Source organism: Mycobacterium sp. NGS22 (assembly GCF_059813095.1).
Genome location: NZ_JCALDY010000030.1, coordinates 1 through 49,642, shown reverse-complemented (window position 1 = coordinate 49,642; position 49,642 = coordinate 1). Strand labels below are relative to the sequence as shown.

The window sequence follows — 49,642 nt, the reverse complement described above, 5'->3', positions numbered from 1 at the left end:
ACCCGGCTTGCCTGGCGACGCCTCGACCAGAGCGCAGCCAGGAATAAACGGACCCGAGTCCGGTTGTACTGGGTATCACCGACTCAGGAGGTACCTATGCCCGCGATCACCGCAGACACGTTGACGTTGCCGAGGGTGGCACCGGCCGGACCCGCCGACGCCGAGCGTCCGGTCCGATCCGTCACCACCGGGCCTCGGGGGTATGAGGGCCTGGGATTCCCGGTGGTCCGGGCTTTCGCCGGAGTCAGCCCCGCCGCGCTGGACCCGTTCGTGCACATGGACCAGCTGGGCGAGGTGGACTATCAGCCGGGCGAGCCGCGCGGCACCGACTGGCACCCGCACCGCGGCTTCGAAACCGTGACATACCTGATCGACGGCAAATTCGCCCACCAGGATTCGCACGGTGGCGGCGGATTGATCGGCGACGGCGCCACCCAGTGGATGACGGCCGGGTCGGGAATCCTGCACATCGAGACCCCACCCGCCGAGATGGTGGACAGCGGCGGGGTCTTCCACGGCATCCAGCTGTGGGTGAATCTGCCCAAGCGGGACAAGTTCGCTCCGCCGCGTTACCAGGCCATCGAGGGCGGCGACGTCAAGCTGCTGGCATCCGAGGACGGCGGCTCGCTGCTGCGCATCATCGCCGGCGACGTGTCGGGCCACCACGGTCCCGGAGTCACCCACACACCGATCACCTTGGCGCACGCGACCATCGAAAGCGGTGCGCGACTGAACATCCCGTGGCGCCCCGACTTCAACGCGCTGGTCTACGTGCTGTCCGGGGAGGGGACGGTCGGTGCGGCGGGCCGCCCGATCAGGCAGGGTCAGCTGGCGGTCCTCGGTCCGGGTGATCGCATCACCGTGGCCGCCCGGCTGGGCCGGAACCCCATGGACGTGTTGCTGCTGGGCGGGCAACCGCTTCGGGAGCCGGTATTCCACTACGGCCCGTTCGTGATGAACTCCAAGGCCGAGGTGATCGAGGCCCTGGAGGACTACCAATCGGGCAAGTTCGGAAGTATCCCGGCGAACGCGCTAACGCCGCGGCGAGGCGGTGGCACACTCTAGTAATGCCGCATGTGGCAAGTCGCGGGCCCGGGCGCCCCCCCGCTGCAAAAGCCGACGAGACGCGTAAACGCATCGTGCGGGCGGCCCGTCAAGTGTTCAGCGAACGTGGCTACGACGGCGCGACGTTCCAGGCCATCGCGATCCGCGCCGACCTGACCCGTCCCGCGATCAACCATTACTTCGCCAGCAAGCGGGTGCTGTACACCGAAGTCTCCGATCGGACTACCGACCTGGTGGTCAACGCCGGCATCGAACGGGCGCGGGGCGAGCAGACGCTGTTGGGCCGGGTGGGAGCCTTCGTCACCACAGCGATCGAGGCTGACACCGAAAACCCTTGTACCGCAGCATTTTTAGCTACTGCCGTGCTGGAGTCGCAGCGGCATCCGGAGCTGCGACGGACCGAGAACGACACGGTGCGGATCACCCGAGAATTCCTGATCTGGGCCGTCGACGAGGCCCGCGAGGGCGGGGAACTCGCCCCCGGCATCGACGGCGACCGACTGGCGGAGGCTTTGCTGCTGATGCTGTGCGGGGTGGGTTTCTACGCGGGCTTCGTCGGCAGCTTCCAGGAGGTGGAGAACATCCTCGGGACGCTGGGCCAGCTGATCGGGGGGAATTTGTGGAGCCCCGCCGCCAGCCGGCAGTGACCTGACCCACGAAGCGTATAGTTTACCTAAGTTATTAGGTAGCATGGATGGTCATGACGGATCTCCACACGCCCTCGTTGCGTACCGCCGGCGACAGCTGGCTCATCACCGAAAGCGTCGGCGCCACCGCGTTGGCAGTAGCCGCATCGCGCGCGGTGGAGACGGCCGGGCCGGACCCGCTGATCCGCGACGAGTTCGCACAGGTGCTGGTCGCCACGGCCGGACCGGCGTGGGCCAGGCTCGCCGACCCGAGCATCGCCTGGCTCGACGGCGACGAACACGGCAGACGCCTGCACCGGGTGGGTTGCGACTACCAGGCGGTGCGCACCCGCTACTTCGACGAGTACTTCGGCAGCGCCGTGCGGGACGGTATCGGGCAGGTGGTGATCCTGGCCGCCGGCCTGGACTCGCGGGCATACCGGTTGCAGTGGCCGACCGGGACCCAGCTATACGAGATCGACCAGCCCAAGGTGCTGGAGTACAAATCCGAGGTGCTCGGTTCCCACGGTGCGGTCCCGTCGGCAACCCGGCATGCCGTCGCGGTGGACCTGCGTGAGGACTGGCCGGCGGCGCTGATCGAGGCCGGGTTCGACCCGTCGCGCCCCACCGCCTGGCTGGCCGAGGGGTTGCTGGCGTATCTGCCCAGCGACGCCCAGGACCGGCTGTTCCAGCTGTGCACCGCACTGAGCGCGCCGGGCAGTCGTCTCGCCGTCGAGGCATTCACCATGGTCGTCGACGGCAACCGGCAGCGCTGGGACCGGATGCGGGACCGGCTCGGTCTGGACGTCAACATCGGCGCGCTCACCTACCACGAGCCGGAGCGTTCGGATCCAGCACAATGGCTCACCGACCACGGCTGGCAGGTCCACAGCGTGGACAATCACCAGGAAATGGCCCGGCTGGGCCGTCCGGTACCCGAAGATCTGGTCGACGAGGCCATCACCGCCACGCTGATGTGGGGCCACCTGGCAGGAGTGCAGAAATGAGCGGATTACGCAGCCACGACGACACCTGGGACATCAGGACCAGCGTCGGCACCACGGCCGTGATGGTCGCCGCGGCGCGGGCGGTGGAAACCGAACAACCCGACGCCCTGATCCGGGACCCCTACGCAAAACTCCTGGTGACCAACGCCAACGCCGGAGTGCTGTGGGAGGCCATGCTCGACCCCGCCGTCGCGGCCAAGGTGGAAGCGATGGACGCCGAAGCCGCGGCCATGGTCCGGCACATGCGCGGTTACCAGGCGGTGCGGACCCACTTCTTCGACACCTTCTTCCGCGACGCCGTCGCCACCGGGATCCGGCAGGTCGTCATCCTGGCGTCGGGCCTGGATTCACGGGCGTATCGACTGGACTGGCCGGCCGGGACCACCGTCTTCGAGATCGACCAGCCGCAGGTCCTGGAGTACAAGTCGACGACCCTGTCCGAGAACGAGGTGACGCCGTCGGCCGACCGCCGGGCGGTGGCGATCGACCTGCGCCAGGACTGGCCGGGCGCGCTGCGCGACGCCGGCTTCGACCCCACCGCACCGACGGCGTGGCTGGCCGAAGGGCTGCTGATGTACCTGCCCGCCGAGGCGCAGGACAAGCTGTTCACCCAGGTCAGCGAGTTGAGCGCGCCAGGCAGCCGCATCGCTGCCGAAACCGCACCCGCGCACGCCGACGACCGCCGCCAGCAGATGCGCGAACGGTTCAAGAAGGTCGCCGAGGAGATCGGGCTGGAAGAGACCATCGACGTCGGCGAGCTGATGTATCGCGACGAGCACCGGGCACCGGTCGACGAGTGGTTGAACAGTCACGGCTGGCGGGCTGTCGCCGTGAGCTCCCCCGACGAGATGCAGCGACTGGACCGCTGGGTGGTCGACGTGCCCATGGCCGACGACAAGGACGCGTTCTCCGACTTCGTGATGGGCGAGCGGCTGTAGCGGCGCCTTCTGTCCATTCCTTCCGGGTGACTAGGATCGGGAGTTATCACCCACGAGCGACCGCTGGCCGACGGCTGCGGGCACCTCGGGAAGGAAGGACAACGATGACCACCGAATCCCCGCCCGCCCCCCCGCAGTCGCAAGCTGCCGAAGACGTCGACATCGCCGGAACCGTCGACCGCCTGCGCCGGACGTTCGCTTCCGGACGCACCCGCAGTTACGAGTGGCGCAAGCACCAGTTGCTGCAGCTGGCCAAGCTGGTCGAGGACAACGAACCGGCCATCGCCGCCGCGCTGGCCGAGGACCTGGACCGCAATCAGGTCGAAGCGTTCATCGCCGACATCGCCACCACCGCCGGTGAAGCCAAGTACGCGGCCAAGAAGCTGAAGAGATGGATGCGCCGCAAGTACCTGCTGCTGGAGGCGCCGCAGCTGCCCGGCCGCGGTTGGGTGGAGTACGAGCCGTACGGCACCGTGCTGATCATCGGCGCGTGGAACTACCCGTTCTATTTGACCCTCGGTCCCGCGGTCGGCGCGCTGGCCGCCGGCAACGCCGTCATCCTCAAACCCTCCGAGATCGCCCCGGCGTCGTCGCGCCTGATGGCCGAGCTGGTGCCCAAGTACCTGGACACCGACGCGGTCGCGGTGATCGAGGGTGACGGGTCCGTCACGCAGGAGCTGATCGGGCAGGGCCTGGACCGCGTGCTGTTCACCGGCGGCACCGAGATCGGCCGCAAGGTCTACGAGGGCGCCGCCAAGCACCTGACCCCGGTCACCCTCGAACTGGGCGGCAAGAGCCCGGTGATCGTGGCCGCGGACGCCGACGTGGACGTCGCGGCCAAGCGGATCGCCTGGATCAAGATCATGAACTCCGGGCAGACCTGCGTCGCGCCCGACTACGTGCTGGCCGACGCCACGATCCGCGACGAGCTCGTCGACAAGATCGGTTCCGCGCTGACCAAGTTCCGGGCCAACGACAACCAGGCCGGTATGCGCATCGTCAACGAGCGCCAGTTCGACCGGTTGACCGGGTACATCGACGCGGCTGAAGCGGACGGCAAGGGGAAGGTCGCGGTCGGCGGCAAGTCCGACGCGTCCAGCCTGCGCATCCAGCCGACCGTCGTCGTGGACCCGGATGTGGACGGACCGTTGATGCAGAACGAGATCTTCGGCCCGATCCTGCCGGTCATCACGGTCACGTCGCTGGACGAGGCGATCAATTTCGTCAATGCCCGGCCCAAGCCGCTGTCGGCCTACCTGTTCACCAAGACGAAGGGAACCCGCGAGCGGGTGATCAAGGAGGTGACGGCCGGCGGCATGCTGATCAACCACCTCGCCTTCCAGGTGTCGACGGCCAAGCTGCCGTTCGGTGGCGTCGGCTCCTCCGGCATGGGCGCCTACCACGGGAAGTGGGGTTTCGACGAGTTCAGCCACCGCAAGTCGGTGCTGACGAAGCCGACCCGCCCCGACTTCTCCAAGATGATCTACCCGCCGTACACCGATCGGGCTTTCAAGCTGGCCCGCAGGCTGTTCTAGCCTGAGCCGTCCACTTATTGCGTTGCAGAGAGGAAACTGATGCCCGGAGTGCAGGATCGTGTCGTCGTAGTAACCGGCGCCGGCGGGGGATTGGGTCGTGAATACGCCCTGAACCTCGCCCGGGAGGGCGCCAGCGTCGTGGTCAACGACCTCGGTGGTGCCCGCGACGGCACCGGTGGCGGGTCGGCGATGGCCGATCAGGTCGTCACCGAGATTCGGGACGCCGGGGGCCGCGCGGTCGCCAACTACGACAGCGTCGCCGAAGCCGACGGTGCGGCCAACATCATCAAGACCGCGCTCGACGAGTTCGGCGCCGTGCATGGTGTGGTGAGCAACGCCGGGATCCTGCGCGACGGCACCTTCCACAAGATGACGTCGGAGAACTGGGACGCCGTGCTCAAGGTGCACCTGTACGGCGGCTACAACGTGATCCGCGCGGCCTGGCCGCACTTCCGCGAGCAGAGCTACGGACGCGTCGTGGTGGCCACCTCGACCAGCGGGTTGTTCGGCAACTTCGGCCAGACCAATTACGGCGCAGCGAAATTGGGCCTGGTGGGTCTGATCAACACGCTGGCACTCGAGGGCGCCAAGTACAACATCCACGCCAACGCGGTCGCCCCGATCGCGGCCACCCGGATGACCGAGGACATCATGCCCAAGGAGGTGCTGGAGAAGCTGACCCCGGAGTTCGTCGCGCCGGTGGTGGCCTACCTGTGCACCGAGGAGAACCCGGACAACGGCTCGGTGTTCGTCGTCGGGGGCGGCAAGGTGCAGCGGGTTGCGCTGTTCCAGAACGACGGGGTGAACTTCGACAAGCCGCCGACGGTGCAGGATGTGGCGGACGAGTGGGGCCAGATCACCGATCTGTCGGCCGCGCAAAAAGCTGGATTCAAGCTCTGACCGATCCGGCGAAAGCACCTCGCGCTTCATGAAAGCTTCGGTAGTACAAGAGCTTTCCGGTCCGTCCGGCCTTGTCTACACCGATGTCGAGGACGTATCCGATGGCGGTGGCAACATCGTCATCGAGGTACGCGCCGCCGGGGTGTGCTTCCCCGACCTGCTGCTGACCAAGGGCAAGTACCAGCTGAAGTTGCCGCCCCCGTTCGTGCCCGGGATGGAGACGGCCGGTGTGGTGCGGTCGGCGCCGGTGGACTCGGGTTTCCGTGTGGGCGAACGGGTTTCGGCATTCGGTGTGCTCGGCTGTTATGCCGAGCAGGTGGCCGTCCCGGTGTCGCACGTGATTCGCAGCCCGGCCGAACTCGACGACGCCGAATCGGTGTCGTTGTTGGTCAACTACAACACCATGTATTTCGCGCTGTCCCGGCGCGCGGTGATGCGGCCCGGTCAGACGGTGCTGGTGCTGGGCGCGGCCGGCGGGGTGGGCACCGCCGCCGTCCAGATCGCCAAGGCGATGGGCGCCAGCCAGGTGATCGGCGTGGTGCACCGCGAAGCGGCCATGGCCTACGTCAAGGCCCTGGGTGCCGACCAGGTGCTGCACCTGAGCGAAGGCTGGGTCGAGCGGGTGCTCGCGCACACCAACGGCCAGGGGGTGGACATCGTCGTCGACCCGATCGGTGGCAAGACTTTCGACGACGCGATCCGCGCGCTGGCGATCGACGGCAAACTGCTGGTGATCGGGTTCGCCGCGGGCAGCATCCCCACCCTGACGGTCAACCGGTTGTTGCTGCGCAACGTCGGCGTGCTGGGCGTGGCCTGGGGCGAATACCTCAACAAGGTTCCGGGCTCGGCGGTGCTGTTCTCGTCGGGGCTCAACCAACTGGTTTCGTTGGGCCTGAAACCGCCTCCACCACAACGCTATCCGCTGTCCGAAGCGCGAGCCGCGCTGCAGAGCCTGGACGACGGCGGCGTGCTCGGCAAGGTCGTGCTGGAGCCTTAGGCGAACAGGCTGTTGATCTCGGCGACGATGTCACTGGCCGCGTGCTGGAAGACCCGCACTTCGAACCCGGCCATCAGGACTCCCAACCCCACGGTCGCGGCGGCCGGCTTGCCGAACGCGTTGATCAGTCCGTTGACCGGATCTCCGTTGAGCGCCTGCAGTATTCCGTCGCCGAACAGGCTGATGTTGTAGGCCGGGAGGGCGGTCACGGCGGCATTGAGGATGTCGGTGGTGGGCAGCACAGTCGAGTAAGCCGACGCGGCAACGGCCGATGCGGTGTAACCGATCTTGAGGTTCGCGTTCAGTGCCGACTGGACGAAGTTCTGCGGCGACGACAGTGAGTACTGCGCGCCGGCCAGGATCTTGTTGCTGAGTCCCGCCGTGTCGACCGTCGGGATCAGCTCGACGAAGTCCGACGGGCCGATCAGCGAGACTTCGTGGCCGAAGTCGGCGATCCCCTGCTGGACTCCGGCGGCCAGCGCGGAGATGATCTCGCCGGGCGGCACCGGTGGGATCACGCCGAACCCGGTGGCGACGTTCGGCGGATCCGGTGACCAGCCGTTGGTGGTGCTGCCATACCCCAGGTTCACGATGACTTCGGTGCAGGGCTCGACGAGCGCGGCGAGCGGGTGACCGATGATCGGGATGGCCCGCAGCGGGGACAGGATCGGCAGGTTCTCGGTGGGAACCATGAAGTACTCGGTCAGGGTTGGGTGGGTGGTGTTCGTCAGCTGGATCGCGTTGGCCAGCGTTATGTCCGACAGGAACGGATAGCGGCCGTGTAGCTCGATGATGCCCAGGAATGCGTTGATGTCGGACACCACGTTGAGCGGGTATTGCGGGAAGCCGCCGAATCCGTCGTACTCGATGGTGTAGATGCGCGACGGGAACGAGTTGTCCGGGGTCGCCACGCCGAACACGTCCAGACCCAGGCTCGGTAATGCGAGCCCCGGAAAGCGCGCCAGCAGACCGCCGTTCGGATTGCTCGGATTGCCGACCAACGTGAAGTTCAGATGCTCGAACGGGCCGCCCGCCGGCACCGGCGTGTTGGTGGGGTTGAGCGCGATCATCTCCATCGAGGCGATGACCGCGCTCTGGGAGTAGCCGAACACGTTGACCTGAGTAGCGGTGAGTTTGCCGAAGGCGTCCCGAATCGCGTTGTCCAAGATGGTCAAGCCGCGCGCCGCCGACACGTCGAACGTCAGGTCCTTGATGCCGGTAAGGGGATACAAACCCTCGGGGGTGTTGATGCCGAGGTTGATTCCGCCGCCCCAGATCGGGTCGATATAGGCAAGGGGAATGCCCTGGATGTAGTCCTCGATCGGGATCGGATATCCGCTGGCGCCCATCACCAGCGTGAAGACACCGGCGGCAGGGGCTGCGGCGACATTACCGAGCAGCGACCGGATCGGCGACAGAACCGGATTGAGTGCGTTGCCGACGGCGTTGGCCAATTCGGTTTGTACGTAAGCCAATCCGCCGCCGGTCAGGATGCGGGCGAACTGCTCCTGGAACGCGGTCGCCTGCCGCGCGGCACCCTGGTACTCCGCGGCGAAGTCGTTCATCAGTTGCGCGAACGCGACCGAAACCTCGTCGGCGGCCGCGGCCAACACACCCGTCGCCGGGGTCGCTGCGCCGATCGCGGTGCGAAGTTGTTCCAGATCGGCTGCGGCAGTTGCGATCAAGTCCGGCTGAACGGCCAGGTACGACATGAGCCCATCCTTCGAATGACGAGGCCCCCCTGCCAGAGATCAGCTTAGGCCGACTGACGGTGCCGCATACGACTTTCTGAGAAAGCCTCCGCTACGAGATCACGTCGGTCGGAATCAGTGCACCGGTGAGGTTGTCGATGATCGAGGTGACCGTGTCGATCGTCACGATCAGCTGGAACCCTCCCGACAGGGTGAACAACGCGACGTCCGCGGCGATCGGGTTGCCGAACGCGTTCACCAGCCCCATCGGGTCGCCGTTGAGGGCCTGCTGGATGCCGTCCAGGAACAGGTTGAGGTTGTAGGACGGCAGGGTGGTGAGCAGGCTGTTCGCGATGTCGGCGGTCGGTAGCAGCGCCGCGTAGCCGTCGGCGGCGGACGCGGTGATGGCGGTGGTGATGTTTGTGTTCGCCGCCTTGAGCGCGTCGAAGACGCCGTTGACGGAGAAGCCGGTCAGCGACGGCACCTCGAACGGCAACCCGCCGCCTCCGCCGCCGCCCCCGCCGGTCGGCACCAGGTCGGTCAGCGACGGCAGCGTCGTCGGGACCATGCCCTGGATGTCGCCCACGAAGGCATTCCAGCCCTGGTTGGCCAGGACGATCTGGTCGCCGATGAAGTTCGCCGGGATTGGCGGGATCAGGCCAAACGGGGTGTGCACGTCGGCATAGCCGGTCGAGTAGCCGTAGTGCGGGTCGCCGTAGCCCCAGTTGACCAGGTAGGTCAGGTTCGGTTCGATCAGGTCCGCGATTGCATTGCCGAACACCGGGATCGAGCGGAACGGCTGGACGAGTGGCAGGCCGTCGTAGGTGATCACGTAGTAGTGGTCGGTGAGATTGCCCGGGGACACCGGCAATTCGACCATGCTGTAGCCGGGGGCCAGTGCGCCGTTCGCTCCGATGATGCTCGGATAATCGCCGTGCACGGTCTGGATACCGAGGAATGCGTTGAGGTCGGCCAGGAAGTTGATCGGATACCTCGGGAACTGCGTGTACCCGTCGTACTGCAACGAGAACATGTTGAGCGGATAGCCCGTGTTCGACGGCGTCGGGCCGAAGAAGTCCAGACCCAGCGCCGGCAGGGACAGGCCGGGGAATCGCGACAGCAGACCGCCGTTGGGCGCCATCGGGTTGCCCAGCAGCGTGAAGGTCAGTGGATTCAGCGGGTCGTAGGTTATTCCCGAGGCGACCAGATTGCGCAACTCGATCGAGGAGAGGACCGCACTCTGCGAGTAGCCCAGTACCGAAACGCTCTGTGGGTTCGGTCCTGCCATCAATCCGGTCGGCGAGAAGAGCGCATTGTGCAACATTTCGACGCCCCGCTGGACCGAGACGTTGAGCGTCAGATCCTTGATGGCGGTGAGCGGATACAGCCCTTCGGGAGTGTTCAGCGGGATCGACAGCGGATCGGTCACATGGAACTGGATCCACGGCCGCACCGCAGCCATGTAGGCCAGCGACGGTATCGGCGTGCCGCTGCCGGTCATGATCAATGCCACGTCGGTGGTCGGCAAGATCGTCGGAAGCGGCGTATTGACCGGTGTGCCGCCGGATATGGCGGGCGGCGCGAACAACGCCTGGATCGGTGCCAGCAGCGGCTGCAGCGGCGCCAGTAGCGCGTCGAGTGGCGATGCCGCGGCCAGCGCTGCCGCCCCGGCGATTTCGGCTTCGGCGTAGGCGAGGCTGGCCGTCGTCAATGCCCGGGTGAATTCCGCGTGAAACGCCGCCGTTTGACCGACGACCTGCTGGTACTCCAGGCCGAACACACCGAACAGGCGGGCCGCGGCTTCGGACACCTCGTCGGCGGCAGCGGCCGCCAAACCTGTGGTGGGGCCGGCCACCGCTGAGTTGATCTCGGCCAGGGCCGTCTGGAGGCCGGCCAGATTCTCGGCGGCGGCGGCCATCAGCTGCGGTTGCGTCGCTAGATATGACATCGGCGAATTCCCTTCACGGCCAAGGTATTTCGATACTCGACGGAGCTCGCTGACCCGGCGCTGAGGGTCATCATCGAGCCCGGCACCTGTCAGACTAGAACGGCCGCGTCGACCGCATAGTGCTTTTGCCGACTAAATATCTACGGGATCAGCGACTGGATGTCTTTGATGGTTGCGGCGAGGGCCTCGGTGATCACGAGGAATTCGACCCCGCCGGCCACCGACGCCAACCCGATGTCGGCGGCGATCGGGTAGCCGATCGCGTTGATCAGGTTGCCTTGCGCGAGCTGTTCGGTGAACAGCTGCACGTTGTAGGCGGGTAGCGACGTGAAGATCGACAGGCCGATGTCCGCGGTGGGAAGTAGCACGGCGTAGTTGGTCGAGATGATCGAGGCGACCGTGTTGACGATCTTGGTCGGGGACGGGAAGGCGGCCGCCTTCAGGGCGATATCGGACGGCGACGGCAGCGTCAGCGTCGGGGCGGTGACCGGTTGCGCGGCGATCGCCTGCAGGTCGGTGGCGAAGTTCTGGACACCCTGCTGGGTGCCGGTCGCGAGTGCGTTGAACACGTTGACCGGGGAAGCCGCACCCGTCAGGTCGGGGAACAGTCCGAACGGCGTCGGGATATCCGGGGGACTGGTGGAGTAGCCGTAGGCCGGGTCACCGTAGCCGAGGTTGACGAGCACCCTCGTGCTCGGCTCGAGCAGGTTGGCCAGCGGATTGCCGATGACCGGTATCGCCCGCAGCGGCTGCAGCAGCGGCAGGTGCTCGGTCGGGATGATGTAGTACTCGGTGTTGCCGGTGTAGCCCGGCGACGGTGTCAGCGGGATGGCGTTGTCGATCTGCGCTGGGGTCAGCGACAGGTATGTCGGATGAACGTAGATGATGCCCGCGATCGCGTTCAGGTCGGAGATGATGTTGAGCGGATACTTCGGGAAGTCGGCGAAGCCGTCGTATTCCAGCGTGTAGATCTTCGTCGGGTAGATGATGTCCGACGGTGTGGAGCCGTAGAAGTCCAGCCCCAGCGACGGCATCGACAGACCCGGAAACCGCGACAGCAGACCGCCGTTGGGGTTCATCTCGTTGCCGGTCAACACGAAGCTGAGTTGGTTGGCGAGCGGTGGGGCCGCACCGAAACTCGACAGACCGGCCGCGAGGTTGCGCATGTACAGCGAGGAGATGACCGCGCTCTGCGAAATCCCGAACACCGTCACGGTTTCGCCGAGGTTGTTGATCTGGTTGTAGACGGCGGTGTCGAGGATACTCAGCCCGACGCCGACCGATCTGTTGAAATACATGCTGCGCACGCCGGTGAGCGGGTAGAGCTCCTCGGGGGTGTTCAGGCCGATCTTGGCCAGGCCCGTACGGACGTACAGGTCGTTGGCCTTCTCGATGAACGTGGGCGTGACGATGGGCACTCCGGTGCCGCTCAAGAACAGCGATACCGAAGCCGCGCTGGCGGCCTGAGTCGGCGCCAGCAGCCCGCCCAGCGCGGCGGCGGCGGCCGATTCGGCGTTGGCGTAGGCGTTCGCCGCCGCGGCCAGCGACTGCTGGAACTGCCCCTGGAAGCCCGCCACCCGACCAAGCACATCCTGGTACTCCAGGCCCAACGCGCCGAAGAAATTCGCGACCGCTGCCGACACCTCGTCGCCGGCCGCCGCCAGCACAGACGAGGTGGGTGCGGCCGCCGCCGCGCTGGCCGCTCTGATCGCCGCCCCGATCCCTTCGAGATCCACCGCCGCCGCCGTCAGTGTGTGCGGCTCAGTCAACAAGAACGACATTCCCGATGTCCCTTCCCCGCGGCCCGGCGCGGCGTTGACGCAAGCGTAAGGGGACCGGGCGGGGCTGTCTGGCGTTTAGCGACAAGCGTTTTCGCTACCGAAACAGGAGCCGTCGCTCCGATCAGAAGGAAAGGCTCTGCAAGTCCTGAGCTATTTCCGCGGCTGCTTCCACGACCGCGATGAATTCGATCATGCCGCCCAGCGCTGCCAAACCGGCGGTGGCGGCGAGGGGGAGTTCGATCGCCCCCCTGATGTCGCCCTGAGCAAGCTGGCTCAAGAACAAGGTCGTGTTGTAGGCGGGCAGCGTGGTGGCGAAAGCCGTCGCCAGGTCGGCCGTCGGCAGTAGCACCGAATAGCCGGTGGACACGACCGACGCCAACGTGTTGGCGATGTTGACCGGGGTCGCCGGCACCGGGGGCGGCGACGCAGGCAGATATGCCTGGATCAGCGGCGGGAACGCGGGCGTGGGAATCACCGGCGGGGTCGTCAGCGCGCTCGGCGCCACCGCCAGGAAATCGTTGATGCCCTGATTGGTTCCGGCGATCAGGGCGTTGACGACGACGTCGGGCGGAATCTCCGGGAACAGCCCGAACGGGGTGGGCACGTTGGCCGGGCCGGTGGAGTAGCCGAAGTTGGGGTCGCCGTAGCCGAGGTTGACGAGCACCTTCAGATTCGGTTGCACCAGCGCCGCGATGGGTTCGCCGATGACCGGTATGGCCCGCACCGGATCCAGCAGCGGTAGGTCCGGGTGCGGGATGAGGTAGTACTTGTTGCTGGTGGTGCCGTCCGTCGGCAACTCGATGGCCGACGCGATCTGCGCGGGAGTCAGGTCGGCGTAGGTGGTGTGCACCGTGATGATGCCGAAAACCGCGTTGAGGTCGGACAGGATGTTGAGCGGATAGCGCGGGAAGTCGGCGAACCCGTCGTATTCGAGCGTGTAAGTGGTGGTCGGGTACGGCCCGTCCGGGGTGGCCCCGTAGAACGGCAGACCCAGCGTGGAGATGTTCAGTCCGGGGATGCGCGCCAGGATGCCGCCGTTGGGGTTCATCTCGTTGCCGGTCAAGATGAAGCTGAGCTGCGACGGGTCCGGAGCCAGCGGGCCCAGCGAGATGTAGTGCTGCATCAACAGCGAGGAAATGATGGCGCTCTGCGAGTAGCCGAAAACGGTGACGTTGTTACCGCCGTTGATTTGCTCCCACACCGCGGTGTTGAGGATTTGCAGTCCCTGCTGCACCGAGGTGGCCAACGGCAGGGATCGCACCCCGGTGATCGGATACAGCTGCTCGGGGGTGTTCAGCGCCGACACGATCGCGCCCGGCGCAAGTGGTTGGACGAACAGGGTGTTGATGGCGTTGAGGTACGCCGCGCCCGGTATGGGTGTTCCGGTGCCGCCCATGATGATTGCCACGCCAGTGGGACTGAACGGCGCCGCCGATGTCGGTATGGTGAGCCCGGCCGTCGCGGCCTGGATCAATTGAGCGGTGTTGATCGCTTCGGCGTTGGCGTAGTACTCCACGGTGGCGGTCAGCCGCTGCACCAACCCGTCGTAGAGCAACCCGAGATTGCTACTGACAGCTTGGAATTCGGAGCCGAAGCCGCCGAAGAAGTTCGCGATCGCAACCGACACCTCGTCCGCGGCGGCCATCGCGATACCGGTCGTCGGCACGGCCGCGGCGGTGGCCGCCGCACCGATGACCGAACCGATACCCGCCAACTCGGTTGCCGCCGCTGCCAATACGGGCGGCTGCGCGAAAACATACGACAAGCTCTATCCCTCCTGCGTCGAGGGTAGAGCGATCACACCGGGCTGTCTGGCCTTTGGCCGAGCTCATAGTGAGACTCAGTCGAGCAGTGCCCTGCGCAGCCGCGTCACGTGGTCGTCGGAGATGCCCGCGTCGCGCAGGTAGCCCTGCAGCGATCCGTGCGTCTCGTCGATCGATTGCCAGGCGGCGGTCAGATATTCGGCGCGCACACCCAGCACCCCGTCGGACAGCCGCGCTTTGGTGAACGTCTCGACCTCGGGAGTCAGTTCGACGTCGGCGCGCTGCTGGATCATCTCGGTGATGCGGTCGCGCAGTTGGGCTACCGCGTGGTTGCTGCGCAGGTAGTCGGTGACGATGAGGTCGCGGTCCAGCCCGACGGCCTCGAGCACCGTGGCGACCACGAAACCGGTGCGATCCTTGCCGGCGAAGCAGTGCGTCAGCACGGGTCGTCCGTCGGCCAACAGGGTGAACACCCGGTGCACCGCCCGTTGCGCCCCGTTACGCGTTGGGAATTGGCGGTATTCGTCGGTCATGTACTTGACCGCTTTGGCCTCGATGGCTTCGTCTGTTTCGTCCGCTTCGCCGTTGGCACCTTCGATCATCAGGCGCTTGAACGCGGACTCGTGCGGCGCCTCGTCGTCGGTGCCGCCGTCGGACTTGTCGTCGTCGGCGAGATCCGGGAACGGCAGCAGGTGGACGTCGATCCCGTCGGGAACGCGCCCCGGACCGCGGCGGGCCACCTCACGGGCCGCGCGCAGGTCGGCGACATCGGTGATGCGCAACTGCCGCAGCACCGCGCGGCCGTCGTCGTCCAGGCTGCTCAGCTCACTGGACCGGAACAGCCGGCCCGGACGCAGACCCGGCACGATGTCCGCGACATCACGAAAGTTCCACGCGCCCGGCAGATTTCGCAGACCGTCAGGCATGGCCGGTGACCGCCGCGGCGAGCGCGGACTGCTCCCCGCCGAGCTCTTTGCGCGCGATGGTGCGCATGTGGACCTCGTCGGGGCCGTCGAAGATCCGCATCGCCCGGTGCCACCCGTACAGCCGGGCCAGCGGGGTGTCGTCGCAGATGCCGGCGGCGCCGTGCACCTGGATCGCGCGGTCGATGACGTCGCAGGCGACCTGCGGGGCCACCGCCTTGATCTGGGACACCAACAGGTGCGCCGCTTTGTTGCCGTGCTGGTCGATGGTCCATGCCGCCTTCTCGCACAACAGCCGGGCCTGGTCGATCTCGTTGCGCGACTTGGCAATTGCGTGCTGCACCAGCCCCTGGTCGGCCAGCGGCTTGCCGAAGGCGATGCGGCTGTTGGCCCGGTGCACCATGAGCGCCAACGCCCGTTCGGCACCGCCGAGCGCACGCATGCAGTGATGGATGCGGCCCGGTCCCAGCCGCGCCTGGGCGATCGCGAACCCGGAGCCCTCCTCGCCCAGCAGATTGCTGGCCGGGACCCGCACGTTGTCGTAGACGACCTCGCAGTGCCCGTGCTGGTCCTGCCAGCCGAACACACCGGTCGAGCGGACCACGGTCACACCGGGGGTGTCGATCGGGACCAGCACCATGGACTGCTGCTGGTGGCTGGCCGCCTCGGGGTTGGTGCGGCCCATCACGATCAGGATCTTGCAGCGCGGGTCCGCCGCGCCCGAGGTCCACCACTTGCGGCCGTTGATCACGTAGTCGGCGCCGTCGCGCACGATCGAGGTCTCGATGTTGCGGGCGTCGCTGCTGGCGACCGCCGGTTCGGTCATGGAGAAGGCACTGCGGATCTCGCCGTTGAGCAGCGGCTCCAGCCAGTCCTTGCGCTGCTGCTCGGTGGCGAACAGGTGCAGCGTCTCCATGTTGCCGGTGTCGGGTGCCGCGCAGTTGAGCGCTTCGGGGGCTATCTCCAAACTCCAGCCGGACAGCTCGGCCAGCGGCGCGTAGTCCAGGTTGGTCAGTCCCGACTCGGCCGGCAGGAACAGGTTCCACAGACCGCGCTCCCGGGCCTTGATCTTGAGGTCCTCGACGATCGGCGGCACGGTGTGGTCGTCGGGCCCGGCCTCGTGCCGGTACTTCTCGTATTCGGCTTCGGCTGGGAAAACGAACTCCGTCATGAAGTCGGTCAATTTCTTGTGGTAGTCGCTGGCTTTGGCCGACATCGCGAAGTCCATGACCGCCACGATATAGCCGGGCGCGAGCAGACACAGAATCGCATCCGGGAGGCCGAATTAGTGCGATTCTGTGTCTTCTCGCGGGAGGTGCCCGCAGCGCGAGGTGACCCAGCTCGCGGGTAGAAATGGAGCCCATGCGCCCGTTCACTCTCGAGACCGCGCTGCAGAAGGTGCAAGCCGCCGAGGACGCCTGGAACACCTGCGACCCGGAACGGGTCAGCCTGGCCTACACCGTCGACTCGGTCTGGCGGAACCGCGACGAGCACCTGACCGGCCGCGCGCAGATCGTCGAATTCCTGACCCGGAAATGGCGGCGCGAACTCGACTATGCGCTACGCAAGAGCCTCTGGAGCTTCCATGACAACCGCATCGCGGTGCGATTCCAGTACGAATGCCGCGACCGCACCGGCCAGTGGTTCCGCAGTTACGGCAACGAGCTCTGGGAGTTCGACGACGAGGGTCTGATGGCCCGGCGCGAAGCCAGCATCAACGACGTCCCGATCGCCGAATCGCAGCGGCGAATCTTCGGCCCGCGGCCACAAAACGAGCGCAGCCAGGAAATACCGCTCTGGTAGTCGCGTTATTTGAGCAGGCCGATAGTCCCGTAGGGTGTCTGAGCAATCAGATCGGGGCCGGGTCCACAGACCGCTCCCAAAGCCAGTGAGACAGTGAGAAAGTTGATGCACGCGCCATGACAGAAGCGCAGACAGGGCTCGTAAAGGTCGGGGTTGTCGCCGAATCCGGAGCCGACGAGCGGCGCGTCGCGCTGGTACCCAAGGCGGTCGCGGGGCTGGTGAACAGTGGCGTGGCCGTGGTGGTCGAGTCCGGCGCGGGCGAGCGGGCGCTGCTGCCCGACGACCTCTACACCCAGGCCGGGGCCACCATCGGCGACGCCTGGGGAGCCGACATCGTGGTCAAGGTGGCTCCCCCGACCGCCGACGAGGTAGGCAAGCTGCGCAGCGGCCAGACGCTCATCGGATTCCTGGCTCCCCGCAACGCCGACAACTCGATCGGCGCACTCAAGCAGGCCGGCGTGCAAGCGTTCGCGCTCGAAGCCATTCCGCGTATTTCGCGGGCACAGGTGATGGACGCCCTGTCGTCGCAGGCCAACGTCGCCGGGTACAAGGCCGTGCTACTGGCCGCGTCCGAGTCGACCCGGTTCTTCCCGATGCTCACCACCGCGGCGGGCACCGTGAAGCCGGCCACCGTGCTGGTGCTCGGTGTCGGCGTGGCCGGCCTGCAGGCTTTGGCCACGGCCAAGCGCCTGGGTGCCCGGACGACGGGGTACGACGTGCGCCCCGAGGTCGCCGACCAGGTGCGTTCGGTGGGCGCGCAATGGCTCGACATCGGTATCGACGCGGCCGGTGAGGGCGGGTACGCCCGAGAGCTGACCGACGAGGAACGCGCCCAGCAGCAGAAGGCCCTGGAAAAGGCGATCAGCGGCTTCGACGTCGTGATCACGACCGCGCTGGTGCCGGGCCGTCCGGCGCCGCGCCTGGTCACCGCCGCCGCGGTGGAGGCGATGAAGCCGGGCAGCGTGGTGGTGGACCTGGCCGGGGAGACCGGCGGCAACTGCGAGCTCACCGAGCCCGGCCAGGTCGTCGTCAAGCACGACGTGACCATCGCGTCGCCGCTCAACCTGCCCGCCACCATGCCCGAGCACGCCAGCGAGCTGTACAGCAAGAACATCACCGCGCTGCTGGACCTGTTGATCAAGGACGGCCAACTCGCGCCGGACTTCGACGACGAGGTCATCGCGGACTCGTGTGTGACCCGCGAACGACAGAAGGACTCCTAGATGTACGACGAACTATTGGCCAACCTGGCGATCCTGGTGCTGTCCGGGTTCGTCGGGTTCGCGGTGATCTCCAAGGTGCCCAACACCCTGCACACCCCGCTGATGTCGGGCACCAACGCCATCCACGGCATCGTCGTGCTCGGCGCGCTGGTGGTGTTCGGCAGGGTGGAGAACCCGTCGATCGCGGTGCAGATCATCCTGTTCGTGGCGGTGGTGTTCGGCACGCTCAACGTGATCGGCGGCTTCATCGTCACCGACCGGATGCTGGGCATGTTCAAGGGCAAGAAGAAGGCGCTTCCCGCTGCCAAGTCGGAGGAGGCCGCCAAATGAACTACCTCGTGATCGTCCTCTACATCATCTCGTTCTCGCTGTTCATCTACGGCTTGATGGGCCTGACCGGCCCTAAGACCGCGGTGCGCGGCAACCTGATCGCCGCTGTCGGCATGACGCTGGCGGTGGCGGCGACATTGGTGATGATCCGGCACACCAGCCAGTGGCCGCTGATCATCGCCGGGCTGGTCGTGGGCGTGGTGCTCGGCGTGCCGCCGGCACGGTTGACCAAGATGACCGCGATGCCGCAGCTGGTGGCGTTCTTCAACGGCGTGGGCGGCGGCACTGTCGCTCTCATCGCGCTCTCGGAGTTCATTCAGACGTCCGGTTTCTCCGACTTCAAGCACGGTGAGTCGCCGACCGTCCACATCGTGGTGGCTTCGCTGTTCGCCGCGATCATCGGCTCGATCTCGTTCTGGGGCTCGATCATCGCGTTCGGCAAGCTGCAGGAGATCATTTCGGGCGCACCGATCGGCTTCGGCAGAGCGCAGCAACCGATCAACCTGTTGCTGCTGCTCGGGGCCGTCGGCGCCGCGGTGGTCATCGGTCTGAACGCGCATCCCGACCTCCCCGGAGCGTCGTTGTGGTGGATGATCGGCCTGCTGGCCGCGGCCGGTGTGCTGGGTCTGATGGTGGTGCTGCCGATCGGCGGCGCCGACATGCCGGTGGTGATCTCCCTGCTCAACGCCATGACCGGGCTGTCGGCCGCGGCGGCGGGACTGGCGCTGAACAACACCGCGATGATCGTCGCCGGCATGATCGTCGGCGCGTCCGGATCCATCCTGACCAACCTGATGGCCAAGGCGATGAACCGGTCGATCCCGGCCATCGTCGCGGGTGGCTTCGGCGGCGGCGGTATCGCGCCCAGCGGTGGTGACGGCGGCGAGAAGACCGTCAAGGCCACCTCGGCCGCGGATGCTGCCATCCAGATGGCCTACGCCAACCAGGTGATCGTGGTGCCGGGCTATGGGCTGGCCGTGGCGCAGGCACAGCACGCCGTCAAGGACATGGCGGCGCTGCTGGAGGGCAAGGGCGTCGAGGTCAAGTACGCGATCCACCCGGTCGCCGGCCGGATGCCGGGGCACATGAACGTGTTGCTTGCCGAGGCCGAAGTCGACTACGACGCGATGAAGGACATGGACGACATCAACGACGAATTCGGCCGTACCGACGTCGCGATCGTCATCGGCGCCAACGACGTCACCAATCCGGCGGCGCGCAACGACTCGTCCAGCCCGATCTTCGGCATGCCGATCCTCAACGTCGACAAGGCCAAGTCGGTGATCGTGCTGAAGCGGTCGATGAATTCGGGATTCGCCGGTATCGACAACCCGCTGTTCTACGGCGAGGGCACCAGCATGCTGTTCGGGGACGCCAAGAAGTCGGTGACCGCGGTCGCCGAGGAGTTAAAGGCTCTCTAAACCGGTGGGTAGGCCGGCGGCGGATAGCCGTTGCCGGACTCCACACCGCGCAGACCCCAGGTGAGATAGCTGAAGAAGAACTCGATCTCGTCGCTTCCGTCGTAGTCAGGACTCGGGTCCATTACTCCGCCTTTCTGATCGCGACTGAGGTTCTCCGGCGAGTCTAGTCCCATCCACGTCGCGGCAACAGGTGGCACCGGTCGTAAACTGTCCAACCAGTTGATTGGTAAATGCCGCGTCCGGAGCCGTCGGCCCAGCTCGGCAGCGACGAAGAGTGAGTATCGATGCCGTCCGAAAATGGACTTTCGCGCCGCGAGGAATTGCTTGCCGTCGCGACCAAGTTGTTCGCGGCCCGCGGCTATCACGGCACCCGGATGGACGACGTCGCCGACGTGATCGGGCTGAACAAGGCGACGGTCTACCACTACTACGCCAGTAAGTCGCTGATCCTGTTCGACATCTATCGCCAGGCCGCCGAGGGCACGCTGGCCGCGGTGCACGATGACCCGGACTGGACCGCCCGCGAAGCCCTGTACCAGTACACCGTTCGGTTGCTGACCGGGATCGCCGCCAACCCGGAACGGGCCGCGGTGTACTTCCAGGAGCAGCCCTACATCACCGAATGGTTCACCAGTGAACAGGTGGCCGAGGTTCGCGCCAAGGAAGTGCAGGTCTACGAGCACGTGCACGGCCTGATCGACCGGGGCATCGCCAGCGGCGAGTTCTACCCGTGCGACTCGCACGTGCTGGCGCTCGGCTACATCGGGATGACGCTGGGCGCCTACCGGTGGTTGCGGCCCAGCGGACGACGCACGGCCAAGGAGATCGCGGCCGAGTTCAGCACGGCGCTGCTGCGCGGGTTGATCCGGGACGAGGCGATCCGTACCCAGACACCGCTGGGTGCTGGATCAGTTGAAAATCGGCGGAATGACGTGCAGCACGTCCCCGAGAGCGCCGCTCAGCAGTGATATCGCCGTCACCGGAGGCTGGCTGAGCGTCGGGCCCAGGTAGAGGTTCAGCCCCGGATTGGTCGACGGGACCCACGGGTAGGCGTCCGGGAAGTGCTCGGGTCCCCATAGGCCCGCCTGCACGCCGATCTCCACCGCCGCGCCATACGGTCCCTGCCACAGGCTCTGGCCCAGGTAGTAGGCGACGTTGATCGGGTTGGGGATGTTGATCAGGCCGGCCGGGGTGGGCAGGTCTGCGTACCCGTAATCCGAGTAGCCCAGGTCGACCATCACGCGCAGGGCCGGTTGGAAGATGTCGGCGATGACCGGTCCGGCGTAGGGGATGTCGCGGATCGGCTGCAGCAGCGGCAGATCCTGCGTCAAGAACATGTAGTACTCAGTGGCGCCGTTGTAGCCGGGCGACGTCGGCAGTGGGATGGCATCCAGCGCTGACAACGTCGGGTAGTTACCGTGCACGTAGAAGTAGCCCATGAGCGCGTTGACGTCCGCCAGGATGTTCAGCGGGTACTGCGGAGCGTGGGCCACGCCGTCGTACTGGGCGGTGAAGATCTGCGTCGGGTACGGGTTGCTGGCCGGGGTGGCACCGTTGAACGGCACGTCCAGGATCGGAATGTAGAGACCCGGGAAGCGTGACAACAAGCCGCCGTTGGGGTTGTTGCCGGCGGCAGCCATGATGAAGGACAGGTCGCCGCCTTGGTAGGGCGATCCGGCCGCCATCAGAGCCACGATCTCGTTGTGGATGATCGAGGCGCTCTGCGAATAACCGAAGGCGACCACCTTGTTGCCAGCGGCGATCTGGTTGTGAATTGCGCTGTTCAGCGCTGCCACGCCCTTGGTGACGGACTGGTTGTAGGTCATGTCGCCGAGGTCGGGAGTGATCGGCCAGAACTGTTCGGGTGTGGTCAGACCCGTGGGGATATAGCCGGGGAAGAGCTTCTGGATCCAGTTCGTGTTGATGTCCGCGATGTACTTGGCGAAGGGCAGCGGGTTGCCGGTGCCGCCCATGATCAGCGCGATGTTGGCGGCCGCCGGTGCCGCCGGGCCGGGTGCGAGCAGGGATGTCAGCGTCGCAGCGGCCGCGGATTCGGCCTGGGTGTAGGCCGCGGCCGCGTTGGAAAGCGTTTGGGTGAACTGGGATTGGAACGCCGCCGCCTGCCGCACCACCGCCTGGTATTCCTGACCGTAGGCGTTGAACAGTGCGGTGATGGCCTCCGACACCTCGTCACCGGCCGCCGCCAGCACACTCGACGTCGGGACGACCGCAGCGGCGTTGGCCGCTCGGACGGCCGCGGCAATGCCGTCGACGTCGACAGCCGCCGCCACGAGCGTCTCTGGAACCGTTATTACGTGCGACATCTCCCCGTCCTTCCCCGCCAATTCGTAACCGCGGGTATGAGGTAATGAACAGAGGGTAGAGCGGCGTCGCCCCGAATTCCGGCGTTTCGCGCGCGAAAAATTATGGACTACTGTCTAGAAAAGTTCGGATCTTGCTCAGTTCCACGGAAGGACGCTCATGGCGATTCGTGTCGCCCACGTCGGCACCGGAAATGTCGGCGGGCTGGCGCTGGCCGAACTCATCACCGATCCGCGCTTCGAACTCACCGGGGTATGTGTGTCCACGCCGGAGAAGGTGGGCAGGGATGCCGGCGAACTGTGTGGTCTCGGTCTGGACGCCCCGACGCAGACCGGCATCCGAGCCGTGAACGACCTCGACGCGTTGTTGGCCACCGGTCCCGACTGCGTCGTCTACTGCGCCATGGGTGACACCCGGCTGCCCGACGCGATGGGCGACGTGATGCGCATACTCGTCGCCGGCATCGACGTCGTCGGATCGTCGCCCGGGCTGTTGCAGTACCCGTGGGGTGTCATGCCCGACAAGTACATCGATCGGGTGGAAGCCGCTGCGCAGCAAGGGAAGTCGAGCATCTTCATCACCGGAGTCGACCCCGGCTTCGCCAATGACCTGATTCCGTTCGCGCTGGCCGGAACCTGCCAGCGCATCGAACAGGTGCGGTGCATGGAGATCCACGACTACGCCAGCTACGACGGCGCCGAGGTGATGCACTACATGGGGTTCGCCCAGCCCATGGACCACATTCCGATGCTGCTGCAGCCGGGTGTGCTGAGCATCGCCTGGGGTACCGCGATCAGGCAGCTGGCGGCCGGCCTGGGCATCGAGGTCGACGAGATCACCGAGTCCTACCAACGTGAGCCGGCGCCCGAAGACTTCGACATCGCCGTCGGACACGTGGCCAAGGGCACGGTGGCGGTGCTGCAGTTCGAAATTCGGGGCATGGTCAACGGTCACCCCGCCATCGTCATCGAACACATCACCCGGTTGCGTCCCGACCTGCGGCCCGATCTGCGTCAGCCCGCCGCCGGCACCGGCTCCTACCGCGTCGAGATCACCGGCGAGCCTTCCTACGCCGTAGACATCGTGCCGACCAGCCGCAAGGGCGACCACAACCACGCGGCGATCGCCGGTGCCGCGGGCCGCATCGTCAACGCCATCCCGGACGTGATCGCGGCCCCGCCCGGCATCCGGAGCACGCTGGACCTGCCGCTGGTCACCGGCAAAGGACTCTTCGCACCGAACGATCTGATCCCTAGAACCGAAAGGAGTTCCCGCTGATGGGACGAGAAGGACGGGTAGCGGGCAAGGTCGCCCTGATCAGCGGCGGTGCCCGCGGGATGGGCGCCGAAGACGCGCGGCTACTGGTCGAGGAGGGCGCCAAAGTGGTGATCGGCGACGTCCGCGACGACGAGGGCAAAGCGCTGGCCGCCGAGATCGGCGACTCGGCGCGCTACGTCCACCTCGACGTCACCCAGCAGGACCAGTGGGAAGCCGCGGTGCAGACGGCAATCGGGGAATTCGGCAAGCTGAACGTGCTGGTGAACAACGCCGGCATCGTCGCGGCCGGTCCGCTGCGGGAATTCCGGATGGACAAGTGGCAGCAGGTGATCGACGTCAACCTGACCGGCACCTTCCTGGGCATGCGGTCGGTGGTGGATCCGATGACCGAGGCCGGTGGCGGCTCCATCATCAACGTGTCCTCGATCGAGGGGATCCGCGGGGCGCCGTTCGTGCATCCGTATGTCGCGTCCAAGTGGGCGGTGCGCGGGGTCACCAAATCGGCGGCACTGGAACTGGCGCCGCTGAACATCCGGGTGAACTCACTGCACCCCGGGTTCATCCGGACCCCGATGACCGCGCACCTGCCCGAGGACATGGTCACCATCCCGCTCGGCCGTCCCGCCGAATCACGCGAAGTCGCAACGTTTGTCGTGTTCCTGGCCAGCGACGAAGCCTCTTATGCCACCGGCAGTGAGTTCATCATGGACGGCGGGCTGGTCACCGATGTGAACCACAAAGATTTCAGCGCTGGATGATGCTCGCGGGCCTGGCCGCCTCCCTGGGTGGGGTCGTCGGCTCGAATCACGTCGTCACCGACCCCGACGTCCTGGCCGGTCGCAGCGTCGACCACACCGGGCGGTACCGCGGGCAGGCCAGTGTGCTGGTACGCCCGGGCTGCGGGGACGAGGTAGCCGAGGTGCTGCGGATCTGCCGCGACGCCGGCGCCTTCGTGACCGTGCAGGGCGGCCGCACCTCGTTGGTGGCCGGCACCGTTCCCGAGCACGACGATGTGCTGCTGTCCACCGAAAGACTTTCGGCGATAAGCGATGTCGACACGTTGGAGCGCCGCGTGGTGGCCGGGGCCGGCGCGACCCTGGCGGCCGTGCAACGGGCCGCCTCCGCGGCCGGCCTGGTGTTCGGGGTGGACCTGGCGGCGCGTGACACCGCGACCGTCGGCGGCATGGCTTCGACCAATGCCGGCGGCCTGCGCACCGTCCGCTATGGCAACATGGGCGAGCAGGTGATCGGCCTGGACGTAGCGCTGCCCGACGGTTCGGTGCTGCACCGGCACAGCCGGGTGCGACGCGACAACACCGGCTACGACCTGCCGTCGCTGTTCGTCGGCGCCGAAGGCACCCTCGGCGTGATCACCGCGCTGGACCTGCGCCTGCACCTCACCCCGTCACACCGCGTGACCGCGGTGTGCGGGTTCGACGACCTCGAGGAATTGGTCGCGGCGGGTCGGATCTTCGCCGAGGTGGACGGGATCGCCGCGCTGGAATTGGTCGACGGGCGCGGAGCCGCGTTGATCGAGGCCGAGCTGGGTTTCCGCCCGCCGGTGGACGGTGACTGGTTGCTGCTGGTGGAGCTGGCCGCCGACCACGACCAGACCGAGCGGCTGGCCGAGCTGCTCGACGGTGTCGGGGCGGAGCCGGCGGTCGGCGTGGATGTGGTTGCGCAGCAACGGTTGTGGCGTGTTCGGGAGGCGCTGGCCGAGGTGTTGGGTGTGTACGGGGCGCCGTTGAAGTTCGACGTGTCGCTGCCCCTGCCGGCGATCCCCTTGTTCGCCCGCGACGCGGTGGATTTGGTGCACCGGCACGTCGATGATGCGCTGCCGGTGCTGTTCGGGCACATCGGCGAGGGCAACCTGCATCTGAACGTGCTGCGCTTCCCGGTCGAACGCGAGCCGGCGTTGTACGCGGAGATGATGGACCTGATCGCCGGTAGCGGCGGCAACGTCAGCTCTGAGCACGGCGTCGGCAGTCGCAAGCGGCCCTACCTTGGCATGTCCCGCGAGGCGGCCGACATCGCGACGATGCGGGCGCTCAAGACGGCGTTGGACCCCACGGGCTACCTGAATGCCGCGGTGCTGTTCTCGCGCGAGCAGACGTAAAAGCCCCCAAAAGGCGTCCTTTTGGGGGGCTTTTGCGTCTGCTCGCGGCGGTTAGTCGCTGTTTTTGATGCCGACCGCGTGCCGTAGCTGCGCGAGGAACTCGTCGGCGTCGTCACTGCGAACCACGTAGTGCGAGATCGCAATTCGGATCACCGTCGCCGCCTTCACCGCGGCGTTGGGTCCCGGCAGCAAGCGTTGCAAACCGGCGCGCATCTCCGGGATCACCCCCGACATCTGCGCGATGACATGCTCGGGCTCGATGTCGACCATGCGCACCCCCGAGTAGGAATACTGATAGTCGACGATGAATCTCAGTGCGGCATCGAGCCTTTCGGCGCCCTTCAACCCGGCGGTGGCCTTGGCCAGGCCGATTTCGAAGACTTCGCGTTCGTATCGCGAGAACGCCGACATCAGTTCCTCTTTGGAGGCGAACCACCGATAAAGGGTAGGCCGCGACACCCCGGCCTGGGTGGCGACCTCGGAAAGGCTGAGCTTGGTCTTGCCGCTGCGTGCCAAGACCTCCGCGGTGGCGGCCAGGATGCGTTGGCGGGTGGAGCTGTCGGATTCGAAAGTGTCTACCGCAGCTTCACTCATGACTTCACCTTCGGTGGTCGGGGCCGCACCAAGACCGATTGCTGGATGGCGCCGACGGCGCCGTGTTCGTCGAACAGCGTCCCGATCGTCGTGCCGATACCGTCGGGCCCGTAACTGGTTTCGGCGCGTATGCCGATCCAATCCCCGTCGGGCACCCGGAAGACGTGCACCGCCAGGTCGGTGTTGAGGAAAGTCCACTTGCTGATGTCCAGCGTGCTGCCGATGCCGTTGGCGCAGTCGGCCACCGCGAACAACCGCTCCAGCGGTGTCATCGTTTCGCCCGCGACCAGATCGGTGATTGGTTTGATCCAGGATTCGCCGCCACCGGGGGACAGCGGTTCGGTCAACCACAGCCACTCCAAGCTGTGCACGTAGTTGCGGTCCCAGCCCAGGGCCTTCATGTTGCGTTCGCGCGCTTCGGAGCGCGGGCGGGGCAGCGGCGTCGACGCGTGCGCGACGGCTTGCGTGTCGAGTTGTTGCAGCCGCCAGCCGCTGGCACGGGCGACCGGCCGGGGCTGCCCGTCGGGACCCGGCGCAAGCATTTCGGCGGTCACCAGCTCGATCTGCTTGCCGCCGCGTTCGATTCGCGACCGCATCCACAAATCGCCATCAGCGGGCACCGGGCCGAGCAGGTCGATGACGACCCGGCTCAGGCGGGTGTCGTCGCGCACCTCGCAGCGCTCCAGCCCGCGCACCAGCAGCCCCGACACCGGACCACCGTGCTGGATGGCGGCCGACCACGTGCCTCGGGCCAGGTCGGTGGCCCGGAACTTCTCGCCGGGCCCGTCGGCCGGGTCGATCAGCTCGTAGTACGAGTCGGACATGCATCCACCTTTTCGTGTCAGGGCAGACCTTACGTTCAGGGCAGGCCGGGGACCTCGACCCGCACGGCGTCCAGCCGCGACAGCCGGGTGCCCACCAGACGCTTGGGATAAGCATCGGTGCTCGACAGCAGAAACAGCGTGCGCCGCTCCGGGCCGCCCAGCGCGCAGGCGATTGCCACCCGGTCGCCCATGTCGATGCGGTCGGTCACCTCCCCGCCGTCGGTGATCCGCTCGAACTGGTGCGCCAGCGTCATGGCCGCCCACACCCCGCCTTGGGCGTCGAGCGCGATGCCGTCCGGCGGCCCGTCCAGATTGTCGGCGAAGATCCGCCGGTCGTGCAGCGCGCCGTCGTCGTCGATGCTGAACGCGGTCAGTCGCCGGCCGACGGACTCGGCGACGATCATCGTCCTCCCGTCTGCGGTGATGACCATGCCGTTGGGGAAGTCGAGATCCTCGGCGACGACGGCGGCGCGGCCATCGGGGTCGAGGCGGATGATGTTTCCGCCTTCGAATGCCTGTGATCCGATGTAAGCGCGGCCGGCCCGGTCGACGACCATGTCGCCGAGGCTGGCCGTGGCGAGCTCGGACAGGTCGGCGATCGGGTCGGTGGTTTCCCCGTCATAGCCCAGCACGAGTCGAGCCTCGGTCGACACGATCAACAGGGTGCCGTCGGGCCGGAACCCCAGGCCGGCAGGGGAGTGCCCCGGCAACGGCAGCGTGGTCAGGGAGCCGCGGAGGTCCGAGGTGTGGACGGCTTCGCCGAGCATGTCGGAGAACCACAGCAGTCCCTCGAACCAGCGCGGGCCCTCGCCAAAGCAAAAGCCGTGGGCCAGCGGGGTCGGCACCATCGAGCCTTTACAAATCACTGCAGAAGTGTCATGCACCGCGGGTATCGCTGTCAACGCATCGCATCGGCGGTGCCGATTGCCTAGCTTTACAAACAATACGCAAAGTGTCACGCTGAGCCGTGAGCTGCCGGAGCAAGGAGTGAGCGCGTGACGACAGAATCTGAACAGGTCCAGTGGTCGGTGGAGAGCCTGCTGGAACTCTTCGAAGTGCAAGCCGCCGACGCACCCGACCGGTACACCGCCGAGACCGGCTTACCTGGACAGGACGGCCGGCAGGTGGTGGAAGGCACCCAGGTGGTGGCCCAGGCCATCGTGGCCGTGGCCCAGCGATTTGCGGGCAAGTCGGTGCGGTCGGTACACGCGGTGTTCGCGCGTGCGATCGCGGTAGGTCCCCCGATCGAACTCGCCCTCGACGTATTGAACGAGGGCAGGTCCACGGCGACCGCCGTCGTTTCCGTGGTGCAGAACGGCAAACGCTGCGTGACCCTGACGGTGTTGACCGACGTCCCGACCGAGGACGTCATCCGCCACCACCTGCCGCGACCCGAGGTGGCCGCGCCCGCGGACGCCAACGTCTCGGAAATGCCGATGACCGGACGGGAGTTGCGGCTCGTCGACGTGGTCGACGTCAACAGTCCCGACGAGGTGGGCCCGCCGGAGTTGTATGCCTGGCTGCACTACGACCCCATCCCTTCCCGGGACGACCTGGCCAAGGCGCTGCTCGCGTATTTCACCGGCCACCTTGGCATTTCGACGACCATGCGCGCCCACGAAGGCATCGGCACCGCCCAAGCGCACCTGACGGTGTCCACCGCGCCGATGTCGATCTTCGTCTCGTTCCACGAGCCGGTGCGCTGGGACGGCTGGCTGCTCTACACCCACGAGAGCACCCAAGTCGGCGCCGGAATGTCCTACGTGCGTGGCACCGTGCACACCGAAGCCGGTGAGCTGCTGTGTTCGTTCGCCCAGGAGGCGCTGATCCGGCCGCTGCGCACCAGCGACACCTCGATCGACGCCCGGGCGCGGTTCTGAATCCCATGCGTTTCACCGTCACCCACCCGATGCACAGCCATCCCTACAACCCTGAGCTGATCTCGGGGGCAGGTATCGCCACGGTGGCGGCGGCGGTCGAACAGGCGGGCCTGCACGGGTTCGGCTTCACCGACCACCCGGCCCCGTCGCAGCGATGGCTGGAAGCGGGCGGTCATGACGCGCTGGATCCCTTTGTGGCGCTGGGGTATGCGGCGGCACGGACCACGACACTGCGGCTGATTCCCAACATCGTGGTGCTGCCCTACCGGAATCCGTTCGTGGTGGCCAAGTCCGGGGCCACGTTGGACGTGCTGTCCGAAGGTCGCTTCACGCTGGCCGTGGGTGTGGGCTACCTGCGCAAGGAGTTCGCCGCGGTGGGGGTGGACTACGACGAGCGCACCGAGTTGTTCGAGGAGGCGCTGGAAGTCATCCGGTTGATCTGGACCTCCGACGACATCGCCTATGAGGGTAAGCATTTCACCGCCCGCGGCATCACCGCGCATCCGCGTCCGGTAAGCCCGCCGCCGATCTGGGTAGGCGGCAACACGACTACGGCCCGGCAACGGGTGGCGCAGTACGGCGACGGGTGGTGCCCGTTCCCCGCGCCGGCAGGCTTGGCGCGCACCGCAGGAACCGCGTCCATCGACTCGCTGGACAAACTCGCGGCCGGCATCGACGATCTGCGACGCCGGTGTGACTCCCTGGGACGTGACTGGTCAGCTCTCGACGTGACGTTCACCAACTTCGACGGCGGCAGCCCGGCGACCGACGACTTCAACGCCGACGCCTACCTTGATGGCTTGGAAAAGCTCGCGGCACTGGGGGTTACCTGGGTGTCGGTGCACCTGCCCGGTGACAGCCTGACGCACATCCTGGAAACCGTCGACCGGTTCCGCACCTCGGTGATCGACGCGATCTGACATGGACTTTTCGCGGGTGGAACTCTGCGCCGAGGACCAGGCTTACCAGGATCTGATGCGCGCATTCGTAGCCGAACACGTCACCGAGGAGGTGCGGGCGCGCAATCGCGAGTTCGGCGAGAACTTCGACGAGAAGGTGCATTTGGCGCTCGGCGAGGCGGGCTATCTGGCGGCGGACTGGAACGTCGAGTCCGACGGTGGGTTCAGCCCGGTGCGCCGTCGGATCTTCAATCTGGAGATCGCGCGGGCGCACACGCCCTGGTATCACTGGGGCACCACGTCGGTGGTCGCGCGGCTGGTGCAGCAGTTCGGCGCGCCGGAACTCGCCGAAAAGGTGCTGCCCGGTGTGCTTTCCGGGCACATCCGGCTGTGCCTGGGTTACACCGAGCCCGAAGGCGGCTCGGACGTCGCCACCTGTAAGACCCGCTCGGTACGTGACGGGGACGGCTGGATCATCAACGGCTCCAAGATGTTCACGTCGAATGCGCAGAACGCCAAGTACGTCTTCCTGCTCACCAACAGCGATCCGCAACGGCCGAAACACAGGAACCTGACCATGTTTCTGGTGCCGCTGGATTCACCGGGTATCGAGATTCAGGGCATTCGCACCCTGGACGGTGATCGCACCAACATCGTCTACTACACCGACGTGCGGGTCGACGACCTCTACCGCATCGGTGAGGTCAACGGCGGCTGGACGGTGATGCGGGCGGCGCTGGACTCCGAGCACGGGCTGGATGAGCGGGACGATCCGGGCTTGCATGATGTTGCCGCGATGGTGATGCAGGGCATGCTGATGGCCGAAGCGCTGGACGGGGTTGCCGGTCTGGCGGACGGCGACGACGACTACTCGATGTACCGGCTCGGGCGCAGTTGCGCGCGGATGGAGGCGGCGCTGTCCACGCCGGGCATGTACGGGCGCGTCGCCATCGCTCAGACGATGCGGGACATCTCCGGGGACTTGATGGACATCCTGGGTCCGGCCTCGGTGCTGCCGGCTGAGACGACAGGCTCGCCCGATGATGGTGCGACGGAACATGTCTCCCGCCTGGCGGTGCCGTTGGGTATCTACGGCGGCTCGCTGGAGGTGTTCCGCAATATGATCGCTCAGCACGAATTGCGGCTGGGGCGACCGGCTTACGGAAGCTGAAGCGAGTTTCCGGTAGCGGACCCGGCTGTCGATCCATTTCCCGTTAAGCTGCCGGTGTGGCGGAGCTGGTACAGCGATATCTCGATCAGATCGTTGCTGAACACGCAGGCGTCACCGAAGGAGCGGTAGCCGATTACATTCCCGAACTTGCCCGTGTCGATACTTCGAAATGCGGACTGACACTCGAGTTGATCGACGGTTATCTCTATAAATCCGGGGATTCGGCCACCGCATTCACAATTCAATCGATCTCGAAACCGTTCACCTATGCTCTTGCGCTTGAATTGATCGGCCATCATGCGGTAGATGCGAAAATCGGTCTAGAGCCATCGGGTGAGCCGTACAACATGATCAGCGTCGACGACCGTACCAAGACGCCGAAAAACCCGATGATCAATGCCGGCGCCATTGCCGCAGTGTCGCTGTTACCTGCCGGGACTCCGCAACAGCGATTTACGCAGATCTTGGATTTCTACTCAGCATGCGCCGGTCACCGCCTCGGTGTCGACGAAAACGTCTACCGCTCCGAAAAGACGAGCGGCAGTCGAAACCGTGCGATCGCCTATATGTTGCAAAGTTTCGGCGTCCTCGATGACGATCCCGATGAGGTCCTCGACGTCTACCTTCGACAATGCTCGATCAAGGTCAGCAGCACTGATCTAGCCCACATGGCCTCTACGCTCGCCCATGGCGGGGTGAATCCGCGGAGTCGGACACGGATAATGTCCGCGGCAGTCGTCCAGCGCACGCTCAGTGTGATGATGACGTGCGGAATGTATGACTCCGCAGGCGACTGGGTAAGTGCCGTGGGGATGCCGGCAAAAAGCGGGGTGGCCGGCGGCATCCTCGCGGTACTGCCGAGCCAACTAGGCATCGGCGTTTATTCTCCGCTGCTCGACGGGCATGGCAACAGTGTGCGCGGCAGCCGTATCTGTCGCAGTCTGTCGGCGCAGCTCGGTCTGCACTTTTTGTCGGTGACCCGAGAAAGCCGATCGATCATTCGGGACACCCACGACGTCGTCGCAGGAATTCGCGTTTTCGAGTTGCACGGGGATCTCCTGTTCGTCGGGGCCGAACAGGTCATGCGCACCGTGGAAAATGAGTGCGACCTATTCGATGTCGCGATTCTGGAGTTGTCGCGGGTCGGTGACATCAGTGAGATCGCCCGCACCATGCTGGCCAGGATGCGTGAGTCATTGACGAAAGCAGGCAAGTCGATCGTCCTGGTCGACCCCGATCGCCGGGTGATGTTGACCGGCCGCAGTAGCGAGGGCGCCGTCGTTTATCCCACGATCGACGAGGCGGTCCGCGAAGCGGAGAAGGAGCGCGGCAACTAGTTCAGCGCAACGCAGGTTGCCGCTGGGACGGCTTATGGCTCGGGCAGTTCGGCAATCACGTCGGCGTGAGCGGCATCGAAGCTGAAATAGCCTCTGATGGGCAGTGTTTCGGGCAGCGGGTCCTCGTAGGTCCACGCGACGTCTGCCTCGGCGGCGGCCCAATACGTCGCGTAGCCCTTGTAGTTGCAGTAGCTCGTGGTGTCGGTCTTGTGTAGCAGATCGGTGCGCACATGCTCGGGTTTGACGTAAAGCCTTGGCGGCAAGGCAGTCTCGAAGACGATGACGGTGTCGTCGGTGTCGACCAGCGTGGTGCCGTCGACGCTGACGCTGAGACGTCGTCTGGTCGGTCGGCAGTCGACGCGGTGATACGGGTTCGGCGGGTAATGGACCAGTTTGCGGCCCTCCTCGAACCACGCATCGACGGCGTCCCACGGCACGGACAGGTAGCCGGGTGCCTCTGGTTCAGCTTCGTTCGGCAGCTCGGATGCCTCGTCGGTGGGAAATGCGTAGCTGAGCGTCCGGTCCGGCCGGTGGATCAAGAGTGCCTTCTCGGTGTCGATGACGAGCCGCCCGTCCTTGTATGCCTGGATGCGGCGCGGATGCGGCTCGATGTAGACGACTTTCCCCGTCAGGTCGCGCGGTATCGGGGGAACGAAGCGCCCGGCAGGATGACTGCTCAACGGACCGCGGCCGGTTACCAGGCTCATGGTGTTCCTCCGATGTCGGGCTCTACTTGTCGGCATCTTGACATGAGGCAACATGGATCCAGCCGCGCTGGTTGGGCATCGGCTCGATTTAAGGCGTCCTCGACGGTCGCTTGGTACTTGGGAGGCCGTAGCTTACCGAGGTAGAGCGAGACGATCGGTGTCGGTGCTGCGTCGAGGACTGCTGCGAGCTGGGAGTTGAACTCGGTCCCTGGGACAGCATCCTCTTCGAGAACCACAAGCCAGCGGGCGTCAGTGCCGTCGAGCAGTGTGCGTCAGACGATCTTGTGATTGCAGTGCGCTCCGAGGTGGCCGCCGCCGGCGCGGATCTGTTCCCCCCGCTCGGCACGGCGTGCGTGGCGTTAAACCTCAAGCGGCGCAACCGATCCAAACAGCGGGCCGGCCAGATCAACCGGGCCCGCAAACATAACCGGGAGACCGGGCCCGTCAACGATGAACGACGCTGGCTCGCCGAGGCCCGCAAGAAGGGGATCGCCGATCGCAAGTGGCGAAACCACCAGCGCGACATGCTGTTCATCTTCAAAGGCGCTCCGAGTACCAGCCCGTTCTGTACTTGGATCAACGACCCGCGCGAACCTGAAGAACTTCCCCGAGACTGGAGACCCGACCAGCCTCCCTTCGAACCCCTGCCCGACGACCCACCGTTCTAGCCCGGCTGGTTAGTGTTCCACCCATGGCGGGACCGGTGGAAGGCATCAAGGTCGTCGAACTCGGGGTGTGGGTCGCGGGGCCGGCGACCGGAGGCATCCTGGCGGACTGGGGTGCCGACGTCGTCAAGATCGAACCGCCGACCGGTGATCCCGGGCGGTTGTTCGGCCGGATGTTGGGTTGCGACCTCGGCGTGAACCCGCCCTTCGAGATGGACAACCGGTCCAAGCGCAGCGTCGTGCTGGACCTCACCACCGAAGCCGGACGCGGGACCGCGCTCGAATTGCTCGATGACGCAGACGTTTTCGTCACGAATGTGCGGCCCGGGGCGCTGCAACGGTTGGGGCTGGACTACGAGCAAGTCGCCGCACGCAATCCGAGATTGGTCTACGGCCTGATCACCGGCTACGGCGAATCCGGCCCCGACGCCGACCGCGCCGCCTACGACGTCGCCGCGTTCTGGTCGCGCGGCGGCATCGCCCACCTGCTCACCCGGCCCGGCGACACGCCGCCGTTCCAGCGCGGCGGGATGGGTGATCACTCGGCCGGCATGACGCTGGCGGCCGCCGTGTGCGCGGCGCTGTTGGCCCGCGAACGTACCGGGGAGGGCCAACTGGTGAGCACGTCGCTGTACCGGCAGGGCGCCTACACGGTCAGCTTCGACCTGAACACCTACCTGCTCACCGGCCAGCCGATCGCGATCGGGCAACGCGCCACGATGGGCAACCCGTGCATGAACAACTACGCCGCGGGCGACGGACGCCGATTCTGGATCGTCGGCCTGGAGGTCGACCGGCACTGGCCGGCACTGTGCCGGGTGGTCGACCGACCCGAGTGGCTGACGCAATATCCCGACGCCCGGGCCCGCGCCGTCAACGCGGTGCCGCTGATCGCCGCGCTGGACGAGATCTTCGCGACCCGCTCGCTCGACGAATGGGCGGAGCTGTTCGCCGCCGAACCGGACTTCTTCTGGTCGCCGATCAACACCCTCGAGGACATCGTGGCCGACGAACAGTTCCACGCGTCCGGCGGCCTCGTGGACGTGCCGAACCCCGACGGCGACGTACCGATGGTGGCCACGCCCGCGGATTTCCACGGAACGCCCTGGTCACCTCGTTCAACAGCCCCTGAACTGGGCCAGCACACCGAGGAAGTACTCGCCGAATTGGCAGCCCGTCGCCAGTTATAGGCAACGACGGAGCTTTACAAAACTACGCAAAAGTGTCACGCTGTCCCACAGCCCATGACAAGCGCGACAGGCACGGATTGATGGTCACTTCGACGTTCCATATGACGGGCGCGGCGCGACGGAGCCGCGAAGACGGTCAAGCGTTGCAGCATCGGCTCGACGTCCTCGCCACCGACACCGGCGACGTTGTCCTGACGGCCGGCGGTTGGCTGTTCGACCGGGTGATGGCGGGTTGGGCGGTCAACGTCCTGCTGCCGCGCGGTTGCGCCGCCCGGCCGCTGCGGATCCTGGGTGCCCAGGTGCTGGAACTCGACGAGCTGGACATGTCGGCCCCGATGAGTGACGCCCTGGCGGTCAGCGTCGAAGCCCTCACCGCCCACGACTGCGTCCGCGAATGGGTACGCAGGGCCGTCGACGATCGGTTGACCGAAGTCGCGCTGTGGGGCCGGCAGTGGCCGCTGGGGATGGCGCGCGGGATGACCAGGACCGACTACACCCTCAGCGCCGCCGCCCGAGCCTTCAAGGGGCAGGCGCTGCGCGCAGCCGAAATCCCCTATCGGTCAATCGATCCCACCGAAACGCTGTTCACCGACTCGGCTCGGCTCGGGTGACCGGGACACGATGAAGAAGTACTACCGCCACACGCTGCTGTACCTGCACGAAACCATCGACCTTGGCTCCGGGCGCAGCGACCGCTTCACCGAAGTCTTCACCGCCACCTACCAACCGATGATGGAAGACCTCGGCGCCCGGCTCTTCGCGATCTGGGAGTCCACCCCCTACAACGGCCACTGGCCCCAGGTCACCGTCATCTGGGAGATCGACGCCTTCGCCGACTACGCCCGAATCGGTGCCGCGCAGGCTGCCGGCGGCAGCCACGAGACCGCGGCCGCCCAGTGGCAGGAATTCCTGGCCGGTATCGGCGCCTCCGGGGAGGGCCGGATCATGTACCCGGGCCCCAGCAACAGAACGCTGGCTCAACTGCGGGAAGCCAATTTCGCTGCCCCGCTGGTGATTCAGGAGATCATGCAGACCAAGCCCGGCCGGCAGGACGACTACATCCGCGAACTGGAGCGGCTCTACGTGCCGTGGTCGGAAAGCACCGGAAAATACTGGCTTGGCTCGTTCACCACCACCTTCCGATTCAACGAGGTGATCCACTACTGGGCGCTCGAAGGTGGCTGGGAGTGCTTCGCGAATCACTACCCGTCCTGGAAGGACAGCCCGCCGGCCGAGATCGTCACCTGGATGAGCGTTGCGCCGGCACTGCGCGACGGCTGGGAGGACTCCATCCTGCAGGCGTTACCGCCGTCGCCGTTGCAATGAGCGAATTCTCCTACGATCCATTCGATCCGGAGGTGATGGCGAACCCGCCGGCGTACTACCGCATCCTGCGCGACGAACATCCGGTGTATTACCTGCCGCAGTGGGATACGTTCGCGCTTTCCCGATTCGAGGACATCTGGCGGGTGCTGGAGGTCAACGACGGAACCTTTGTGGCATCCGAAGGCACGTTGCCGCCGGCGTCGGTGCTGGCCAAGCACAACGACGGCCCGGTCGCCGATCCGCCGTTGCACCCCTTGCCTTTTCACGCGGTGTTCGACGCGGACCTGTACGGCGAGATCCGCCGCGCGCACTCCCAACCGTTCCGGCCACGCTCGGTCACCGCATTGGAAGCCAGAATCCGCGAGCTGGCCAACGAACGCCTGGACCTGCTGTTGCCGCGCGGCGAATTCGACCTGACCCAGGAGTACGGCGGCATCGTCGCGGCATCCATGGTGTGCGAACTGCTCGGCATATCAGTCGATCTCGCGCCGCAGGTGCTGGCCGCCGTCAACGCCGGTAGTCTTGCCCAGCCCGGTGAAGGCGTCGACACCGCCGAGTCCCGGCCCAACTATCTGCAATTCCTGATTCCGGTGGTGGAACGGCACCGGGCCGGTCAGGGCGATGCGCTTCCGATAGTCGACGGGCTGCTCGGTTACCACCTGCCGGACGGCAGCGCGCTCAGCGACACCGAGGTCGCCACCCAGATGCTGTGCGTCTTCATCGGCGGCACCGAGACCGTACCCAAGATCGTGGCGACGGGACTGTGGGAGCTCAGCCAACGCCCCGACCAGATGACGGCGGTACGAGCCGATCTCGACCGAAACGTGCAAATCGCCCGCGAGGAGATACTGCGGTATTGCGCGCCGGCGCAATGGTTTGCCCGGACCGCCCGCAAACCCTTCACCATTCACGGCCAGACGATCCAACCGGGACAGCGCGTCATCACGCTGCTCGCCTCGGCCAACCGGGACGAGCGCGAATACCCCGATCCCGACGAGTTCATCTGGGACAGGCCGATAAAGCGTTCCCTGGTCTTCGGCCGCGGCCAGCATTTCTGCCTCGGCTTCCACCTCGCCCGACTGGAAGTCGCTGTGCTGCTTCAGGAATGGCTGAAAAGAGTACCGGACTTCGCGATCCGCGGCGACCGGGCAACCCGGCTGCCGTCGAGCTTCCAGTGGGGCTGGAACAACATCCCGGTGGAGGTCTGACGTGTGGTCCTACCGGATCATCGCCCCCTTTCTGTTCGAACGGACCGACATCGCGGAAAAGACGTCCGAGGGCCTCACGGATGGGCAAGTGCTGCTCGGCTTTTCGGCCGCGGGAGTCTGCGGCAGCGACCTGCCTGCGTTCCGCGGGTCCCGGGGCCGCCTGCCCGGTGACGACGGGCGCAGCGGGCCGGAAAAGGACGGCTTTCCGATCCACGAGGTCGCCGGTGAGGTGATCGCCAGCCGGCACCCCGAGCACCGTCCGGGTGACCTGGTGGTGGGTTGGGCCTCCGGCTTCGACGGCATGATGGAGCGTGTGGTCAGCATTGGCGACGGACTGGCACGCTACGACCCGGTGCTCACCCCCGCACAGGCGGTCGGGCTGCAACCGCTGGCCTGCGTCCTGTACGCCTGCGAGCAGCTGCCGGATCTGGCCGGACGGCACGTGGCGATCATCGGACAGGGATCGATCGGCCTGCTGTTCTCCTACGTCGCCAAGGCATTCGGGGCCCGGCGCGTCACCGGCGTCGATCCCGTCGACCGCGAAAGCCTCAGCGGCACATTCGGAGTCGACGAGGCAGTCCGCGCCACCAGCGACAGGTGGGTCAGCCAACTGGTTCCCGCCGACCGGGCCGACGTGGTCATCGAGGCGGTCGGCCATCAGGTCGCCACCTTGGGCCACGCCATCGACGCTGCCGCTCCCGGCGGTACCGTGTTCTACTTCGGTGTCGCCGATGACGACGCCTATCCGATCAACATGCGCGCCATGCTGCGCAACAACCTGACGCTGAAATCCGGTGTGACACTGGACCGGCGGCGGATGCTGAAACAAGCCGCCGAGTTCGCGGCCGAGCACCCCGAACTGCTCGAGGCGTATCTGACGCACACCTTCGCCGTCGACGACGTCCAGGCCGCGTTCGACCTCGCCTGCCGACCGGTCCCCGAGCGGGTCAAGATCGCGATCTGCCGATGAGCATCTTCCAAAGCGACCTGCGGCAGATCATCTGGGGTGGCTGGGTCACCGGCCCGACGCTGATCGGCCCCGAAGAGTTCGCCAAGGCCGGCTACGACTACGTCGGATTCGACACCCAGCACGGCTATCTGGACGACGCCGACGTCGCCGGGATGCTGAGGCGGCTGGAACACGTGCCGATCACCACCGCCGTCCGGCTCCCGAATGCCGACCCGGCGCCGATCGGCCGGGTCCTCGACGCCGGCGCGGACGCCGTCATCATCGCGATGATCGAGTCGGCGGACCAGGCCGCCGCGGCGGTCGCGGCCACCCGCTTCCCGCCCGCCGGGGTGCGCAGCTTCGGCCCGTTGCGGGCCAGCCTCGGACACGACCCGGCAGCGCTGGAATCGAGGGTGAGCGTCTTCGCCATGATCGAGACCGCGGCCGCGGTCTCCGGCATCGAGGAGATCTGCGCCGTAGCCGGCCTGGCCGGAATCTATGTCGGCCCAGCCGATCTGGCGCTGTCGATGGGTGTCGGCGTGGTGGGCGCGTTGGCCAATCAGCAGGTCCTGGCAGCGATCTCCCGTATTCACCGGACGGCCACCGACGCGGGCCTCATCACCGGAATCCACGGCAGCGACGGGAAGACCGGAAACACATTGGCCAAGATGGGGTTCCAGATGATCACCCTGGCGGCCGAATCGCAGGCGCTGCGCCGCGGGGCCACCGAACACCTGCGTGAGGCGACCGCGCAATGAGCGACGAGATCCGCGACCTGTTGGCCCGCTACGCGCTGGCCCTCGACACCCACGACGTCGCCGAGGGATTGGCGGTGTTCACCGAGGACGCCGAATTCGTCGCCTACGGGAAGACATACTCCGGCCACACCGGTATCGGCGCGATGTTCGACCAGGCGCCACGCGGCTTACACCTGTTGGGCGCCATCAGCGTCGACGTCGCCAACGACACTGCGACCGCGCGATCGCAGGTGTTGTTCGTCAACGACACGGAGCTGCGACCCGGGCACTACGAAGACGAGCTGGTGCGCAGCGAGGGCACATGGCTGATCCGCCGCCGTCAGTTCCACAGGGCCGCAACATGACCCGCGTGGCATTGGTCACCGGTGCCGCCGGCGGGCAGGGCCGGGTGATCGTCACCAAGCTGCGCGCCAACGGCTACTCGGTGGCCGCCGCTGACTTGAGCCCGCTGCCAAACGAATTGGACGGCGACGACGAGGTGCTGGACGTCCGGCTGGACATCACCGACCCGGCCCAGTGGGATGCCGCCGTCGCTGCCACGGTCGAGCGATTCGGGTCGCTGACCACCCTGGTCAACAATGCCGGGATGCTGCATCGCGCCGCGCTGGCCGAGGAGACCGTCGACGATTTCGAAAACTCCTGGAGGGTCAACTGTCTAGGTGCGTTCCTGGGCATGCGGGCGGCCTTGCCGCAACTGCGGAAAGCTCAGAACGCCGCGATCGTCAACATCTGCAGCACCGGCGCGATCCGGCCGTTCCCGCAGCACTGTGCCTACGGCTCGGCGAAATGGGCGCTGCGCGGCCTGACTCAGACCGCCGCCGCCGAACTCGCCCCGGACGGCATCCGCGTCAACGCCGTCTTCCCAGGTCCGATTGCCACACCGATGCTTGACGAGAACATCCAGCAGCGGTTGGCCGCGGTGGCGATGTTCGGTCGGCTCGGCCAACCGACCGAGATCGCCGACGCGGTCGCCTTTCTGGTGTCCGAGGCGGCGTCCTTCATCACCGGCTCGGAACTGGTCGTCGACGGTGGGCAATGCCTGCAGATCCGATGATCCAGGCCGTCGACCGGTTGCATCCGGCGCTGCGTGCCGTAGCCGTCACCCGGACGATCTTCACCGCCGAAGCGATCCCGCTGATCCGTGAATCGATGAACCAGCGTCGCGCCGACAGCGTCGGGGACGCCGCGGGCTTGGACATCGAGGACACGCACGCCGACACGGTGCCGGTGCGGATCTACCGGGGCTGCGCGCCGCCGGCACCGGCGGTTATCTACTGTCACGCAGGCGGTTTCGCGATGGGCAACCTCGACACCGACCACCGGCAGTGCATCGAACTCGCCCGTCGCGCCCGGTGTTCGGTGGTTTCGGTGGACTACCGACTGGCGCCGGAGCACCCTTTCCCGGCCGCGCTGGAAGACGCTGTCACCGTGCTCAATTGGGTGGTCGCCAACGCAGCGGAACTCGATGTGGATCCGGCCCGGCTGGCCGTCGCCGGCAGCAGCGCCGGCGCCGCGCTGGCCGCTTGCCTGGCACACGGTTCCGCCGACAAAGCGTTGCCGCCGTTGCTCTTTCAGCTGCTGCACCAACCGGTGCTGGACGACCGCCGTACCCAATCCATGACCGAATTCCGTGCCACCCCGGCCTTCGACGGTGAGGGCGCGCAGCTGATGTGGCATCACTACCTGGGCGGGCAGGCCCCGTCGCACGCCTCCGTTCCCGCCCGGCGAGGCGAATTGACCGGCCTGCCAGCCACATTGATCACCTGCGCGGAAATCGACCCGTTCCGCGACGAAGCGGTCGAATATGCGTTGCGCTTGCTGCGCGCCGGGGTCGGCACCGGACTGCACGTATTCCCCGGTGCCTGCCACGGATTCGATTCGCTGCTACCCGAATGGTCGGCCAGCCAACGGCTGTTCGCGCTGCAGGGCGAGGCGCTGGCGAAAGCGTTTTACGGCGATCAGTAGTTGTCGCTGGGCGGTCGCGGACCCGGCAGATCCAGCAACAACCGCGCGCCACCGAGCGGGCTCGCCTGCAAAGACGCGGTGCCGCCGTGCAATTCGGCCTGCTGTGCCACCAGCGCCAGGCCGAGACCCGACCCGGAATGCGACGCGGTGGATCCGCGGGAGAACCGGTCGAAGACCGACTCGCGCTCATGTTCGGGCACGCCGGTTCCGTCGTCGTCGACGGCGATCTGCACCCCCGCGCGCGAACTCACCGCCGAGAGCTGCACTTGGTCGGCGTGACCGTGCTTGACCGCGTTGGCGATCGCGTTGTCCACCGCGAGCCGCAGCCCGGTCGGCAGGCCGAGCATCAACAACGTCGGCGATGGCAGCAACGACACCGTCAGCTCGGGATAGATGCGCTCGGCGTCGTGTGCCGCGCGATCCAGCAGTTCGGTGATGTCCACCGGCACGAAATCGTCGGTGGTGATGGTCTGGCCTTGGGCCAGCCGTTCCAGCGCGGACAGGGTGGCTTCGATACGACTTTGGGTGCGCATCACGTCGGCCATCACCTCTTCGCGCTGCTTGGCGGGCAGCTCCAGGGTGGCCAGCACCTCCAGGTTGGTCCGCATCGCCGTCAACGGCGTGCGCAACTCGTGGGAGGCGACGGAAGCGAAGTCGCGGGCCGAGTCCAGCGCGTCCTTGGTGCGCTGCTGCTCGTCGCCGATCCGGGCCAGCATGCCTTCGACGGCCTCGGCGATCTCCACCGCTTCCCAGACCCCGCGGACCTGCACCTCGTCCGGGTTGGACTGCGCGTTGATGGCGCGGGCCTGCTGGGCCAGCAACCGGAACGGGTTGATCATGATCAGCCACATGACGCTGCCGACCAGGAAAGTGCCGACGATGACGCTGCCGCAGATCAGCAGGACCCGCAGGTGCAGCTGGTCGATGCGGTCTTCGGCTTCGGACAGCGGCGCACCGAGCGCGACGGTGGCGTCTCCCGCGGTGAACGTGCGCACCCGATAGGGGACCCCGTTGATCGCGGTGGAGGCGTAGCCCACCGGCAACGCGGGCAGCACGACGCCGCTCGGCACGGACATGGTGTTGGCGCCCACCCGCACGGTGCGAACCAGGCTGTCGTCCGGCGCAACCTGATCGGTGGGCGAACGCTGCGGGCTGGTCAGCAGGGTGGCGACGTCACCCAGGCTGCTCACCGAGTCGAGCCGCCGGTCCAGTTGGCTGTACTGGTCGTTGGTGACGCCGACCCACACCCAGGTGCCCAGGATGATGACCAGCGCGATCACCGACAGCGCGGCCACGATCACGATCGTGCGCAACGAGACCAGCGGCAACGGCAGCCGCAGCAGGCGGTACACCCGGTCGTTGATCGTCATATGTCGGTCCTCGATCAGAAAGTGATCAGCTGACGGACGGCGGTGCCGTCGGCCAGATGGTCCATCGCCTCGTTGATGTCGTCCAACCGAACGGTCGCCGAGACCAGCTTTTCCACCGGCAGCCGGCCTGACTGCCACAACGCAACGAAGCGGGGAATGTCGCGGCTGGGCACCGCCGAACCCAGGTAGCTCCCGATCAGCGAGCGGCCTTCGGCGACAAAGCCCAACGGAGACAGACTGATTCGCGCATCGGGCCGGGGCAGCCCGACCGTGACGGTCCGCCCCCCGGGCGCGGTCAGCGCGATCGCCGTCTCCAGCGCGACGGGATGACCGACGGCCTCGATCACCACGTCGGCCTTGATACCCGCGGCCTGCTCCGGGGTGTAGGTCTCGTGAGCGCCCAAAGCGGTTGCCGCAGAAAGCTTTTGCGGTAGCTGATCGATGCCGATCACCCGGACCCCGGGATAGGTCAACGCGGTGAGCACCGCGGCCATGCCGACGCCTCCGAGGCCGACGACGGCGACCGATTGGCCCGGCCGCGGGTCGCCCACGTTGAGCACCGCGCCGCCGCCGGTGAGTACCGCGCAGCCCAGCAGGGCGGCGACCCCCGGCGGCACGTCGGGCGGTACCGCGACCGCGCTGGCCGCGTTGACCACCGCGTGGGAAGCGAAACCCGAAACGCCCAGGTGGTGATACACCGGATGGCCGGCGCGGTTCAGGCGGATCCCGCCGCCGAGCAGAGTGCCGGCGTTGTTGGCCGCGCTGCCCGGCTCACACGGCGTCAACCCCTGCGTCGCGCACGCCGGACACTGCCCGCAGCGCGGCAGGAACACCAGCACCACCCGTTGCCCGACCCGCAATTCCGTCACCCCGTCGCCGAGCGCTTCGACGATGCCCGCGGCTTCGTGACCCAGCAACATCGGCGTCGGCCGGACCCGGTTGCCGTCCACGACCGACAGGTCGGAGTGGCACACCCCGGCGGCTTCCACGCGGACCAGCACCTCGCCCGCGCCCGGTCCGGCCAGCTCCAGGTCGGTGACGCTGATCGGCCGGGATTGGGCGTACGGCCGTGGCGCACCGATCCGCTCCAGCACCGCGCCCCGGATCGCCAGCATGCTGGAATACAACCATGAGTTCAGTGCCTGCTGCGCCGGACGGCCTGACCAGCAGCGACTTCCCGGTGCTGTGGCCGGTGCTCACGCGCTGGGCCGACAACGACATGTTCGGTCACCTCAACAACGCCGTCTACTACCAGCTCTTCGACACCGCGATCAACGGCTGGATCGCCACCGAGACCGGCGTCGACCCGCTCACCATCCCCGAGCTGGGCATCGTCGCGGAGTCGGGCTGCCGGTACCTCTCCTCGCTGGGCTTCCCGGACCGCCTGACCGTGGGCCTGGCGGTCAGCCGGCTCGGCCGCAGCAGCGTCACCTACCGCCTGGGCATTTTCAAGACCTCGGAAAACGCGCAACCAATCGCCGCGCTCGGGCACTGGGTGCACGTCTACGTCGACCGGGACACCCGCCGACCGGTCCCGATTCCCGACGCCATCCGGTCGCTGCTGGCAACCGCCTGCACCGACTAGCCGCCCCAGTATGCTTCGCCAATGCCAGTTTTGAGTAAGACGGTCGAGGTCAGCGCCGATGCCGCGGCAATCATGGGCATCGTCTCCGACATCGAGCGGTACCCGGAATGGAACGAAGGGGTCAAGGGCGCCTGGGTACTGGCCCGCTACGACGACGGCCGCGCCAGCCAGGTGCGCCTGGACACCTCCGTGCAAGGCCTCGACGGCGTCTACATCCACGCCGTGTACTACCCCGGCGAGAACCAGATCCAGACCGTGATGCAGCAGGGCGACCTGTTCACCAAGCAGGAACAGTTGTTCAGCGTGGTACCGGTAGGCGCCAACAGCCTGCTGACCGTGGACATCGACGTCGAGCCCAGCATGCCGGTGCCGCCGCCGATGGTGAAGATGCTGCTGAACAACGTGCTGGAGCAGCTGGCGGCCAACGTCAAGCAGCGCGCCGAGCAGTTGGGCGCGGGCTAGCCGCCGGATGGCCGGACTCAGCATCCGTCAGGCTTCTGGCGTGAATCCTGGGCTTTGCGCGTGAAGCCTGGGCTTTGCGCGTGAAACCTGGGCTTTGCGAGTGAAACCTGGGCGGGATCCCGACGATTTTCCCGCCCAGGTTTCACACCGGACGCCGTCACTTCACACTCAAAGCCAAGGCTTCACAACCGAAGTCACGCAGCAACCGAAACGGCATATCCTGCCGGCGCGGACCCTCGTGCACTCAGCGGCCGCAACGCCTCAAGAGTTGAAGATCCCGCTTCGGTCCAGCGCTTCGGTCAGCCGTTCGGCCGCGTCGGTGAACTGCCAGACCGTGTGTTTGATCGCGGCCTTGGCGTCGCGGCGGCGCAACGCCGCGATCAGCTGACGGTGATTGCCGACCGCTGCCTCACCCCATCGCGGATCGGCGGCATACATCTGCGCAGGCATGTAGCGCGCCGCGTTGAGCAGGAACCAGGCCAGCTTGATCCGTCCGCTGGCGTGGTTGAACACGCGATGGAAGGAGAACTCATAGGTCGCGATGGCCTCGGCGTCGCCGGCCACGACGGCCTTGGACAACAGCTCGTTGAGGCGCTCCAGCTCGACGATCTCGATCTCGGTGATGCGGTCCGTCGCGGTGACCGCCAGCTCGCGGGCGATGGTGGCCTGCAGCCAAAAGATGTCCTTGATGTCCTCGCGGGTCAACGGCAGCACCACGTGGCCGCGGTGCGGCTCGAGCTGCACCATGCCTTCGCCGCGCAGCTTCAACAGCGCCTCGCGCACCGGGGTGATGCTCACCCCGAGTTCGGCGGCGGTGTCGTCGAGCCGGATGAACGTCCCCGGGCGGAGCTTGCCGGACATGATCGCGGCGCGCAGGTGACCGGCGACCTCGTCGGACAACTGTGAGCGCCGCAGCGGACGAGCGCGCCGGGGTTTGGACGACGCTGCCGACAAAGGTGCGTTCACGTGCCCTGCCAGGTCTTTCAGCCGCTTATCGGGTCTCTACCGTGTCGTTTCGAGGCCTTGTTAACGGCTGCCGTGCCCGTTAATGTGACCCAGACAACACATGTTTTATCAAATATCAGTCTGACGCAAGCGGTGCGCAAGTGAAGGGACGGAACTGGTTGACCGCGCAACTCGCCGGCCACGTGACACAGGCCGAAGCCCACGAGCAGCCTTACCTCGCTCGGCGGCAGAACTGGGTCAACCAGCTCGAGCGGCACGCCATGATGCAGCCGCAGGCGCCCGCGCTGCGGTTCCTGGGCGACACCCTGACGTGGGCCGGACTGCGGGACCGCGTCGCCGCGCTCGCCGGAGCGCTCAACCGGCGCGGAGTCGGCTTCGGGGACCGGGTGATGGTCCTGATGCTCAACCGCACCGAGTTCGTCGAGTCGGTACTGGCGGCCAACATGCTCGGCGCGATCGCGGTACCGCTGAACTTCCGGCTGACCCCCGCCGAGATCGCCTTCCTGGTCGAGGACAGCGGCGCGCGGGTGATCATCACCGAAGCGGTCCTGGCCAAAGTGGCCACCGGCGTGCGTGACATCGCGGCGCTGCTGGAGACGGTGGTGGTCGCGGGTTCGGCGGCGGACACGACGCCGGACAACGATGTCCTCTTCTATGAAGACCTTATGAATGAGGTCGGCGACAGGCCGGCACCGGTCGACATCCCGAACGAATCGCCGGCCCTGATCATGTACACCTCGGGGACTACCGGGCGGCCCAAGGGTGCGGTGCTCACCCACACCAACCTGACCGGGCAGACCATGACGATGCTCTACACCAACGGGGTGGATCTCAACAACGACGTCGGCTTCGTCGGCGTCCCGCTGTTCCACATCGCCGGGGTCGGCAACCTGCTCAGCGGGTTGCTGCTCGGCGTCCCGACGGTGATCTATCCGCTCGGCGCTTTCGATCCCGGACAACTGCTCGACGTGCTGGAGGCCGAGAAGGTGACCGGACTGTTCCTGGTCCCCGCACAGTGGCAGGCGGTGTGCGCCGAGCAGCAGGCCAGGCCGCGCGACCTCCGGTTGCGCACGATGTCGTGGGGTGCCGCGCCGGCACCAGATGTGTTGCTGCGGCAGATGTCTGAGATGTTCCCGGGCACCCAGATACTCGCCGCTTTCGGGCAGACCGAGATGTCGCCGGTGACGTGCATGTTGCTGGGCGACGACGCGATCCGTAAGCGCGGATCGGTGGGCAAGGTGATCCCGACCGTCGCCGCCCGGGTGGTCGACGACGGCATGAACGACGTGCCGGTCGGCGAGATCGGGGAAATCGTCTATCGCGCACCGACGTTGATGAGCGGCTACTGGAACAACCCGGAAGCCACCGCCGAAGCGTTCGCCGGCGGGTGGTTCCACTCCGGGGACCTGGTACGGATGGACGCCGACGGCTACGTCTGGGTGGTGGACCGCAAGAAGGACATGATCATCTCCGGCGGCGAGAACATCTACTGCGCCGAGGTGGAGAACGTGCTGGCCGGTCACCCTCGTGTCGTCGAGGTCGCGGTGATCGGGCGCACCGACGAGAAGTGGGGCGAGGTGCCGATCGCGGTGGCCGCTGTAACGGAAGGCCACCTGCGTATCGAAGAGTTGGATGAGTACCTGACTGAGCGGCTTGCGAGGTACAAGCATCCCAAGGCGCTCGAGATCGTGGACGCCTTGCCGCGCAACCCCGCCGGGAAGGTGCTCAAGACTGAACTGCGGGTGCGGTACGGGATGCGAAAAGATATCGAAAGGCGTTCTGCGACAACAGAATCAACAACAGGAGAGGTAAGCTGACGGGGCTCAAAATGTTTGCCAGGTGCTGACAAAGTGTCAAATGTCGAGTTGCAGTACACACGCGGACGACCATCGGGTACATTCCTGTAGTCTCCGTTACTACCTGCCGGTAGGGAGCGCTGGGTCACATCCGTAGGGTCGGGCAAGGAGGAGGCGTGCAACACCATTCGCCGCAGCATTGCCTCGACGCGGGCGGCCCGTAGGTGAGGGGGCAATCGTGACGACATCTTCTCGTCCGCAGCTGCTGGGCTACGTTCGCGACCAGCTGGAGACACCGCTGACGATGATCGGCGGGTTCTTCCGGATGTGCGTGCTGATCGGCCGCGCGTTGTTCCGCCGACCGTTCCAGTGGCGCGAGCTGATTCAGCAGTGCTGGTTCATCATGCGGGTCGCGCTGCTGCCAACGATCATGGTCTCGATCCCGCTGACCGTGCTGCTGATCTTCACCCTCAACGTGCTGCTCGCTCAGTTCGGCGCCGCGGACCTGTCCGGCGCGGGCGCGGCGATCGGCGCGGTCACCCAGCTCGGTCCGCTGACCACGGTGCTGGTGGTGGCCGGTGCCGGCTCGACAGCTATCTGCGCCGACCTGGGCGCCCGCACCATCCGCGAGGAGATCGACGCGATGGAGGTGTTGGGCATCGACCCGATCCACCGTCTCGTGGTCCCCCGGGTGATCGCCGCGACCGTCGTCGCCACCCTGCTCAACGCCCTGGTGATCACCGTGGGACTGGTCGGTGGCTACCTGTTCGGTGTCTACCTGCAGAACGTGTCGGGTGGCGCTTATCTGGCCACGCTGACCACCATCACCGGCCTACCCGAGGTGATCATCGCGATGGTCAAGGCGGCGACCTTCGGGCTGATCGCCGGCCTGGTCGGCTGCTACCGCGGCTTGACGGTCAGCGGCGGTTCCAAGGGTCTGGGCACCGCCGTGAACGAGACCGTGGTGCTGTGCGTGGTCGCGCTGTACGCGGTCAACGTCATCCTGACCACCATCGGGGTGCGATTCGGGACGGGGCGCTGATGTCGACAGCTGTGGTAGTTCGGTCCCGGTTCCCCCGTGCGGTCGCCAATGTCAACAAGTACGCGGGCAGCGTCGGGCGGGGCATGGACACCACAGGTCAGATGGCCTGGTTCATCCTGCGCAGCATCGGGCTGATCCCGCAGACAATCGCGTCGTACCGCAAGGAGACGTTGCGCCTGATCGCCCAGATCGGTATGGGCACCGGTGCGATGGCCGTGGTCGGCGGCACCGCCGCGATCGTCGGTTTCGTGACCCTGTCGGGTAGCTCGCTGGTGGCCATTCAGGGTTTCGCGTCGCTGGGCAACATCGGCGTCGAGGTGTTCACCGGATTCTTCTCGGCGCTGATCAACGTCCGTATCGCCGGGCCCGTCGTCACCGGCATCGCGCTGGCGGCCACGGTCGGCGCCGGTGCCACCGCGGAGCTGGGCGCGATGCGGATCGCCGAAGAGATCGACGCCCTCGAGGTGATGGGCATCAACTCGATCTCGTACCTCACCTCCACCCGGGTGATCGCCGGCCTGGTGGTCATCATCCCGCTGTACGCGCTGGCGATGATCATGTCCTTCTTGTCCCCGCAGATCGTGACGACCGCGCTGTACGGGCAGTCGACAGGTACCTACGAGCATTACTTCCGAACGTTCCTCCGCCCCGACGACGTGTTCTGGTCGTTCCTGGAGGCGATCATCATCGCGTTGATCGTGATGGTGACGCACTGCTACTACGGCTACAACGCCGGCGGCGGGCCGGTCGGCGTCGGCGAAGCCGTGGGCCGATCCATGCGGTTCTCACTGGTATCGGTGCAGATAGTCGTCCTGTCCGCCGCGTTGGCGCTGTACGGCGTCAACCCTAACTTCGCACTGACGGTGTAGCGCCATGACTGGTCCAGGCAGACAGAACAAGATGCCGAGCACGCCCTACAAGACCATCGGCATCACCGCGCTGGTCGTCCTGCTGCTCGTGCTTTCGCTGGTGTACGTACAGTTCCGCGGCGGATTCACGTCCAAGGACAAGGTGACGATGTTCTCCGAGCGGGCCGGGTTGGTCATCGACCCCGGCTCGAAGGTCACCTACAACGGTGTCCAGATCGGCCGGGTCGGTGACATCACGGAGGTCTCCCGCAACGGGAAGCCGGCCGCGAAGTTCACGCTGGAGATCTACCCCCAGTACCTCGGGCCCAACGGCGTGGTGCCGGAGAACGTGGACACCCAGATCAAGGCCACCACTGTGTTCGGTGGCAAGTACGTGTCGCTGACGACGCCCAAGGACGACAAGGGCAACATC

General features: G+C 66.4%; 49 protein-coding genes and 1 pseudogene. 35 read left to right on the top strand and 15 right to left on the bottom strand.

The window, feature by feature from the left end; genetic code table 11:
* Window positions 1–96: 96 nt before the first annotated feature.
* The 7 genes from AC5Y47_RS21875 (at window position 97) to AC5Y47_RS21845 (ending at window position 7,068) form a co-directional block, all read left to right on the top strand.
* A complete protein-coding gene (locus AC5Y47_RS21875) occupies window positions 97–1,065 on the top strand; it encodes a pirin family protein (RefSeq protein WP_499946343.1) in 969 nt (322 codons plus the stop codon).
* Window positions 1,066–1,067: 2 nt separating this feature from the next.
* Entirely contained in the window at window positions 1,068–1,712 is a 645-nt protein-coding gene (locus tag AC5Y47_RS21870; protein ID WP_499946342.1) for a TetR/AcrR family transcriptional regulator, read from the top strand.
* Window positions 1,713–1,765: 53 nt separating this feature from the next.
* On the top strand, window positions 1,766–2,698 hold the full coding sequence (locus AC5Y47_RS21865; RefSeq protein ID WP_499946341.1) for a class I SAM-dependent methyltransferase: 933 nt from the start codon (window positions 1,766–1,768) through the stop codon (window positions 2,696–2,698).
* Complete coding sequence (locus AC5Y47_RS21860) at window positions 2,695–3,636, top strand: class I SAM-dependent methyltransferase (RefSeq protein WP_499946340.1); 942 nt, start codon at window positions 2,695–2,697, stop codon at window positions 3,634–3,636. The genes AC5Y47_RS21865 and AC5Y47_RS21860 overlap by 4 nt, the downstream gene beginning before the upstream one ends.
* Window positions 3,637–3,740: 104 nt before the next feature.
* Window positions 3,741–5,171, top strand: a complete 1,431-nt coding sequence (locus tag AC5Y47_RS21855; RefSeq protein WP_499946339.1) for an aldehyde dehydrogenase family protein — start codon at window positions 3,741–3,743, stop codon at window positions 5,169–5,171.
* Between the two features lie 39 nt (window positions 5,172–5,210).
* Window positions 5,211–6,071, top strand: coding sequence for an SDR family NAD(P)-dependent oxidoreductase (locus AC5Y47_RS21850; RefSeq protein ID WP_499946338.1), 861 nt, complete (start codon window positions 5,211–5,213; stop codon window positions 6,069–6,071).
* 28 nt (window positions 6,072–6,099) lie between these two features.
* Window positions 6,100–7,068 carry an NADPH:quinone oxidoreductase family protein gene (locus AC5Y47_RS21845; RefSeq protein ID WP_499946337.1) on the top strand — a complete coding sequence of 323 codons (969 nt, stop codon included), beginning with the start codon at window positions 6,100–6,102 and terminating at the stop codon, window positions 7,066–7,068.
* Here AC5Y47_RS21845 and AC5Y47_RS21840 read toward each other — a convergent pair.
* From AC5Y47_RS21840 to AC5Y47_RS21815, 6 genes are all read right to left on the bottom strand, one after another.
* A complete protein-coding gene (locus tag AC5Y47_RS21840; RefSeq protein ID WP_499946336.1) occupies window positions 7,065–8,780 on the bottom strand; it encodes a PE family protein in 1,716 nt (571 codons plus the stop codon). The two genes, AC5Y47_RS21845 and AC5Y47_RS21840, sit on opposite strands and share 4 nt — an antisense overlap.
* Before the next feature lie 91 nt (window positions 8,781–8,871).
* Entirely contained in the window at window positions 8,872–10,707 is a 1,836-nt protein-coding gene (locus AC5Y47_RS21835) for a PE-PPE domain-containing protein (RefSeq protein WP_499946335.1), read from the bottom strand.
* A gap of 140 nt (window positions 10,708–10,847) precedes the next feature.
* The gene (locus AC5Y47_RS21830; RefSeq protein ID WP_499946334.1) at window positions 10,848–12,488 is read right to left on the bottom strand and encodes a PE family protein; all 1,641 of its coding nucleotides are present in this window, start codon (window positions 12,486–12,488) and stop codon (window positions 10,848–10,850) included.
* Window positions 12,489–12,609: 121 nt separating this feature from the next.
* Entirely contained in the window at window positions 12,610–14,253 is a 1,644-nt protein-coding gene (locus AC5Y47_RS21825) for a PE family protein (RefSeq protein ID WP_499946333.1), read from the bottom strand.
* Window positions 14,254–14,328: 75 nt separating this feature from the next.
* Complete coding sequence (locus AC5Y47_RS21820; protein ID WP_499946332.1) at window positions 14,329–15,177, bottom strand: tyrosine-protein phosphatase; 849 nt, start codon at window positions 15,175–15,177, stop codon at window positions 14,329–14,331.
* Window positions 15,170–16,390: an acyl-CoA dehydrogenase family protein gene (locus AC5Y47_RS21815; protein ID WP_499946349.1), complete on the bottom strand. Its 1,221-nt coding sequence runs from the start codon at window positions 16,388–16,390 to the stop codon at window positions 15,170–15,172. The genes AC5Y47_RS21820 and AC5Y47_RS21815 overlap by 8 nt, the downstream gene beginning before the upstream one ends.
* A gap of 137 nt (window positions 16,391–16,527) precedes the next feature.
* On the opposite strand from AC5Y47_RS21815, the gene AC5Y47_RS21810 reads away from it, so the two are divergent.
* From AC5Y47_RS21810 to AC5Y47_RS21795, 4 genes are all read left to right on the top strand, one after another.
* A complete protein-coding gene (locus AC5Y47_RS21810) occupies window positions 16,528–16,977 on the top strand; it encodes a nuclear transport factor 2 family protein (protein WP_499946331.1) in 450 nt (149 codons plus the stop codon).
* Between the two features lie 116 nt (window positions 16,978–17,093).
* On the top strand, window positions 17,094–18,200 hold the full coding sequence (locus AC5Y47_RS21805) for a Re/Si-specific NAD(P)(+) transhydrogenase subunit alpha (RefSeq protein ID WP_499946330.1): 1,107 nt from the start codon (window positions 17,094–17,096) through the stop codon (window positions 18,198–18,200).
* Window positions 18,201–18,530: an NAD(P) transhydrogenase subunit alpha part 2 gene (locus AC5Y47_RS21800; protein WP_499946329.1), complete on the top strand. Its 330-nt coding sequence runs from the start codon at window positions 18,201–18,203 to the stop codon at window positions 18,528–18,530.
* Window positions 18,527–19,951 (top strand): NAD(P)(+) transhydrogenase (Re/Si-specific) subunit beta, encoded by a 1,425-nt coding sequence (locus tag AC5Y47_RS21795; protein ID WP_499946328.1) that lies wholly within the window; start codon window positions 18,527–18,529, stop codon window positions 19,949–19,951. The genes AC5Y47_RS21800 and AC5Y47_RS21795 overlap by 4 nt, the downstream gene beginning before the upstream one ends.
* Here the strand turns inward: AC5Y47_RS21795 and AC5Y47_RS21790 are convergent.
* The gene (locus tag AC5Y47_RS21790) at window positions 19,948–20,073 is read right to left on the bottom strand and encodes a hypothetical protein (protein WP_499946327.1); all 126 of its coding nucleotides are present in this window, start codon (window positions 20,071–20,073) and stop codon (window positions 19,948–19,950) included. The two genes, AC5Y47_RS21795 and AC5Y47_RS21790, sit on opposite strands and share 4 nt — an antisense overlap.
* Before the next feature lie 162 nt (window positions 20,074–20,235).
* On the opposite strand from AC5Y47_RS21790, the gene AC5Y47_RS21785 reads away from it, so the two are divergent.
* On the top strand, window positions 20,236–20,919 hold the full coding sequence (locus tag AC5Y47_RS21785; RefSeq protein WP_499946326.1) for a TetR/AcrR family transcriptional regulator: 684 nt from the start codon (window positions 20,236–20,238) through the stop codon (window positions 20,917–20,919).
* Here AC5Y47_RS21785 and AC5Y47_RS21780 read toward each other — a convergent pair.
* Window positions 20,860–22,275: a PE family protein gene (locus AC5Y47_RS21780; RefSeq protein WP_499946325.1), complete on the bottom strand. Its 1,416-nt coding sequence runs from the start codon at window positions 22,273–22,275 to the stop codon at window positions 20,860–20,862. The genes AC5Y47_RS21785 and AC5Y47_RS21780 overlap by 60 nt on opposite strands.
* Window positions 22,276–22,432: 157 nt before the next feature.
* Between AC5Y47_RS21780 and AC5Y47_RS21775 the strand changes: the two genes are divergently transcribed.
* Genes AC5Y47_RS21775 through AC5Y47_RS21765 form a run of 3 tightly spaced genes read left to right on the top strand, consistent with a single transcriptional unit; the run spans window position 22,433 to window position 25,667 of the window.
* The gene (locus tag AC5Y47_RS21775) at window positions 22,433–23,551 is read left to right on the top strand and encodes an NAD(P)H-dependent amine dehydrogenase family protein (protein ID WP_499946324.1); all 1,119 of its coding nucleotides are present in this window, start codon (window positions 22,433–22,435) and stop codon (window positions 23,549–23,551) included.
* Window positions 23,551–24,309 carry a glucose 1-dehydrogenase gene (locus tag AC5Y47_RS21770; protein ID WP_499946323.1) on the top strand — a complete coding sequence of 253 codons (759 nt, stop codon included), beginning with the start codon at window positions 23,551–23,553 and terminating at the stop codon, window positions 24,307–24,309. The genes AC5Y47_RS21775 and AC5Y47_RS21770 overlap by 1 nt, the downstream gene beginning before the upstream one ends.
* Window positions 24,309–25,667: an FAD-binding oxidoreductase gene (locus AC5Y47_RS21765; protein ID WP_499946348.1), complete on the top strand. Its 1,359-nt coding sequence runs from the start codon at window positions 24,309–24,311 to the stop codon at window positions 25,665–25,667. The genes AC5Y47_RS21770 and AC5Y47_RS21765 overlap by 1 nt, the downstream gene beginning before the upstream one ends.
* A gap of 51 nt (window positions 25,668–25,718) precedes the next feature.
* Here AC5Y47_RS21765 and AC5Y47_RS21760 read toward each other — a convergent pair whose 3' ends face one another.
* The 3 genes from AC5Y47_RS21760 to AC5Y47_RS21750 are packed head-to-tail and all read right to left on the bottom strand — an operon-like array spanning window position 25,719 to window position 27,933.
* Window positions 25,719–26,261 carry a TetR/AcrR family transcriptional regulator gene (locus AC5Y47_RS21760; protein WP_499946322.1) on the bottom strand — a complete coding sequence of 181 codons (543 nt, stop codon included), beginning with the start codon at window positions 26,259–26,261 and terminating at the stop codon, window positions 25,719–25,721.
* Window positions 26,258–27,085, bottom strand: coding sequence for a thioesterase family protein (locus AC5Y47_RS21755; protein WP_499946321.1), 828 nt, complete (start codon window positions 27,083–27,085; stop codon window positions 26,258–26,260). The genes AC5Y47_RS21760 and AC5Y47_RS21755 overlap by 4 nt, the downstream gene beginning before the upstream one ends.
* A gap of 35 nt (window positions 27,086–27,120) precedes the next feature.
* Entirely contained in the window at window positions 27,121–27,933 is an 813-nt protein-coding gene (locus AC5Y47_RS21750; protein ID WP_499946347.1) for an SMP-30/gluconolactonase/LRE family protein, read from the bottom strand.
* Window positions 27,934–28,080: 147 nt separating this feature from the next.
* On the opposite strand from AC5Y47_RS21750, the gene AC5Y47_RS21745 reads away from it, so the two are divergent.
* Genes AC5Y47_RS21745 through glsA form a run of 4 tightly spaced genes read left to right on the top strand, consistent with a single transcriptional unit; the run spans window position 28,081 to window position 32,372 of the window.
* A complete protein-coding gene (locus tag AC5Y47_RS21745) occupies window positions 28,081–28,965 on the top strand; it encodes an acyl-CoA thioesterase (protein ID WP_499946320.1) in 885 nt (294 codons plus the stop codon).
* Window positions 28,966–28,970: 5 nt separating this feature from the next.
* Window positions 28,971–29,885 (top strand): LLM class F420-dependent oxidoreductase, encoded by a 915-nt coding sequence (locus AC5Y47_RS21740; protein ID WP_499946319.1) that lies wholly within the window; start codon window positions 28,971–28,973, stop codon window positions 29,883–29,885.
* A gap of 1 nt (window position 29,886) precedes the next feature.
* On the top strand, window positions 29,887–31,035 hold the full coding sequence (locus AC5Y47_RS21735) for an acyl-CoA dehydrogenase family protein (RefSeq protein WP_499946318.1): 1,149 nt from the start codon (window positions 29,887–29,889) through the stop codon (window positions 31,033–31,035).
* Between the two features lie 56 nt (window positions 31,036–31,091).
* Window positions 31,092–32,372, top strand: a complete 1,281-nt coding sequence (glsA, locus tag AC5Y47_RS21730) for a glutaminase A (protein WP_499946317.1) — start codon at window positions 31,092–31,094, stop codon at window positions 32,370–32,372.
* Window positions 32,373–32,404: 32 nt separating this feature from the next.
* On the opposite strand, the gene AC5Y47_RS21725 is transcribed toward glsA, so the two are convergent.
* Complete coding sequence (locus AC5Y47_RS21725) at window positions 32,405–33,079, bottom strand: DUF427 domain-containing protein (RefSeq protein ID WP_499946316.1); 675 nt, start codon at window positions 33,077–33,079, stop codon at window positions 32,405–32,407.
* A gap of 314 nt (window positions 33,080–33,393) precedes the next feature.
* On the opposite strand from AC5Y47_RS21725, the pseudogene AC5Y47_RS21720 reads away from it, so the two are divergent.
* From AC5Y47_RS21720 to AC5Y47_RS21675, 10 genes and pseudogenes are all read left to right on the top strand, one after another.
* A pseudogene (locus AC5Y47_RS21720) lies at window positions 33,394–33,747 on the top strand (HNH endonuclease signature motif containing protein); the annotation flags it as partial.
* Between the two features lie 23 nt (window positions 33,748–33,770).
* Window positions 33,771–34,934, top strand: a complete 1,164-nt coding sequence (locus AC5Y47_RS21715; protein WP_499946315.1) for a CaiB/BaiF CoA transferase family protein — start codon at window positions 33,771–33,773, stop codon at window positions 34,932–34,934.
* A gap of 80 nt (window positions 34,935–35,014) precedes the next feature.
* Window positions 35,015–35,545, top strand: a complete 531-nt coding sequence (locus tag AC5Y47_RS21710) for a hypothetical protein (RefSeq protein WP_499946314.1) — start codon at window positions 35,015–35,017, stop codon at window positions 35,543–35,545.
* 10 nt (window positions 35,546–35,555) lie between these two features.
* Complete coding sequence (locus tag AC5Y47_RS21705) at window positions 35,556–36,260, top strand: NIPSNAP family protein (RefSeq protein WP_499946313.1); 705 nt, start codon at window positions 35,556–35,558, stop codon at window positions 36,258–36,260.
* Entirely contained in the window at window positions 36,257–37,468 is a 1,212-nt protein-coding gene (locus tag AC5Y47_RS21700) for a cytochrome P450 (protein WP_499946312.1), read from the top strand. Before AC5Y47_RS21705 ends, AC5Y47_RS21700 begins: the two co-directional genes overlap by 4 nt.
* A 1-nt stretch (window position 37,469) precedes the next feature.
* Window positions 37,470–38,438 carry a zinc-binding dehydrogenase gene (locus AC5Y47_RS21695; protein ID WP_499946311.1) on the top strand — a complete coding sequence of 323 codons (969 nt, stop codon included), beginning with the start codon at window positions 37,470–37,472 and terminating at the stop codon, window positions 38,436–38,438.
* Window positions 38,435–39,175, top strand: coding sequence for an HpcH/HpaI aldolase family protein (locus AC5Y47_RS21690; RefSeq protein WP_499946310.1), 741 nt, complete (start codon window positions 38,435–38,437; stop codon window positions 39,173–39,175). The genes AC5Y47_RS21695 and AC5Y47_RS21690 overlap by 4 nt, the downstream gene beginning before the upstream one ends.
* A complete protein-coding gene (locus tag AC5Y47_RS21685; protein ID WP_499946309.1) occupies window positions 39,172–39,519 on the top strand; it encodes a nuclear transport factor 2 family protein in 348 nt (115 codons plus the stop codon). The genes AC5Y47_RS21690 and AC5Y47_RS21685 overlap by 4 nt, the downstream gene beginning before the upstream one ends.
* Window positions 39,516–40,229 (top strand): SDR family NAD(P)-dependent oxidoreductase, encoded by a 714-nt coding sequence (locus AC5Y47_RS21680; protein ID WP_499946308.1) that lies wholly within the window; start codon window positions 39,516–39,518, stop codon window positions 40,227–40,229. Before AC5Y47_RS21685 ends, AC5Y47_RS21680 begins: the two co-directional genes overlap by 4 nt.
* On the top strand, window positions 40,211–41,140 hold the full coding sequence (locus tag AC5Y47_RS21675; protein WP_499946307.1) for an alpha/beta hydrolase: 930 nt from the start codon (window positions 40,211–40,213) through the stop codon (window positions 41,138–41,140). Before AC5Y47_RS21680 ends, AC5Y47_RS21675 begins: the two co-directional genes overlap by 19 nt.
* On the opposite strand, the gene AC5Y47_RS21670 is transcribed toward AC5Y47_RS21675, so the two are convergent.
* Together AC5Y47_RS21670 and AC5Y47_RS21665 are read right to left on the bottom strand one after the other, a co-directional pair.
* Window positions 41,134–42,468 carry a sensor histidine kinase gene (locus tag AC5Y47_RS21670; RefSeq protein ID WP_499946346.1) on the bottom strand — a complete coding sequence of 445 codons (1,335 nt, stop codon included), beginning with the start codon at window positions 42,466–42,468 and terminating at the stop codon, window positions 41,134–41,136. The two genes, AC5Y47_RS21675 and AC5Y47_RS21670, sit on opposite strands and share 7 nt — an antisense overlap.
* Window positions 42,469–42,524: 56 nt before the next feature.
* Window positions 42,525–43,625 (bottom strand): alcohol dehydrogenase catalytic domain-containing protein, encoded by a 1,101-nt coding sequence (locus AC5Y47_RS21665; RefSeq protein ID WP_499946306.1) that lies wholly within the window; start codon window positions 43,623–43,625, stop codon window positions 42,525–42,527.
* A gap of 14 nt (window positions 43,626–43,639) precedes the next feature.
* On the opposite strand from AC5Y47_RS21665, the gene AC5Y47_RS21660 reads away from it, so the two are divergent.
* Together AC5Y47_RS21660 and AC5Y47_RS21655 are read left to right on the top strand one after the other, a co-directional pair.
* On the top strand, window positions 43,640–44,095 hold the full coding sequence (locus tag AC5Y47_RS21660; RefSeq protein ID WP_499946305.1) for an acyl-CoA thioesterase: 456 nt from the start codon (window positions 43,640–43,642) through the stop codon (window positions 44,093–44,095).
* 21 nt (window positions 44,096–44,116) lie between these two features.
* Window positions 44,117–44,557 carry an SRPBCC family protein gene (locus AC5Y47_RS21655; protein WP_499946304.1) on the top strand — a complete coding sequence of 147 codons (441 nt, stop codon included), beginning with the start codon at window positions 44,117–44,119 and terminating at the stop codon, window positions 44,555–44,557.
* A gap of 261 nt (window positions 44,558–44,818) precedes the next feature.
* Here the strand turns inward: AC5Y47_RS21655 and AC5Y47_RS21650 are convergent, their stop codons facing one another.
* Window positions 44,819–45,523, bottom strand: coding sequence for a GntR family transcriptional regulator (locus tag AC5Y47_RS21650; RefSeq protein ID WP_499946303.1), 705 nt, complete (start codon window positions 45,521–45,523; stop codon window positions 44,819–44,821).
* A 158-nt stretch (window positions 45,524–45,681) separates the two neighbouring features.
* Between AC5Y47_RS21650 and fadD5 the strand changes: the two genes are divergently transcribed.
* The 4 genes from fadD5 to AC5Y47_RS21630 all read left to right on the top strand — a co-directional run.
* The gene (gene fadD5, locus AC5Y47_RS21645; RefSeq protein ID WP_499946345.1) at window positions 45,682–47,340 is read left to right on the top strand and encodes a fatty-acid--CoA ligase FadD5; all 1,659 of its coding nucleotides are present in this window, start codon (window positions 45,682–45,684) and stop codon (window positions 47,338–47,340) included.
* A gap of 283 nt (window positions 47,341–47,623) precedes the next feature.
* Window positions 47,624–48,361 (top strand): MlaE family ABC transporter permease, encoded by a 738-nt coding sequence (locus tag AC5Y47_RS21640; protein WP_499946344.1) that lies wholly within the window; start codon window positions 47,624–47,626, stop codon window positions 48,359–48,361.
* Window positions 48,361–49,230 carry an MlaE family ABC transporter permease gene (locus tag AC5Y47_RS21635; RefSeq protein WP_499946302.1) on the top strand — a complete coding sequence of 290 codons (870 nt, stop codon included), beginning with the start codon at window positions 48,361–48,363 and terminating at the stop codon, window positions 49,228–49,230. Before AC5Y47_RS21640 ends, AC5Y47_RS21635 begins: the two co-directional genes overlap by 1 nt.
* Before the next feature lie 4 nt (window positions 49,231–49,234).
* On the top strand, window positions 49,235–49,642 hold a 408-nt coding region (locus AC5Y47_RS21630; protein ID WP_499946301.1), incomplete at its 3' end, for an MlaD family protein.

Excerpts from the sequence above, each read along its gene's own strand:
- AC5Y47_RS21700 (WP_499946312.1), top strand. The coding sequence starts at position 36,257 with ATGAGCGAATTCTCCTACGATCCATTCGATCCGGAGGTGATGGCGAAC.
- AC5Y47_RS21675 (WP_499946307.1), top strand. The coding sequence starts at position 40,211 with ATGCCTGCAGATCCGATGATCCAGGCCGTCGACCGGTTGCATCCGGCG.
- AC5Y47_RS21680 (WP_499946308.1), top strand. The coding sequence starts at position 39,516 with ATGACCCGCGTGGCATTGGTCACCGGTGCCGCCGGCGGGCAGGGCCGG.
- AC5Y47_RS21840 (WP_499946336.1), bottom strand. The coding sequence starts at position 8,780 with ATGTCGTACCTGGCCGTTCAGCCGGACTTGATCGCAACTGCCGCAGCC.
- AC5Y47_RS21810 (WP_499946331.1), top strand. The coding sequence starts at position 16,528 with ATGGAGCCCATGCGCCCGTTCACTCTCGAGACCGCGCTGCAGAAGGTG.
- AC5Y47_RS21735 (WP_499946318.1), top strand. The coding sequence starts at position 29,887 with ATGGACTTTTCGCGGGTGGAACTCTGCGCCGAGGACCAGGCTTACCAG.
- AC5Y47_RS21665 (WP_499946306.1), bottom strand. The coding sequence starts at position 43,625 with ATGCTGGCGATCCGGGGCGCGGTGCTGGAGCGGATCGGTGCGCCACGG.
- AC5Y47_RS21795 (WP_499946328.1), top strand. The coding sequence starts at position 18,527 with ATGAACTACCTCGTGATCGTCCTCTACATCATCTCGTTCTCGCTGTTC.
- AC5Y47_RS21725 (WP_499946316.1), bottom strand. The coding sequence starts at position 33,079 with ATGAGCCTGGTAACCGGCCGCGGTCCGTTGAGCAGTCATCCTGCCGGG.
- AC5Y47_RS21835 (WP_499946335.1), bottom strand. The coding sequence starts at position 10,707 with ATGTCATATCTAGCGACGCAACCGCAGCTGATGGCCGCCGCCGCCGAG.
- AC5Y47_RS21710 (WP_499946314.1), top strand. The coding sequence starts at position 35,015 with ATGGTCACTTCGACGTTCCATATGACGGGCGCGGCGCGACGGAGCCGC.
- AC5Y47_RS21830 (WP_499946334.1), bottom strand. The coding sequence starts at position 12,488 with ATGTCGTTCTTGTTGACTGAGCCGCACACACTGACGGCGGCGGCGGTG.
- AC5Y47_RS21860 (WP_499946340.1), top strand. The coding sequence starts at position 2,695 with ATGAGCGGATTACGCAGCCACGACGACACCTGGGACATCAGGACCAGC.
- AC5Y47_RS21635 (WP_499946302.1), top strand. The coding sequence starts at position 48,361 with ATGTCGACAGCTGTGGTAGTTCGGTCCCGGTTCCCCCGTGCGGTCGCC.
- AC5Y47_RS21715 (WP_499946315.1), top strand. The coding sequence starts at position 33,771 with ATGGCGGGACCGGTGGAAGGCATCAAGGTCGTCGAACTCGGGGTGTGG.
- AC5Y47_RS21805 (WP_499946330.1), top strand. The coding sequence starts at position 17,094 with ATGACAGAAGCGCAGACAGGGCTCGTAAAGGTCGGGGTTGTCGCCGAA.
- AC5Y47_RS21850 (WP_499946338.1), top strand. The coding sequence starts at position 5,211 with ATGCCCGGAGTGCAGGATCGTGTCGTCGTAGTAACCGGCGCCGGCGGG.
- AC5Y47_RS21750 (WP_499946347.1), bottom strand. The coding sequence starts at position 27,933 with ATGGTGCCGACCCCGCTGGCCCACGGCTTTTGCTTTGGCGAGGGCCCG.
- AC5Y47_RS21660 (WP_499946305.1), top strand. The coding sequence starts at position 43,640 with ATGAGTTCAGTGCCTGCTGCGCCGGACGGCCTGACCAGCAGCGACTTC.
- AC5Y47_RS21760 (WP_499946322.1), bottom strand. The coding sequence starts at position 26,261 with ATGAGTGAAGCTGCGGTAGACACTTTCGAATCCGACAGCTCCACCCGC.
- AC5Y47_RS21780 (WP_499946325.1), bottom strand. The coding sequence starts at position 22,275 with ATGTCGCACGTAATAACGGTTCCAGAGACGCTCGTGGCGGCGGCTGTC.
- AC5Y47_RS21820 (WP_499946332.1), bottom strand. The coding sequence starts at position 15,177 with ATGCCTGACGGTCTGCGAAATCTGCCGGGCGCGTGGAACTTTCGTGAT.
- AC5Y47_RS21785 (WP_499946326.1), top strand. The coding sequence starts at position 20,236 with ATGCCGTCCGAAAATGGACTTTCGCGCCGCGAGGAATTGCTTGCCGTC.
- AC5Y47_RS21690 (WP_499946310.1), top strand. The coding sequence starts at position 38,435 with ATGAGCATCTTCCAAAGCGACCTGCGGCAGATCATCTGGGGTGGCTGG.
- AC5Y47_RS21755 (WP_499946321.1), bottom strand. The coding sequence starts at position 27,085 with ATGTCCGACTCGTACTACGAGCTGATCGACCCGGCCGACGGGCCCGGC.
- AC5Y47_RS21815 (WP_499946349.1), bottom strand. The coding sequence starts at position 16,390 with ATGTCGGCCAAAGCCAGCGACTACCACAAGAAATTGACCGACTTCATG.
- AC5Y47_RS21845 (WP_499946337.1), top strand. The coding sequence starts at position 6,100 with ATGAAAGCTTCGGTAGTACAAGAGCTTTCCGGTCCGTCCGGCCTTGTC.
- AC5Y47_RS21685 (WP_499946309.1), top strand. The coding sequence starts at position 39,172 with ATGAGCGACGAGATCCGCGACCTGTTGGCCCGCTACGCGCTGGCCCTC.
- AC5Y47_RS21640 (WP_499946344.1), top strand. The coding sequence starts at position 47,624 with ATGATCGGCGGGTTCTTCCGGATGTGCGTGCTGATCGGCCGCGCGTTG.
- AC5Y47_RS21865 (WP_499946341.1), top strand. The coding sequence starts at position 1,766 with ATGACGGATCTCCACACGCCCTCGTTGCGTACCGCCGGCGACAGCTGG.
- AC5Y47_RS21775 (WP_499946324.1), top strand. The coding sequence starts at position 22,433 with ATGGCGATTCGTGTCGCCCACGTCGGCACCGGAAATGTCGGCGGGCTG.
- AC5Y47_RS21790 (WP_499946327.1), bottom strand. The coding sequence starts at position 20,073 with ATGGACCCGAGTCCTGACTACGACGGAAGCGACGAGATCGAGTTCTTC.
- AC5Y47_RS21855 (WP_499946339.1), top strand. The coding sequence starts at position 3,741 with ATGACCACCGAATCCCCGCCCGCCCCCCCGCAGTCGCAAGCTGCCGAA.
- AC5Y47_RS21740 (WP_499946319.1), top strand. The coding sequence starts at position 28,971 with ATGCGTTTCACCGTCACCCACCCGATGCACAGCCATCCCTACAACCCT.
- AC5Y47_RS21655 (WP_499946304.1), top strand. The coding sequence starts at position 44,117 with ATGCCAGTTTTGAGTAAGACGGTCGAGGTCAGCGCCGATGCCGCGGCA.
- AC5Y47_RS21875 (WP_499946343.1), top strand. The coding sequence starts at position 97 with ATGCCCGCGATCACCGCAGACACGTTGACGTTGCCGAGGGTGGCACCG.
- AC5Y47_RS21705 (WP_499946313.1), top strand. The coding sequence starts at position 35,556 with ATGAAGAAGTACTACCGCCACACGCTGCTGTACCTGCACGAAACCATC.
- AC5Y47_RS21800 (WP_499946329.1), top strand. The coding sequence starts at position 18,201 with ATGTACGACGAACTATTGGCCAACCTGGCGATCCTGGTGCTGTCCGGG.
- AC5Y47_RS21870 (WP_499946342.1), top strand. The coding sequence starts at position 1,068 with ATGCCGCATGTGGCAAGTCGCGGGCCCGGGCGCCCCCCCGCTGCAAAA.
- AC5Y47_RS21770 (WP_499946323.1), top strand. The coding sequence starts at position 23,551 with ATGGGACGAGAAGGACGGGTAGCGGGCAAGGTCGCCCTGATCAGCGGC.
- AC5Y47_RS21765 (WP_499946348.1), top strand. The coding sequence starts at position 24,309 with ATGCTCGCGGGCCTGGCCGCCTCCCTGGGTGGGGTCGTCGGCTCGAAT.